The organism is Nocardia canadensis (assembly GCF_032656385.1).
Lineage (GTDB): Bacteria > Actinomycetota > Actinomycetes > Mycobacteriales > Mycobacteriaceae > Nocardia > Nocardia canadensis.
Genome location: NZ_JAVCWB010000010.1, coordinates 1,150,697 through 1,207,766 on the forward strand (window position 1 = coordinate 1,150,697; position 57,070 = coordinate 1,207,766).

The 57,070-nt window shown below is 70.4% G+C and carries 53 protein-coding genes (2 of these 53 cut by a window edge); 27 read left to right on the forward strand and 26 right to left on the reverse strand.

Features of this window, described 5'->3' with window-relative positions:
• The 7 genes from Q7X29_RS28570 to Q7X29_RS28600 form a co-directional block, all read right to left on the reverse strand.
• Positions 1-1,958, reverse strand: partial view of an ABC transporter permease gene (locus Q7X29_RS28570; RefSeq protein WP_316576360.1) — the 5' portion only. 562 nt of this gene lie to the left of the window's left edge; 1,958 of the gene's 2,520 nt are visible here — the first part of the coding sequence; the start codon lies at positions 1,956-1,958; its stop codon lies off the left edge, out of view.
• Positions 1,959-1,969: 11 nt separating this feature from the next.
• A complete protein-coding gene (locus tag Q7X29_RS28575) occupies positions 1,970-2,746 on the reverse strand; it encodes an ABC transporter ATP-binding protein (protein ID WP_218716249.1) in 777 nt (258 codons plus the stop codon).
• Positions 2,747-2,801: 55 nt separating this feature from the next.
• Entirely contained in the window at positions 2,802-3,716 is a 915-nt protein-coding gene (locus Q7X29_RS28580; protein ID WP_218716248.1) for a hydroxymethylglutaryl-CoA lyase, read from the reverse strand.
• Positions 3,713-3,883 (reverse strand): hypothetical protein, encoded by a 171-nt coding sequence (locus Q7X29_RS28585; RefSeq protein ID WP_218716247.1) that lies wholly within the window; start codon positions 3,881-3,883, stop codon positions 3,713-3,715. Before Q7X29_RS28585 ends, Q7X29_RS28580 begins: the two co-directional genes overlap by 4 nt.
• Positions 3,880-5,100 carry a CaiB/BaiF CoA transferase family protein gene (locus Q7X29_RS28590; protein WP_218716246.1) on the reverse strand — a complete coding sequence of 407 codons (1,221 nt, stop codon included), beginning with the start codon at positions 5,098-5,100 and terminating at the stop codon, positions 3,880-3,882. Before Q7X29_RS28590 ends, Q7X29_RS28585 begins: the two co-directional genes overlap by 4 nt.
• 52 nt (positions 5,101-5,152) lie before the next feature.
• Positions 5,153-6,085: a TauD/TfdA dioxygenase family protein gene (locus Q7X29_RS28595; RefSeq protein ID WP_218716245.1), complete on the reverse strand. Its 933-nt coding sequence runs from the start codon at positions 6,083-6,085 to the stop codon at positions 5,153-5,155.
• A 97-nt stretch (positions 6,086-6,182) separates the two neighbouring features.
• The gene (locus Q7X29_RS28600; protein WP_316575915.1) at positions 6,183-6,953 is read right to left on the reverse strand and encodes a deoxyribonuclease IV; all 771 of its coding nucleotides are present in this window, start codon (positions 6,951-6,953) and stop codon (positions 6,183-6,185) included.
• An 87-nt stretch (positions 6,954-7,040) separates the two neighbouring features.
• Between Q7X29_RS28600 and Q7X29_RS28605 the strand changes: the two genes are divergently transcribed.
• The 3 genes from Q7X29_RS28605 to Q7X29_RS28615 all read left to right on the forward strand — a co-directional run bounded on the left by Q7X29_RS28605 (position 7,041) and on the right by Q7X29_RS28615 (position 12,233).
• Positions 7,041-8,237: a serine/threonine-protein kinase gene (locus Q7X29_RS28605; protein ID WP_308248343.1), complete on the forward strand. Its 1,197-nt coding sequence runs from the start codon at positions 7,041-7,043 to the stop codon at positions 8,235-8,237.
• A 160-nt stretch (positions 8,238-8,397) separates the two neighbouring features.
• Positions 8,398-10,212, forward strand: coding sequence for a serine/threonine protein kinase (locus Q7X29_RS28610; protein ID WP_218716243.1), 1,815 nt, complete (start codon positions 8,398-8,400; stop codon positions 10,210-10,212).
• A complete protein-coding gene (locus Q7X29_RS28615) occupies positions 10,188-12,233 on the forward strand; it encodes a serine/threonine-protein kinase (RefSeq protein WP_394358745.1) in 2,046 nt (681 codons plus the stop codon). The genes Q7X29_RS28610 and Q7X29_RS28615 overlap by 25 nt, the downstream gene beginning before the upstream one ends.
• Before the next feature lie 10 nt (positions 12,234-12,243).
• Here the strand turns inward: Q7X29_RS28615 and Q7X29_RS28620 are convergent, their stop codons facing one another.
• Positions 12,244-13,080 carry a GNAT family N-acetyltransferase gene (locus Q7X29_RS28620; protein WP_316575916.1) on the reverse strand — a complete coding sequence of 279 codons (837 nt, stop codon included), beginning with the start codon at positions 13,078-13,080 and terminating at the stop codon, positions 12,244-12,246.
• 53 nt (positions 13,081-13,133) lie between these two features.
• Entirely contained in the window at positions 13,134-13,469 is a 336-nt protein-coding gene (locus tag Q7X29_RS28625; RefSeq protein WP_218716256.1) for a hypothetical protein, read from the reverse strand.
• A 204-nt stretch (positions 13,470-13,673) separates the two neighbouring features.
• Here Q7X29_RS28625 and Q7X29_RS28630 point away from each other — a divergent pair, with 204 nt between their 5' ends.
• Positions 13,674-14,288 (forward strand): hypothetical protein, encoded by a 615-nt coding sequence (locus Q7X29_RS28630; RefSeq protein ID WP_218716241.1) that lies wholly within the window; start codon positions 13,674-13,676, stop codon positions 14,286-14,288.
• Positions 14,289-14,339: 51 nt separating this feature from the next.
• Here Q7X29_RS28630 and Q7X29_RS28635 read toward each other — a convergent pair whose 3' ends face one another.
• On the reverse strand, positions 14,340-15,467 hold the full coding sequence (locus Q7X29_RS28635; protein ID WP_218716240.1) for an acyl-CoA dehydrogenase family protein: 1,128 nt from the start codon (positions 15,465-15,467) through the stop codon (positions 14,340-14,342).
• A 9-nt stretch (positions 15,468-15,476) separates the two neighbouring features.
• Positions 15,477-16,649 (reverse strand): acyl-CoA dehydrogenase family protein, encoded by a 1,173-nt coding sequence (locus Q7X29_RS28640; RefSeq protein WP_218716239.1) that lies wholly within the window; start codon positions 16,647-16,649, stop codon positions 15,477-15,479.
• A 197-nt stretch (positions 16,650-16,846) separates the two neighbouring features.
• Here Q7X29_RS28640 and Q7X29_RS28645 point away from each other — a divergent pair, with 197 nt between their 5' ends.
• Positions 16,847-17,683, forward strand: a complete 837-nt coding sequence (locus Q7X29_RS28645; protein ID WP_218716238.1) for a hypothetical protein — start codon at positions 16,847-16,849, stop codon at positions 17,681-17,683.
• Between the two features lie 98 nt (positions 17,684-17,781).
• On the opposite strand, the gene Q7X29_RS28650 is transcribed toward Q7X29_RS28645, so the two are convergent.
• A complete protein-coding gene (locus tag Q7X29_RS28650) occupies positions 17,782-18,693 on the reverse strand; it encodes a Vgb family protein (RefSeq protein ID WP_218716237.1) in 912 nt (303 codons plus the stop codon).
• Positions 18,694-18,872: 179 nt separating this feature from the next.
• On the opposite strand from Q7X29_RS28650, the gene Q7X29_RS28655 reads away from it, so the two are divergent.
• Genes Q7X29_RS28655 through Q7X29_RS28670 form a run of 4 tightly spaced genes read left to right on the forward strand, consistent with a single transcriptional unit; the run spans position 18,873 to position 21,907 of the window.
• Entirely contained in the window at positions 18,873-19,469 is a 597-nt protein-coding gene (locus Q7X29_RS28655) for an alpha/beta hydrolase (protein ID WP_316575917.1), read from the forward strand.
• Positions 19,466-19,876: a hypothetical protein gene (locus tag Q7X29_RS28660; RefSeq protein ID WP_316575918.1), complete on the forward strand. Its 411-nt coding sequence runs from the start codon at positions 19,466-19,468 to the stop codon at positions 19,874-19,876. The genes Q7X29_RS28655 and Q7X29_RS28660 overlap by 4 nt, the downstream gene beginning before the upstream one ends.
• Positions 19,869-21,206: a hypothetical protein gene (locus Q7X29_RS28665; RefSeq protein WP_316575919.1), complete on the forward strand. Its 1,338-nt coding sequence runs from the start codon at positions 19,869-19,871 to the stop codon at positions 21,204-21,206. Before Q7X29_RS28660 ends, Q7X29_RS28665 begins: the two co-directional genes overlap by 8 nt.
• On the forward strand, positions 21,203-21,907 hold the full coding sequence (locus Q7X29_RS28670; protein WP_218719954.1) for an ESX secretion-associated protein EspG: 705 nt from the start codon (positions 21,203-21,205) through the stop codon (positions 21,905-21,907). Before Q7X29_RS28665 ends, Q7X29_RS28670 begins: the two co-directional genes overlap by 4 nt.
• Before the next feature lie 49 nt (positions 21,908-21,956).
• Here Q7X29_RS28670 and Q7X29_RS28675 read toward each other — a convergent pair whose 3' ends face one another.
• Together Q7X29_RS28675 and Q7X29_RS28680 are read right to left on the reverse strand one after the other, a co-directional pair.
• Positions 21,957-25,703 carry a DEAD/DEAH box helicase gene (locus Q7X29_RS28675; protein WP_316576362.1) on the reverse strand — a complete coding sequence of 1,249 codons (3,747 nt, stop codon included), beginning with the start codon at positions 25,701-25,703 and terminating at the stop codon, positions 21,957-21,959.
• A gap of 144 nt (positions 25,704-25,847) precedes the next feature.
• Complete coding sequence (locus Q7X29_RS28680; RefSeq protein WP_218719953.1) at positions 25,848-27,656, reverse strand: DEAD/DEAH box helicase; 1,809 nt, start codon at positions 27,654-27,656, stop codon at positions 25,848-25,850.
• Between the two features lie 62 nt (positions 27,657-27,718).
• On the opposite strand from Q7X29_RS28680, the gene Q7X29_RS28685 reads away from it, so the two are divergent.
• Together Q7X29_RS28685 and Q7X29_RS28690 are read left to right on the forward strand one after the other, a co-directional pair.
• The gene (locus Q7X29_RS28685; RefSeq protein WP_218719952.1) at positions 27,719-28,588 is read left to right on the forward strand and encodes a carbon-nitrogen hydrolase family protein; all 870 of its coding nucleotides are present in this window, start codon (positions 27,719-27,721) and stop codon (positions 28,586-28,588) included.
• Between the two features lie 10 nt (positions 28,589-28,598).
• A complete protein-coding gene (locus Q7X29_RS28690) occupies positions 28,599-29,234 on the forward strand; it encodes a phosphoribosyltransferase (protein WP_316575920.1) in 636 nt (211 codons plus the stop codon).
• On the opposite strand, the gene Q7X29_RS28695 is transcribed toward Q7X29_RS28690, so the two are convergent.
• Together Q7X29_RS28695 and Q7X29_RS28700 are read right to left on the reverse strand one after the other, a co-directional pair.
• On the reverse strand, positions 29,219-30,397 hold the full coding sequence (locus Q7X29_RS28695; protein WP_316575921.1) for an alanine racemase: 1,179 nt from the start codon (positions 30,395-30,397) through the stop codon (positions 29,219-29,221). The genes Q7X29_RS28690 and Q7X29_RS28695 overlap by 16 nt on opposite strands.
• Before the next feature lie 47 nt (positions 30,398-30,444).
• Positions 30,445-30,924: a TetR family transcriptional regulator gene (locus Q7X29_RS28700; RefSeq protein ID WP_316575922.1), complete on the reverse strand. Its 480-nt coding sequence runs from the start codon at positions 30,922-30,924 to the stop codon at positions 30,445-30,447.
• A gap of 399 nt (positions 30,925-31,323) precedes the next feature.
• Between Q7X29_RS28700 and Q7X29_RS28705 the strand changes: the two genes are divergently transcribed.
• Complete coding sequence (locus Q7X29_RS28705; protein WP_316575923.1) at positions 31,324-32,067, forward strand: tyrosine-protein phosphatase; 744 nt, start codon at positions 31,324-31,326, stop codon at positions 32,065-32,067.
• Here Q7X29_RS28705 and Q7X29_RS28710 read toward each other — a convergent pair whose 3' ends face one another.
• Both Q7X29_RS28710 and Q7X29_RS28715 read right to left on the reverse strand, forming a co-directional pair.
• The gene (locus Q7X29_RS28710) at positions 32,068-33,327 is read right to left on the reverse strand and encodes a class I adenylate-forming enzyme family protein (protein ID WP_316575924.1); all 1,260 of its coding nucleotides are present in this window, start codon (positions 33,325-33,327) and stop codon (positions 32,068-32,070) included. It abuts the gene before it with no gap.
• Positions 33,328-33,409: 82 nt separating this feature from the next.
• On the reverse strand, positions 33,410-34,204 hold the full coding sequence (locus Q7X29_RS28715; protein WP_316575925.1) for an enoyl-CoA hydratase/isomerase family protein: 795 nt from the start codon (positions 34,202-34,204) through the stop codon (positions 33,410-33,412).
• A gap of 159 nt (positions 34,205-34,363) precedes the next feature.
• Here Q7X29_RS28715 and Q7X29_RS28720 point away from each other — a divergent pair, with 159 nt between their 5' ends.
• From Q7X29_RS28720 to Q7X29_RS28750, 7 genes are all read left to right on the forward strand, one after another.
• Positions 34,364-35,083 carry a hypothetical protein gene (locus tag Q7X29_RS28720; RefSeq protein ID WP_308248576.1) on the forward strand — a complete coding sequence of 240 codons (720 nt, stop codon included), beginning with the start codon at positions 34,364-34,366 and terminating at the stop codon, positions 35,081-35,083.
• Complete coding sequence (locus Q7X29_RS28725) at positions 35,080-36,051, forward strand: ATP-binding cassette domain-containing protein (RefSeq protein WP_218719946.1); 972 nt, start codon at positions 35,080-35,082, stop codon at positions 36,049-36,051. Before Q7X29_RS28720 ends, Q7X29_RS28725 begins: the two co-directional genes overlap by 4 nt.
• Positions 36,048-36,830, forward strand: a complete 783-nt coding sequence (locus Q7X29_RS28730; RefSeq protein ID WP_218719945.1) for an ABC transporter permease — start codon at positions 36,048-36,050, stop codon at positions 36,828-36,830. The genes Q7X29_RS28725 and Q7X29_RS28730 overlap by 4 nt, the downstream gene beginning before the upstream one ends.
• A 5-nt stretch (positions 36,831-36,835) precedes the next feature.
• Entirely contained in the window at positions 36,836-40,435 is a 3,600-nt protein-coding gene (locus Q7X29_RS28735) for an ABC transporter ATP-binding protein (RefSeq protein WP_218719944.1), read from the forward strand.
• A gap of 129 nt (positions 40,436-40,564) precedes the next feature.
• Complete coding sequence (locus tag Q7X29_RS28740; RefSeq protein ID WP_316575926.1) at positions 40,565-44,314, forward strand: multifunctional oxoglutarate decarboxylase/oxoglutarate dehydrogenase thiamine pyrophosphate-binding subunit/dihydrolipoyllysine-residue succinyltransferase subunit; 3,750 nt, start codon at positions 40,565-40,567, stop codon at positions 44,312-44,314.
• Between the two features lie 146 nt (positions 44,315-44,460).
• Complete coding sequence (locus tag Q7X29_RS28745; protein WP_218719942.1) at positions 44,461-44,673, forward strand: type II toxin-antitoxin system VapB family antitoxin; 213 nt, start codon at positions 44,461-44,463, stop codon at positions 44,671-44,673.
• On the forward strand, positions 44,670-45,095 hold the full coding sequence (locus Q7X29_RS28750; protein ID WP_308248575.1) for a PIN domain-containing protein: 426 nt from the start codon (positions 44,670-44,672) through the stop codon (positions 45,093-45,095). Before Q7X29_RS28745 ends, Q7X29_RS28750 begins: the two co-directional genes overlap by 4 nt.
• 236 nt (positions 45,096-45,331) lie before the next feature.
• Here Q7X29_RS28750 and Q7X29_RS28755 read toward each other — a convergent pair whose 3' ends face one another.
• Positions 45,332-45,784 carry a hypothetical protein gene (locus Q7X29_RS28755; RefSeq protein WP_316575927.1) on the reverse strand — a complete coding sequence of 151 codons (453 nt, stop codon included), beginning with the start codon at positions 45,782-45,784 and terminating at the stop codon, positions 45,332-45,334.
• A gap of 166 nt (positions 45,785-45,950) precedes the next feature.
• Positions 45,951-46,391 carry a DUF4189 domain-containing protein gene (locus tag Q7X29_RS28760; RefSeq protein WP_218719939.1) on the reverse strand — a complete coding sequence of 147 codons (441 nt, stop codon included), beginning with the start codon at positions 46,389-46,391 and terminating at the stop codon, positions 45,951-45,953.
• 188 nt (positions 46,392-46,579) lie between these two features.
• Here Q7X29_RS28760 and Q7X29_RS28765 point away from each other — a divergent pair, with 188 nt between their 5' ends.
• Complete coding sequence (locus Q7X29_RS28765; RefSeq protein WP_316575928.1) at positions 46,580-47,740, forward strand: hypothetical protein; 1,161 nt, start codon at positions 46,580-46,582, stop codon at positions 47,738-47,740.
• Between the two features lie 6 nt (positions 47,741-47,746).
• Here Q7X29_RS28765 and Q7X29_RS28770 read toward each other — a convergent pair whose 3' ends face one another.
• Both Q7X29_RS28770 and Q7X29_RS28775 read right to left on the reverse strand, forming a co-directional pair.
• Positions 47,747-48,145, reverse strand: a complete 399-nt coding sequence (locus Q7X29_RS28770) for a hypothetical protein (RefSeq protein ID WP_316575929.1) — start codon at positions 48,143-48,145, stop codon at positions 47,747-47,749.
• 74 nt (positions 48,146-48,219) lie between these two features.
• Positions 48,220-48,936 carry an SDR family NAD(P)-dependent oxidoreductase gene (locus Q7X29_RS28775; RefSeq protein ID WP_316575930.1) on the reverse strand — a complete coding sequence of 239 codons (717 nt, stop codon included), beginning with the start codon at positions 48,934-48,936 and terminating at the stop codon, positions 48,220-48,222.
• 101 nt (positions 48,937-49,037) lie between these two features.
• Between Q7X29_RS28775 and Q7X29_RS28780 the strand changes: the two genes are divergently transcribed.
• Both Q7X29_RS28780 and Q7X29_RS28785 read left to right on the forward strand, forming a co-directional pair.
• Positions 49,038-49,892 (forward strand): helix-turn-helix transcriptional regulator, encoded by an 855-nt coding sequence (locus tag Q7X29_RS28780; protein ID WP_218719935.1) that lies wholly within the window; start codon positions 49,038-49,040, stop codon positions 49,890-49,892.
• Between the two features lie 56 nt (positions 49,893-49,948).
• A complete protein-coding gene (locus Q7X29_RS28785) occupies positions 49,949-50,314 on the forward strand; it encodes an ADP-ribosylation/crystallin J1 (RefSeq protein WP_218719934.1) in 366 nt (121 codons plus the stop codon).
• Between the two features lie 188 nt (positions 50,315-50,502).
• Here Q7X29_RS28785 and Q7X29_RS28790 read toward each other — a convergent pair whose 3' ends face one another.
• The 3 genes from Q7X29_RS28790 to Q7X29_RS28800 all read right to left on the reverse strand — a co-directional run bounded on the left by Q7X29_RS28790 (position 50,503) and on the right by Q7X29_RS28800 (position 52,100).
• Positions 50,503-50,823 carry a Uma2 family endonuclease gene (locus Q7X29_RS28790; RefSeq protein ID WP_316575931.1) on the reverse strand — a complete coding sequence of 107 codons (321 nt, stop codon included), beginning with the start codon at positions 50,821-50,823 and terminating at the stop codon, positions 50,503-50,505.
• Between the two features lie 5 nt (positions 50,824-50,828).
• The gene (locus Q7X29_RS28795; protein ID WP_316575932.1) at positions 50,829-50,996 is read right to left on the reverse strand and encodes a hypothetical protein; all 168 of its coding nucleotides are present in this window, start codon (positions 50,994-50,996) and stop codon (positions 50,829-50,831) included.
• A gap of 126 nt (positions 50,997-51,122) precedes the next feature.
• The gene (locus Q7X29_RS28800) at positions 51,123-52,100 is read right to left on the reverse strand and encodes an NAD(P)/FAD-dependent oxidoreductase (RefSeq protein ID WP_316575933.1); all 978 of its coding nucleotides are present in this window, start codon (positions 52,098-52,100) and stop codon (positions 51,123-51,125) included.
• 81 nt (positions 52,101-52,181) lie between these two features.
• On the opposite strand from Q7X29_RS28800, the gene Q7X29_RS28805 reads away from it, so the two are divergent.
• Entirely contained in the window at positions 52,182-52,766 is a 585-nt protein-coding gene (locus Q7X29_RS28805) for a helix-turn-helix domain-containing protein (RefSeq protein WP_218719931.1), read from the forward strand.
• A gap of 30 nt (positions 52,767-52,796) precedes the next feature.
• Here Q7X29_RS28805 and Q7X29_RS28810 read toward each other — a convergent pair whose 3' ends face one another.
• The gene (locus tag Q7X29_RS28810; protein WP_316575934.1) at positions 52,797-53,432 is read right to left on the reverse strand and encodes a TetR/AcrR family transcriptional regulator; all 636 of its coding nucleotides are present in this window, start codon (positions 53,430-53,432) and stop codon (positions 52,797-52,799) included.
• Positions 53,433-53,500: 68 nt separating this feature from the next.
• Here Q7X29_RS28810 and Q7X29_RS28815 point away from each other — a divergent pair, with 68 nt between their 5' ends.
• The 4 genes from Q7X29_RS28815 to Q7X29_RS28830 all read left to right on the forward strand — a co-directional run.
• On the forward strand, positions 53,501-55,042 hold the full coding sequence (locus Q7X29_RS28815; protein WP_218719926.1) for a flavin-containing monooxygenase: 1,542 nt from the start codon (positions 53,501-53,503) through the stop codon (positions 55,040-55,042).
• Positions 55,039-55,872, forward strand: a complete 834-nt coding sequence (locus tag Q7X29_RS28820) for an SDR family NAD(P)-dependent oxidoreductase (protein WP_218719925.1) — start codon at positions 55,039-55,041, stop codon at positions 55,870-55,872. Before Q7X29_RS28815 ends, Q7X29_RS28820 begins: the two co-directional genes overlap by 4 nt.
• A 24-nt stretch (positions 55,873-55,896) precedes the next feature.
• Complete coding sequence (locus Q7X29_RS28825; protein ID WP_218719924.1) at positions 55,897-56,850, forward strand: alpha/beta hydrolase; 954 nt, start codon at positions 55,897-55,899, stop codon at positions 56,848-56,850.
• A gap of 92 nt (positions 56,851-56,942) precedes the next feature.
• A protein-coding gene (locus tag Q7X29_RS28830; protein WP_316575935.1) for an AMP-dependent synthetase/ligase crosses the window boundary here: on the forward strand, positions 56,943-57,070 show its beginning. 1,666 nt of this gene lie beyond the right edge of the window; the window shows 128 of its 1,794 coding nt (coding positions 1-128); its start codon is at positions 56,943-56,945; its stop codon lies off the right edge, out of view.

Genomic DNA, 57,070 nt, shown 5'->3' on the forward strand with positions numbered 1-57,070 from the left:
ATCAGCTGTTCGTAGACGCCGGGGTCGACGACCATCGGGCCCAGCAGCGGCGAGTTGGCGTAGATACCGCCCACGGTGAGCTCGAGCTGCTTGTTGTCCAGGCTGGTGATGCCGACCTTGTCGCCGACCTTCCAGCCGCGCTCGGTGGCCTCGGTCTCGTCGACGAGCAGCCCGTTCGGGGCGATCGTGGTGGACCCGCTGAGCACGTCGATGTCCATCACCGGGTCGATCGGGCCGTCGGGGGAGGTGGCGCCGATCTGTTCCTTGCCGACCTTGAAGGCGACCACCCGGATCCCGGTGACATCGCTGATGCCGGGCACCTGGGTGCGCACCGCGTCGACCGCGCCGATCGGCGCACCGATCATCTGCGGACCGGCGAGCACGTATTCGGCCTTGACGCCCTTGTCGATCAGTACGCCGACGCTGGTCTTGGCCGAGGCGCCGAGAATGCCGATCGCCGAGACCAGCATCAGGCCCAGCGTCAGCGCGAACGCGGTGGCGGCGGTGCGGCGCGGGTTGCGCACGGCGTTGTTGCGGGCCATCTGGCCGATCGCGCCGAACGGGCGGGTGAGCACGCCGAGCACGAGCACCATCGGCCGCGACAGCGCGGGCGCGGCCAGCAGCACGGCCAGGATCAGGCCGAGCGCGCCGATGCCGACGGTCACCGCCGAGCCCTTACCGGTGCCCTGGGCGCCGACGTAGACCAGCACCCCGCCGACGACCGCCATCACCGCGCCGACGACGGTGCGGATCCGCAACGAGTCACCGGCACTGGCGAATTCGGACCGCATCGCCTCCACCGGCGGCACCTTCGCGGCCCGCCGGGCCGGGGCGTAGGCACTGGCGACGGTGACGATCAGGCCGACCAGCAGCGCCACGATCGCGGTGCGCGGCAGCACCGTCAACGACCCGGTGGGCAGACCCAGATCGAAGGCGTTGAGCAGCGCCGACAGGCCGAAGGCCAACCCGATGCCCGCGAGCAGGCCGAGCACGCTGCCGATCAGGCCGATCACGACGGCCTCGCTGACCACCGAGCGACCCACCTGCCTGCGGCTCGCGCCGATCGCCCGCAGCAGCGCCAGTTCGCGCAGCCGCTGGGCGACGATCATCGAGAAGGTGTTGTAGATGATGAACGTGCCGACGATCAGCGCGATCGCGCCGAAGGCGAGCAGGAAGTAGTTGATGAAGGTGAGCGCCTCGGAGATCTGCTTCTTCATGTCCTCGCGGACCTCGTCGGCGTTCTGCACCTTGTAGTTGGGCAGCCCGGCGGCGAGCTGGTCGCGCAGGTCGTCGGCCGAGACACCCGGCGCCGCCGCGATATCGGCGTAGGCGACGTGCGAGCCGTCGGTGAACAGCTTGCGGCCCTGCGGCTCGGTGAACATCACCGCGACCACACCGCCGCCCTCGGTGCCGGGCATCTCGTAGATGCCGGTCAGAGTCACCTCGAACGGGTCGCCCTTGGACGGGATGAGCACCTTGGTCTTGTCGCCGACCTTCAGCCCCGCCTTCTCGGCGCCGCTGGTGTTGAGCGCGATCTCGCCCGACTGCGTGGGCGGCGCGCCGGCGACGAACGTGTTGGGCTCCTCGACCGACTGTTCCGGCGGCAGGTAGGACAGGCCGAAACTCGGTGCGCCACCGGTCTGTACGGCCTTCTTGCCGTCGGGTTCGAGCAGCACCACCGGGCCGTTGACGGCGGGCGCGACCCGGGCGACGCCCTCGGTCTTGGCCAGCGCGTCCACGATATTGGTCGGCAGGCCCAGCGACTGCTGGTCCTTGGGGCCGACGCGCACGTCGACACCCTGGGCCTGGCCCTCGAAGATGCCGTCGAAGGTGCGCTGCAGGGTGTCGGTGAAGACGAACGACCCCGAGATGAAGGCGGTGCCGAGCACCACCGACAGCAGGGTCAGGGCCAGGCGCACCTTGTGCGCGGCGAGATTGCGCAAGGCGACCTTGCGCATCGGGTTGCTGCTCACTTGGTCTCCAGCGCCTTCATCCGGTCGAGGATGGAATCCTGGGTCGGGTCGCGCAGTTCGTCGACGATGCGGCCGTCGGCGAGGAAGACCACGCGATCGGCGTAGGCGGCCGCGCGCGGATCGTGGGTGACGATGACGACGGTCTGGCCGAACTCGTCGACCGAGGCGCGCAGGATCGAGAGCACCTCACCGGAGGAGTGCGAGTCCAGGTTGCCGGTCGGCTCGTCACCGAAGATGATCTCCGGCTTGCCGACCAGGGCGCGGGCGCACGCGACGCGCTGCTGCTGGCCACCGGACAGCTCGGAGGGCCGGTGATCGAGGCGGTCGCCGAGGCCGAGGCGCTTGACGACGGTGTCGAGCCATTCCTGGTCGACCTTGCGGCCCGCGATATCGAGCGGCAGGGTGATGTTCTCCAGCGCCGTCAGCGTGGGCACCAGGTTGAACGCCTGGAAGACGAAACCGATGCGGTCGCGGCGCAGGGCGGTCATCTGTTTGTCCGACAGCCCGGTCAGCGCGGTGTCACCGATGCGGACCTCGCCCGCGCTGGCGCTGTCGAGCCCGGCCAGGCAGTGCATCAGCGTGGACTTGCCCGAGCCGGAGGGGCCCATGATCGCGGTGAACTCGCCCTTGGCGAAGTTCGCCGACACCCCGTCGAGGGCCTTGACCTGGGTGTCTCCCGATCCGTACAGCTTGACCAGGTCTTGTGCGGCGGCCGCGATCTCGGTGTCGGCCGCCGCGTCGACGGCCTCGGTGCCCATGGCGTGCGAAGTCATGGTGTCCAGTCTGTCTGTCCGCCGGGAACCGCGCCATCCGGGATCCCCCCGATACCTACCGGATGACCCACTCGAACGCCGCGGCCGCCGAGCGCGCGCCTTCGGCGGCGCGGGAGCGATTGGGTTCGCCGAGGTCGGCGAGCAGCTCCTCGGTGAGGCCGACCAGGCTCGCCAGCGCGTCCGGGGTGAACCAGTCGGGGCGGGTGGCGAACAGGATGTCCTCGGAGGCGGTGTTGCCGCTCGCGCCGGGCGCGAACGGGCAGCCGCCCAGGCCGCCGAGCGCGCCGTCGACCATGGTGGCGCCCGCCGCGACGGCGGCGAGGGTGTTGGCCACGCCCATTCCCCAGGTGTCATGGCCGTGGAAGACGATGCGGCGCGCCGGGGTGGTGTCGCGGACGGCCGCGACCAGCGCGCTCACCTGGCCGGGGTGCGCCTGGCCGAGGGTGTCGGCCAGGACGATGTCGGCGGCGCCCTCGGTGCGCGGGTCACGGGCGATGCCCAGCACCCGTTCGGGGTCGACAGGGCCGTCGAACGGACAGGTGAAGCTGGTGGCCAGGCACAGCTGGATCGCACCGCCCGCCTCGCGCGCCAGCCGGATCGCGTCGGGCATCGCGGCCACCGAGGCCTCGGTGTCGCGGCCGATATTGGCCTTGTTGTGGGCGTCCGACGCCGAGAAGCAGTACTGGAAATTGCGCGCGCCCGCCTCCGCCGCCTTCTCGATGTGGCGCGGGGTGGCCACCCAGACCCAGCATTTCGCCAGCTCGTCGGGGGTCAGCGCGGCGATCAGCTCGAGCGAGTTGGCCATCGGCGGCACCAGGTCCGGCCGGGCCATCGAGCCGATCTCCAGCGCGGGCACGCCCGCGGCCAGCAGCCGCCGGACGACGTCGATCTTCTGGTCGGTCGGCAGCACCTTGCCGGTGAGCTGCAAGCCGTCACGCAGGGTGACATCACGCAGCAGCGGCGCGGTCATCGCCGCTGGTCCGGTTCCTGAACGGGCACGCACATCACCCCGCCGCACGGCTTGTCGCCGACACTGGCCGGGGTCGGATGCACGGTCGGGCGCACGTGGCCGGGACCGCGCTGTTCCCACTTGCTGCGCACCGGTGGGCGGCGTCTGCCGTGTACTCGCCTGCTCACGATGCCTCCAGCGCGTCGATCTCGTCTTGCGTCATCCCGAGCAGCTCGCCGAGCACCTGGGCGGTGTGTTCACCGAGGTCGGGGCCGACATTGCGAATCGGCAGCGACTGTCCCCCGATCACCGGGACGATGCCGGGGAACCCGACCTGTTTGGGTTGCGGCTCGCCCACGTCGACGGGGAACGACTGGATCATATTGCGTGCGCGGTACTGCTCGTCGGCCACGATGTCGGCGGCGGTGTAGATCGGGCCGCACGGGATGGCCGCGTCGTCGAGGATCTTCAGCGCCTCGTCACGGGTGTGCTCGATCGACCACTGCGCGATCGAGGCGTCGAGACGTTCCCGGTGGCGCCAGCGCCCGGCGTTGTCGGCCAGTTCGGGGTCGGCGGCCAGGTCGGGACGGCCGATGACCTGCATGTAGCGCTGGAAGATGGCGTCGCCGTTGCCGCCGATGATGATGCTGTAGCCGTCGCTGGTCGGATAGGCGTTGCTGGGCGCGATGCCTTCCATCCGGCCGCCGACCCGCTCCCGGTTGATGCCGTAGGCGAGGTGGTCGGGGACCAGCGATTCCATCACCGACAGGATCGACTCGTTGAGCGCGACGTCGATGATCCGCTCCCGCTGCGGCACCTCACCGCTGACCCGCTCGCGCTGGAACAGCGCCATCACGGTGCCGAACGCGGCGTAGATGCCCGCGATCGAGTCGCCGATCGACACGCCGACCCGCACCGGCGGGCGGTCCGGGTCGCCGACGAGTTCGCGCAGGCCGCCCACGGCCTCGGCGACCGCGGCGAATCCCGGACGCGCGGCCATCGGGCCGGTCTGGCCGTAGGCGGAGATGCGGGTGATGACCAGCTTCGGGTTCACCTCCTCGAGCACCTCGGGGCCGAGGCCCCATTTCTCCAGCATGCCGGGCCGGAAGTTCTCCAACAGCACGTCACAGTGCCGCAGCAGATCGAGCACGATCGCCCGGCCCGCATCGGTGCGCAGGTCCAGCACGATCGACTTCTTGTTGCGGTTGACCGTGCGATACAGCATGGAGGTGTCGCCACCGTAGAGCCGCCAGTTGCGTAACTCGTCGCCCGTGCCCGGGCGTTCCACCTTGATCACCTCGGCGCCGAAGTCGCCCAGAATACGTCCGGCGGTGGGAGCGGCCACGTAGTTGCCGAGTTCCAGGACGCGCACTCCGTCCAACGGCCGAATAGACTTTTCCGCCACCCCGAGACTCTAGCGTGCCGCCCGGACCCGCACGGGCGGCAGCCGCTCCGACTCAGCTCGCGAGCCGGGTCACCTCCTCGACGACGGAGTAGTGCTCGGCGTTGCCCTCGATGACGGTGCTGGTCCGGCCGTCGACGCCGACCGGGATGTCACCGGCGAGGGTGATGCGGGTCAGGCGGCGGGGCTGGCTGTCGTAGTCGTCGATGGCGTAGTGCTGGGTGGCGCGGTTGTCCCAGATGGCGACGTCGCCGTCGGACCAGGTCCAGCGGGTGGTGTTCTCCAGGCGGGTGACGCGGTCCTGGAACAGGCGGAACAGCGCCTGCGACTCGCTGGTGGACAGGCCGACGAAGTTCTTCACGAAGTGGCCGAGCAGCAGCGCGCGCTCGCCGGTCTCCGGGTGCACGCGTACGACCGGGTGCTCGGTCTCGTAGTAGGTGGACTGGAACTCCGCGCGGTACTCCGCGCTCTTCGGACGCAGCGGCTCGACATTGCGGGCGGCGTAGTCGTAGACGTTGGTGTGCACGGCGCGCAGGTTCTCGGCGAGCAGCTTCAGCGGTTCGGGCAGCGAGTCGTAGGCGGCGACGGTGGAAGCCCAGGTGGTCGAGCCACCGTAGGTCGGTAGGTACTCCGCGCGCAGGATGGACGCCTTCGGGATGCGGTCGACGAAGGTGACATCGGTGTGCCAGGAGTTCGCGCGGCCGGTCTCGGAGTCGATGGCCAGGCTCTTGACGCCCTGCGAGGTCACCGTCGGGTGCGGGGTCGTCGGGCTGCCGAGCAGCTGCGCGAACTCGTGCTGGCCGTCCTCGGTGAGGTGCTGCTGGCCGCGGAAGAAGATGACCTTGTGCTCGTTGAGCGCGCGGCGGATGGTCGCGACGGTCGCCGCGTCCAGGTCACCCCCCAGACGGACGCCGTCCACCTGGGCGCCGATGTGGGCGCCGAGCTTGGTCACCGTCAGGGTGGCGGGGGTGGCGTGGTCGACCGTCATGGGAGATCACCTCTGTCTTGTGGAACGGTTGGTAGGCGTCAAGCACACCGCGAAATCCGTTCGACAGACAGGTTTTCCCTCCGGGTGATCGGAACCGTCAGCCCAGGTTCTCCCGCAGGTAGGCGAGGTCTTCGGCGACGCCCTCGGCCGGGGTCTCCAGGATGACCGGGGCGCCCGCCGTGCGGCAGACCTCGGCCAGCAGCTGCGGGTCGATGGTGCCGTCGGCGAAGTTGGCGTGGCGGTCGGCGCCGGAGTCGAACTCGTCCCGCGAGGAGTTGAGGTGGACCAGGTCGATGCGCCCGGTGATGGCCTTGATCCGCTCGACGACACCCACCAGTTCCTCGCCGCCTGCCCAGGCGTGGCAGGTGTCGAGGCAGAAGCCGGCGCCGTAGTCGCCGACCGCGTCCCACAGCCGCGCGATGGAGTCGAAGTGCCTGGCCATCGCGTGATTGCCGCCCGCGGTGTTCTCGATCAGGATCGGCACCGCGAAGCCGCCCTTGTCCTGCTGACGTTCGAACAGCTTGCGCCAGTTATCGATTCCGGTGTCGAGCTCGGTGTCGGAGCGCACATGCCCGCCGTGCACGACCAGGCCGAACGCGCCGAGGTCGGCGGCGGCCTTCGCCTGCTGGGCGACCGCGTTGCGCGAGGGCATCCGCAGCCGGTTGTTCAGGCTGGCCACATTGATCTGATAGGACGAGTGCACGACGACGTCGATCGGGCTGGCCAGGATCTCGGCGGCCTTGGGGTGCGGCTGCGGTTTGTCCCAGCTCTGCGGATCGACCACGAACAGCTGGATGACCTCGGCGCCGAGCTTCTCGCCGAAGCCGATCGGATCGCTCTCGTCGCGAACGTGTGCTCCAATGCGCATGACGCCACCCTAATCCGCGGCACCGACAGCATCGGCGGATGTTGCGAAGCGGGGGCGTCAGGAGATACATCGGTAGAATTTCGACGGGTGCTCTGCCCTGGAGGGGGTGACTTCGCGGTGTTGCGCAAAGGCGACGTGTTCGCCGGGTACACGATCCGGCGCGTGCTCGGCCACGGCGGCATGGGCGTGGTCTACCTGGCCCGGCACCCCCGTCTGCCCCGGCTCACCGCGCTCAAGCTGCTCAGCCGCGACCTGTCCGCCGACGACGAGATCCGCCACCGCTTCGAGCGCGAAGCCGACCTGGTGGCCCAGCTCGAGCACCCGAACATCGTCAACGTCTACGACCGCGGCAACGACGACGACCAGCTGTGGATCTCCATGCAGTTCGTGGCGGGGACCGACGTGGCGACCGCCGATGTCAACGTGCTGACGCCGGGCCGCGCCGTACAGATCGCCGCCGAGACCGCGACGGCGCTGGATTTCGCGCACGCGAGCGGTGTCCTGCACCGGGACGTGAAACCGGCCAACATCCTGCTCGCCAAGCCGCCGATCGGGCGCCCGGAACGGGTGGTGCTCACCGACTTCGGGATCGCGGCCGTGCGCGACAGCGAGACGACGCTGTCCTCGGCGGGCAGCATCACCGCCACCCTGGCCTACGCGGCGCCGGAACATCTCGCCGGGGCACCGCTGGATCACCGCGCCGACCAGTACTCGCTGGCCTGCACGCTGTTCTGGATGCTGACCGGAACCGTGCCGTTCCCGGGCCCCAACCCGGCGGCGGTGATCCAGGCGCACATGAGCAAGCCGGTGCCGCCGCTGCGCAGCCTGCGTCCCGACCTGCCGTCGACCCTGGACACCGTGCTGGCCAGAGCCACCGCGAAACAGCCGGGTGCGCGTTACGACAGCTGCGCGGAGTTCGCCCAGGCCGCCAGGGCCGCGCTGTACGCGGTCCCCGGCCCATGGCAGCACCAACAGCATCAGCAGACCGCGACCGGGGTGGTGCTGCGCGCTCGCGAACAGTATCCACAGCAGCCCTATTCACGACCGGCCACGCCGCCGCGGCCGTATCCGCACGCTTCGCCGACGACGCCGGCCCAGCCGCATCCCCAGGCGCCGCCACCGTCGCCGCCCGCCCCTCCGTATCCGCCCACACCGCACCCGGCGACCGGCGGCACCGTCGTTCCCCCGCGGCGCGGCAACCAGCGGCCGGGCACCATCGATTTCCCCGGCGGCCGTAACCATCCCGGCTATATCGTGCCGCCCCGATCACGGCGACCACCGTGATCGGGGCATCCTGGTCGGTCGCTTCGCTGGCCACCGTCCGCGCGGTCACCGACTGCTAAGGTTTCGTTGAATTTTCCGTGGCGGGCCACCCGGCCGCGGCTTTCTTGCTGTACGCGCGTGCGCTGGTGGGTCCCGGCGCACGGCGGGAAGTGGAGCAGACATGCTGGCCAACGGAGATGTCTTCGCCGGCTACGTCATCGAACGGCAGCTCGGCCGTGGTGGCATGGGTTCGGTCTATCTGGCCAAGCACCCGCGCCTGCCGCGGATGACGGCGCTGAAGTTGCTCAACCGCGAGATGTTCTTCGATCAGGAGGTGCGGGCGCGATTCGAACGGGAGGCGGATCTGGTCTCGCGCCTGGATCACCCGAACATCGTCACCGTCTACGACCGCGGACTCGACGACGAACAGCTGTGGATCTCGATGCAGTTCATCGACGGCATCGACGCCGCCTCGGTGGACCCGCAGACGCTGCCGCCCGCCCGCGCGCTGCAGATCGTCAAGGAGACCGCCGACGCCCTGGACTACGCGCACGGCATGGGCGTGCTGCACCGGGACGTGAAACCGGCCAACATCCTGCTCGCCCGCTCCGGCGCGGGCCGCGGCGAACGGGTCTACCTCACCGACTTCGGCATCGCCCGGCTGCGTGACGACACCGGTCATCTCACCCAGACCGGCACCTTCACCGCGACCCTGGCCTACGCCTCCCCCGAGCAGCTGACCGGCGCCTCACTGGATCACCGCTCCGACCAGTACTCGCTGGCCTGCACGCTGTTCTGGCTGTTCACCGGGTCGGGGCCGTTCGCGGCCACCAATCCGGCCGCCGTCATCCAGGGTCACCTCCAGCAACCGCCGCCGCCGCTGAGCAGTGTGCGGCCGGGGCTGTCCTACGCGCTCGACGGTGTGCTGGCCAAGGCCATGGCCAAGCGCCCCGACGACCGTTTCGACTCCTGTTCGGATTTCGCGAACGCCGCGATCACCGCGCTCAACAACCCGAGCGCGCCCGCGCTGCCGATCGTCGGCCAGCGTCCGACCACGGGCGGCGCGATCCCGGTGACCGGTGGTCCGCGCCCGACGACCGGCGGCGCGATCCCGCAGACCGGGTCGCCGTATCCGCTTGCCGGGCAGGGCCCGATGACCGGGGGCCCGATGGGCACCGCCACCCAGGGCCCGATGACCGGCGGTCCGATGACCGTCGGCCCGATGACGGCCGGCCCGATGGCCAACCAGTCGCCCTCACCGCTGACCGGTGGCGCCGCGACGCAGCACCCCTATACCCAGCAGTCCCGGCCGCAGTACCCGACGCCGCCCGGACCGCCGCGGCCGCCGACGAACAACTTCACCCAGTACCCGCAGGGCCCGCGACCGCCGTCGAAGTCGAATACCGGACTGATCGTCGGCATCGTCGTCGCCGTGGTCGTGGTGCTCGCGCTGCTGATCGGCATCGGCATCGCGGTCGGCGGCGATGATTCCGGCGGCGGCGGCTCCACGACGACCAGCGCGGCGGTGGGCAAGCACGTCACCCCGAACGCCGACGCCATCAGCGCCGAGTTCGGCCGGATGGTGCCCGCGAATGTCGACGGCGACACCGGCTACAACGGCGCCTCCTGCTGGGAGACCGACTCCAGCTACACGCCCTCGCCCAACGACGGCGACCCCGACTTCGGTTCCTGGGCCTGGCAGTGGCGCTGCTACGACGGCGGCGGCAGCGGGGGCGACGATCCGTTCTACCGGATCTACGTCTACAACTCGGCCGCCGACGTACAGGCGGTGATCGACGGCCTGCCGACCAACACCAAGTCGGTGGACACCAACGGCGGCAAGCAGTACACCAACTACAAGTACACCGACAACGGGAACAAGATCATCACCCAGTTCACCGGTGACCCCGATCGCGCGCAGTTCCTGATGTTCACCGACGGCTACGGCAAGGCCGACGAGGTACTGCGCTGGTGGCGTTCGGCCCCGCTCAACTGATGTCGATGCTCGACGAGAACGACGTCTTCGCCGGATACACCATCGAGCGGCTGCTCGGCCGCGGCGGCATGGGCTCGGTGTATCTGGCGCGGCATCCGCGCTTGCCCCGGCGCACCGCGATGAAGCTGCTGAACCGGGAACTGTTCGACGACACCGAGATCCGGGCCAGGTTCGAGCGCGAAGCCGATCTGGTCGCGCAGCTCGAGCATCCCAATATCGTCACCGTCTACGACCGCGGCGTCGAGAACAACCAGCTGTGGATCTCGATGCGCTACATCGACGGCGCCGACGCGGCCTCGCTGCCCGCCCCGGTCGCACCGGCACGGGCGGTGCGCATCGTCGCCGAAACCGCCGCGGCGCTGGACTTCGCGCACAGCCGCAGCGTGCTGCACCGCGACGTGAAGCCGGCCAACATCCTGATCGAGCCGGTCGACGGCGCGGAACGCGTCTACCTCACCGACTTCGGCATCGCGCGCCTGCACGACGACAACGCCGCCAAGCTCACCCAGACCGGAACCTTCACCGCCACGCTCGCTTTCGCCTCGCCCGAACAGCTCTCCGGCATCGCGCTGGACGGTCGCGCCGACCAGTACTCGCTGGCCTGCACCCTGTTCCGGCTGCTCACCGGCACCACGCCGTTCGAGGCGAGCAACCCGGTCACGGTGATCCAGGGCCACCTGCAACAGCCGCCGCCCCGCGCCAGCGCGCTGCGCGCCGAGCTGCCCGCGGCCTTGGACGCGGTGATCGCCCGCGGCATGGCCAAACGGCCCGACGAGCGCTTCGCCACCTGCGCCGAATTCGCCGCCGCCGCCGGACAGGCGCTGGCCGATCCCGGTGCGGGACAACCGTTCCCGACCTCGGCGCAGACCAGGACGTATCCACCGAACTCACCGTTCACCCCGGCTCCGGGATTCCCGATCGCCGGAAACGGGGTATCCGGGCCGAATTCCCTTCCCGGAGCGGGTAACCCGTCCTGGTCGGGCGCGCAGTCCGCACCGGGGCTGCGGCAGCCGTCGTGGCCGAGCGGTCACCAGGCATCGTCGCCCGGCATCCAGCAACCGTCCTGGCCGGGGGCACAGCAGCTTTCGTCGCCCGGCATCCCACAGCCCTCCTGGCTTGGCGCGCAACAGTCTTCGTCGCCGGGGAGCCCCCAGCCGTCGTGGCCCGGCGCGCAACAACCGTCGTGGGCGGGCGGGCAGCCATCGCCCGCATCGGGGATGCCGCGGTCGTGGCAGGGCGGCTCCGCGAACGGGGCGGCCGAGCGTCCGCGCGACGGTGCGCCGCGTGCCGAGGGCGCTCGATCGAAGATCGCCGACGACTACCTCGGCCGCAAGCGGGAGTCGCGCTGGCAGGCGTCGCCGGTGGGCTGGGCCGCGCTGATCATCCTGCTCGGGCTGGTGATCTGGATGATCGTGAACGTGCTGAGCGGTCCGGACGACACCACGTCGAGCGCGCCGCCGGTCGAGACCACCGAAACCCCGGCGCCCACCACCACTTCCGCCGCCCAGCGCCCGTCGAGCACCACGCCGACCACCAGCGACCGCAAGGTCATCGGCGCGAACGCCGCCCAGCTCAGTGAGCAGTTCCCGCGCATGCTCCCGCAGACGAGCGCGAGCACTCTGGTGCACGCGGGCTCGGGGCTGGGCAACGCCGGCTGCTTCGCCTACGACCGCGCCTCCGCCAGCCGCGACGACGACGATGCCGACATGGGCGACTGGCTGGTCATGTGGCACTGCTTCGGCGGCGGCAACAAGGCGTCCTACGAGTTCTTCCTCTATCCCTCCGCCGAGGAGGCGAAGCAGGCGGTCGCGGCGCTGCCTGCCAACGACGCCCGCGCCGCGACGCACACCGGACACAGCTACACCAACTTCGTCCTGCACGGCAGCCAGCCGAGGTCCCCGCGCATGGTCACCCGCTTCGATGCCGACCCGGACCGCGCCGCGATGCTCATGTACAGCCGCGGTTTCATCGCCGACGAGGCGCAGATGCTCGCGTGGTGGCAGGCCGCGCCGCTGACCTGAGCGGCGCGCCCTAGCCCGCGGCGCTCAGGGTGTAGTGGACGAAGTCGCGCACGGGCTCGAAGCCGATGGCCTGGTAGATCTTGTTCGAGGTCGGGTTGGCCAGATCGGTGAACAGACAGACGTCGGCGCCCTCCGCCCGGATGACACCGGAGACGGCCGCGGTGAGCGCGCTGGCGAAGCCGTTGCCACGCCGTTGCGGTGGCGTGTAGACGGGCCCGACTCTGGCCCAGCCCAGGATCTCGGTCTGCCGGGCGACGAACGCCACCGGTTCGCCGTCGCGTTCCCACAACCACCACAGACCGGACTCGATCCGGTTCCGCATGCCCGCCTCGTCCAGGCGCGGCGGGTCACCGATTTCGGCATAGAAGGCCTCTACGAGGGCCTTGCACACGGGCAGATCGGCCGCCGTGGCCAGACGTGGCTTGCCGGGAGCGTCGGGCACGGACAAGATTCCGAGCCGGAACAGCCGCGCCGAGTACAGCGCGGCGAAGGAGCCACCGGCGACAGTCGTCCAGTGCCGGGCGAAGGCCTGCGCCGCGGCCGCGACACCTTCGACGCTGATCAACGCGGGTTCGTCGGCGAGGAAGGCCTCGGCCACCGCCGAGATACTGTGCGCGGGCAGTTCGCCGAGGTACACCCGCCCGCCGAAGGCACTCGTGGCGACACCGACGACGCGGGACGCGTCATCGCGCACCATCAGGAATCGCGTCGCCGCGCCACCTGCCCGGCCGCCGAGCTGGTTGGCGGCAGCGGTGGCGATCACTGTATGCCGCAAGGGGTCTAGACGGAGAAATTCCTCCGCGTCGGCCAGGAAGTGGGCGGCGTCGCCGGTGATGTCGATACGCACGCCATCGACGGTAGGTCGCCGATCGGCGGATCGCAGCTGGATTTTTCGGCTACTCAGTCCTTTTCGCGCGCGTCACGATCCGTGCGCAGCTTCAGCAGGATGAGGCCCGCGGTGCAGGCCAGGATCAGGCCTGCGACGGTGATCTCCACATGCAGGCCGGCGATGCCGAGCCCGGCGCCGACGAGTCCGCCGACGAAGAACAACCAGCCCATGACCCGCGCGACGACCGCGAGAGCGCGGTTGCCCGGCGGGTTCGACAGTGCGTGCTGAACATTTGCCACGGCGGCCGAATCACTGTTCGCCGCTGCGGTTTCCAGCCGGGGTGTCGAGTAAGCTCCCATCAGATTCTCCTCGATGACGCCGATCAGATTCTTGCTTCGCGCAGACATCGCGCGTCGGGGTTCGTTCCGGGCGTCTCATGCGTAACTTTGCTCACACACGCTACGACTCGGCGACGCCGATCGCGCGCGACACGTCCCCGCGACACGCTGACGAAATCAATCCGATATCTGAATCAATAATGTTTAAGATAGGCTGTTTGCCCCGACCTGCACTACTGTGAGGCGACTCGAAGCCGACGAGGAGTGCACGCGATGGATGACAGCAGGACCAAGCTCGTAGGTCCGGCAATCGCTGTTGGCGCGGTATCGCTCGGACTGATCATCATCGGTGCCTGCGGTGTCGGACAGCAGGATGTCTACGTTCCACCGCCGCCGCTGAACGCCGATCTGGCCGCCGCGCCCGCCCGGATCGCCGACGAGACCACCACGACGACCACCCGGGTGTCGATCCCGCCCTCCCCCACCTGGCGAATCGCCCCGTATATGTCGCCGCGCAAGCCGTTCAGCCTCAGCTCCACCGAGACCTCGCCGTCGGAGCCGCCCGCCGAGGGCGAGACCACCGAGTCCAGGCCGTCGGAGCCGACCACCGAATCGCGGCCGCCCACGACCACGTCCGACGACCACACGACCACGCCGAGCACCACCACCCGGCCGATCCCGACCCTCACCACCCCGCCGCGGATCCGGCCGACAGTCGACGACGAAGAAGCCGCCGAGCCGGACTATCCGACGACGCATTCCCACGACAACACCACCACCGTCGCGCCCGTCGCCCCCGCCGACACCGGCGCCACCCCGACACCAGTGGTCACCACCGAAGCGCCGACCACCACGGCCACCCCGACGACGACCGACGACGAGCGCTGACACAGCGACGGTGCGCACCCGACCGGGGCACGCACCGTCGCGGTCGACGCGCTACAGCTCCGGCAGGTCGTAGCCGCCGACCCGGTCGGCCAGAATCCGCCGATGTTCCAGCGCCCCACCGAGCGTCTGCCCGATCGCGGTGAGCCGGGCGACGTAGTGGCTCACCGGATACTCCGCCGTGACGCCGATGCCGCCGTGCATCTGGATCGCCTCCTGCCCGATATGTTCGGCCGACTTGCCGACCTGCAACCGCGCCCGTGAGGCCACCACCGGATCGTTGCCGCCATCGGCCAGCGCCGCCGTCGCGAACAGGCTCATGCTGCGGGCCAGCTCGAGGGAGACGTAGCAGTCGGCGGCGCGCTGGGTCAGCGTCTGGAACTTCGACAGCGTGACGCCGAACTGCTTGCGGGTCTTGAGGTACTCGGTGGTCAGGGTCAGCGCGATCTCCATCGCCCCGACCGATTCCGCGCACAGCGCCGCCTGCGCGTACCCCTGCACCAGCGCGATCTGCTCGGCCGCGTCGACGGTGTCGCCCAACAGCTCACCGGCGGCGCCGTCGAAATCGAACTGCGCGCCGCGCCTGCCGTCGAAGGTGCGGTAGGCGCGCTTGGTTACCCCGGTCCCGGCCGGGTCCACCAGGAACAGGCCGGTGCCGCCGCCGGGCAGCACCGCGCTGACGATCAGCTCGTCGGCGACATCGCCACGCAGCACCGGGTTCTTGACGCCGGTCAGGGTGTAGCCGTCGCCCTGCGCGGTGGCGGCCGTGGTGATCTCGGTCGAGGGCCAGCGCTGACCGGGCTCGGCGTGGGCGAAGGCCAGCAGCTTCTCCCCCGCGGCGAGCGCGGGCAGCAGCCGACCACGCTGCTCGGCGCTGCCGGTCAGCTTCAGCAGCTCCGCCGGGATCACCACCGCGTCGAGCACCGGTTCCGGGGCGAGCGCGCGACCGAGCTCCTCCTGCACCAGCATCACCTCGACCGGGCTCGCGCCGACGCCGCCGTCGTCCTCGTCGATGGTCAGGCCGAGCACGCCCAGATCGGCGAGCTGCTTCCACACCGTGCGGTTCCAGCCGGGGTCGGTCTCGCCCGCCTTCGCCAGCGCCTCGCCGTCGTAGAACCGGTGCAGCAGTTCGCGCACGGTGTCGCGCAGCATCGTCTGTTCTTCGGTGAGTTCGAGATCCATGTCAGCGCCTCACAATCCGAGGATCGTGGAGGACACGATCGAGCGCTGGACCTCGCTCGAGCCTCCGTAGATGGTGACCTTGCGGTAGTTCAGATAGCCGGGGCCGGTGTGCTGGGCCCAGGCGGGCGAGGCGATGCCCTCGGCGTCGACCGGAAGCGCGTCGGCGCCGGCGATGTCGAGCAGCAGTTCGGTGGCCGCCTGCTGGAGCTCCGAACCGCGCAGCTTCAGCACCGAGGAGGCCGGATTCGGTTTGCCGTCGGCGGAATTGGAGACCACCCGCAGCTGGGTGAGTTCCAGGGCGAGCAGCTCGTTCTCCAGCTCGGCCACCCTGGCCGCGAACACCGGGTCCTCGAGCAGCGTGCCGTGGCCGGTCCTGGTCTGGCGCGCATAGTCTTTCGCGAGCCCGATCTTGACCTTGGTCTTGCCGACACCGGTGATGCTGGTGCGCTCGTTGCCGAGCAGGAACTTGGCGTAGGTCCAGCCCTGGTTCTCCTCGCCGACCAGCTGATCGGCGGGCACCCGGACGTTTTCGAAGAAGACCTCGTTCACCTCGTAGCTGCCGTCGATCAGCTTGATCGGGCGCATGGTGACACCGGGCGATTTCACGTCGAAGAGCAGGAAGGAGATACCCGCCTGCTTCTTGGGCGCGTTCGGGTCGGTGCGCACCAGGCAGAAGATCCAGTCGGCGTACTGGCCGAGCGTGGTCCAGATCTTCTGGCCGTTGACGATGTAGGAATCGCCGTCGCGGACCGCGGTGGTGCGCAGCGAAGCCAGGTCGGACCCGGCGTCGGGCTCGGAGAAGCCCTGGCACCACCAGATGTCGAGCGCCGCGGTCGGCGGCAGGAAGCGCTGCTTGAGCTCCTCGGACCCGAACTGGGCGATCACCGGGCCGACCATCGAGGCGTTGAAGGTCAGTGGCTCGGGGACCGAGGCCAGCTGCATCTCGTCGAGCCACAGATGGCGCTGCATCGGCGTCCAGTCCTTGCCGCCCCAGGCCACCGGCCAGTTCGGCACGGCCAGGCCGTGGTCGTTGAGGATCTTGTTCGCGGTGACGATGTCGTCGCGGGACAGCTCGTGGCCGTACTTGACGCGGTCACGGATCTCGACCGGAATCTCGGTCTTGTAGAAATGCCGGAGCTCGTCGCGGAAGGCGACCTCATCAGAGGAAAGGGCTAACTTCATCCGGGTCTCCCAGCGTGGTTGGTAGCCGTCGAGAAAAACCTACCCCCGAGTAAACGCCAGTGTCGACTACATCACACCCGCCCGTGTTCAGCGCCCGTGGCGCCGCACCCGCCGGTGGCTCGGCGACCCCACCGTCGACCTGGTACGTTGCCAGACGAGCCGGGGAACCGGCCTCGAACATCCACGAGGAGTCACGGGTGAACGGCAGATCCATCGCAGGCAGGGCAGCGGCGGTCACCGCGGCGAGCATCGGCGCGCTGGCACTGCTGGCCACGACCGCCGGCGCGACCCCCACCCCGCTCGACGAGGGCATCACCCACCTGTCCGAGATCGCGGGCGAGGACACCGCCGCGCAGGCGGGCGTCCGCGCGCTCGACAGCTTCACCGAGATCGTCGGCAGCGACCGGCTGCGCGACATCTCCGCGCAGTTCATCCCCTTCAGCTACGCGGCGCCGACCTTCGGCTGCGGCAGCAACGGCCCGATCACCACGATCATCGCCGCCGCCACCTTCGAGGGCCCCGGCCCACGCACCGAGACCAGCATGGCCCCCGGCGACATCCGGTTCAGCGCCAGCCCGCGGCACACCGGCTTCGCGCTGGCGTCCGGCCTGAGCGTGGCCTGGGTGAATGTGAACACCGGCCAGAGCGGCATCGTCCCGCTCGACGACCAGACCGAGTTCCAGCTGCCGTCGCTGGCCAAGACCGTGCACAGTGGCGCGGGCACCGTGATCGCGTCGATGTGGGGCACCATCGACTACCCGGGCGCGCGCTGCGTGATGACGCCGACCGTCGGCACGTTCGTCGTCCCGGATCTGCCGGTCCAGGCCACCGAGGCGCCCGCGGCGCCGCCCGCGCCCGAACCGCAGGCCACCAGCCCCGGCTCGGGTGAGTCGTCCTCGGGTGCGCCGAGGTCGCAGGCGCCCGCCCCGGAGACCCCCGCTCCCGCCCCGGCTCCCGCACCCGCCGAAGCACCGCGGACCACGCCGGCGCCCGCGCCGCAGAACCCGCCGTCCGCGCTCACCGTGGGCGGCTGATTTCCCCACAACGACCCCGACTCGTCGTGGCGGTGGATTCCGCGCGGCGACACGTGGGGAGCCTTGGGCGTCAACAGGTATGGTGCCGCCGGTTCGGTTCAGCCCAGCGGACGGATGCGGAGCACGGTCCCTTCCTCGGAACCGGCCAGCAGTGCCGTGGGATCGGCGGGGTCGGCGACGACCGCGGTCAGCGGCTGGGTCGCGAGAACGGTGCAGGTGGCGCCCGTCCTGGGATCGACGCGGACGAGGTGTCCGGCCAGCGTGGTGACGTAGAGCGCGCCGTCGCGGACGACCAGGTCGTCGACGAAATCGGGCAGGGTGCCGAAGGACGTCAGGTCGGCGACCGTGACGCTGTCGGCGGGATTGGAGCGCGACAGCCGCAGGACCCGGCCGACCGGCGCGCCACCGGTGGCGACGAAGTTTGCGGTGACATAGACCGAATCACCGGCCACGACAACACCGTTGGGCCCGTCGACCTTCACCGCGGCCCACCACTCCATGTCCTCGCTGCCGTCGCGGCGCAGCCGGTGCACGCCGTTGCCCGCGGTGACATAGAGGTTGCCGTCGGCGTCGAAGGCGGCGCCGTTGGGCTGGGTGAAGCCGGTGGCGAACGGGGTCGGCACCGGAGTCGCGGCCTCGGGGTCGAAACGGACGATCCCGCCCGCACCCGACAGCGGCGAGTTCCCGGTGACCACGTAGAGCAACCCGTCGGGGCCGAGGCGGACAGCGCCGGGCGATGGCACCGCGACGGTGGCGGTCAGTCTGCCCTCGCGGTCGTAACGCTGCACCTCACCGCGCATGACCCGGGCGACCCACAGGTTCCCCGCGCCGTCGAGGCCGAAGTTCTCCGACCAGTCCAGCAGCGGCACGCTCGAGCGGATCGCGACGTCCTGGCCCGCCCGGCCGCACTCGGCCACCGGCGCCGCGCCCGCGGTGCCCGTGCCGAGCGAGGCGGTGGTCACGACGGCCGCGCCGACGACAACGTGGGCGACGCAACGGCGGAACGACATGGCAGACCTCGACTCTGTTGACCCAGCTCGACGCGCGAAAGTCTAACGGCTACCAACCGGTAGTGGGGTGTCCACACTGCGCAACCGATCGCGCCGGTACCACGCATCGTGCACAACGCCGGTCCGCGCGCACGGCTCCTGTAGCGCACAACAATTCGTCCGGCCGTCATAATCGGTCGGTGCCCTACTTCGACAGCGCCCGTGGCCGGCTGCACTACCGACGGTGGCCGGTGCGGCGTGTCGCCGCGACGCTGGTGCTGTTGCCCGGCACCGGCCAGCACAGCGGGCACTATCACCGCTTCGCCGATCTGCTGCGCCCCGGCGGAATCGAGCTGTGGACGCTGGACACCGCGGGCCAGGGCCTGAGCGAGGGCGATCCGGCCGCGCCCGGCACCGTCGCCGAACTCGCCGCCGGGCTGCTCGCCGAGGTCGCCGCGGCGGGCGTCGCGGCGCCGGTGCTCATGGGCCATTCGCTGGGCGCGGTCACCGCGCTCGCCGTCGCCGCCGAACGCCCCGGCGACCTGGCCGGGTTGGTCGTCTGCGGCACCCCGCGCCGGGCCACCGAGATCGCGCCGGACCCGCGTCTGGCGGTGCTGGCGGTGCACGGCGCCGACGACCGGCGGGCGCCGATCGATGCGGTCCGGCTATGGACAGCACGGCACGGATCGGTAGATTTGCGCGAGTACGCCGACGCGGGACACGACCTGTTGCACGAACCGGTGCAGCAGCGCGTGGCGTCCGATATCGCGCAGTGGGTGCTCACCATGGCGCGATGAACGACGAAGGGGGAACGGTGCAACCGAATCGAACAGGCCTGCCGGATACGGCGGCACTCGGCCGGGCCGTGGACGACGGTGGGCTGTGGATCGACGGCCTGCTCGTCGCCGACGGCGCGCCGGAGCGTTGCGCCCAGCGCTACGAGCGCCTGGCCGACGCGGTCGACGCCCAGCTGCTGGTCCTCGGCGGGGCGGAGGTGATCCCCGGCTTCGGCGGGCTGGCCTCGGGTGCCGCGCTGCGCAGCGGATTCGAGACCAAGGCGGCCGACGCGCTCACCCAGCTGCGCGCCTACGCGAGCACCGCGCGGGCGCTGGCCGCCGTCTTCCGGGCCGCGGGGACGGCCTATCAGGACAGCGATCAGGCGCTGGCCGCGTCGATCGCGAAGCAGGAGCCCGACCATGCGTAGCATCTCCGGCCGCGTGCCCGGCACCGATCCCGACTACGCCGCCGTCGTCGAGGTGTTCGACAACCTCTCGCACGCCGAGATCCATCAGGCCGTCCAACAGCTCGATCCGGCGGCGCTGTCCGCCGCGGGCGAGTTGTTCCTGACCACCTCGACCGCGCTCGGTGACGAGGTCGAGAACGCGCACGGCGAGATCGGCGCGGCCATCGCCGACGGCTGGCGCGGCGGTGCCGCCCAGCGGGCGATCGACGCGGTGCGCGACTTCGAGCAGGCGGGCAGGCGGATCGCCGACGTGCTGACCGCGGTCGGGGTCCGGCTCGGCCAGGCAGGCGATGCCGCCGAGTCGGTGCGCGCCGCGATCGCCGAACCCGATGCCGCCCAACCGGATCCGGCGGCCGCGCTGCTCGATTCCCAGCAGGCCACCGACAACGCCGCGATCGTGCGGCGGGCCGAGAACGCCCGGCTCGACGCGGTGCGGGCGATGGAGACGATCTACGGCGGCGCTTTCGTGCCGACCGGGTCGGGGGTGCCGTCGTTTCCCGAGCTCACCACCGAACCCGGGGCAGGCGATCCCACCGTCGCCTCGACCGGCCTCGCCGGGCGCGCACCGTCCGCCGCCGCGCCCGGCGTGTCGGCCGTGGCCGCCACGTCCGAGCCCGCCGCCGTCGACGGGATCGCCGCGGGGGCGGTCGGCGCCGGGAGCGGCACGACCGCGGCCTTCGTGCACACCGGCGGCGGAAGCGGTACGCAGACAGTCGCTTCCGCGTCCGCGACGACGACCACCGCGGCGGGCGCCCAGGGCGTGCCTGCCGCACCGGCGACCGTCGGCGCCGCCGGCACCGTGGCGGCCGGACCGACCTCTGCCGTTCCGGTGACGCCCGCCGGGTACCTGTCCTCGGTCGACCCGCGCGCCCGCCGCCGGTCCGCCGCGGGCCGGTCGGACGACGAGACCTCCACCGCCGCAACACCGGACGGCCCCACACCGGACGACGAGGCCACCAGCACCGCCTCGAGCACCGATACTGCCTCGGCGTCCACCGAGGGCCGCCAGGACGCCGTCGCGGCGAGTGGCGACGCGACGGCGGGCATGACCGCCGGCGCCATCGGCGGCCTGCTGGGCGGGGCCATGGTGGCCTCCGACACGACCCGGCCGCCCGCGGGCCCGCGCCCGCCGGTCACGCCGGACGACGACGAGGAAGACGACGACGAGTTCCTGCGCTTCCTCGACGAGGAGCCGACCTACCTGGAACCCGCCGACGAAGTGAATGCCCTGATCGGCAAGATGGAGCCGACCAGTCCCGCCGTGCTCGGTGAGTGGACCGAGCGGGGGTGAACTGGCACCTCACGCCGGACCAGTTCGCGCTGGCCTGGGCGCGCACCGACGGCGACCGGATCCCGTATCCGCTCGCCGTGCGCGCCTCGGCCAGGGACACCGCCGAACGCGCCGCCGCCCAGCCCGCGCTGGACGCCTGGTGCGCCTCGACCCTCGACGCCGACCTGTCGGCGGCACTGCGGGTGCTGGCCGAGCCGGAGATCCGGGTCGAGGTGTGCGGACGGGTGAGCGCGCCGGTCCGGATGCTCGGCGCCGTCACCAACGACGTGGCCGTGCTGGCCGTGCAGGAACCGGGCCGCACCGAGGACCGGGGCGGCTCGATACACGTCCAGGTCGGCAGCACACGGCGTTTCGCCGCCCAGGTGTTCGCGCGGATGCCCGTCGGCAAGACCGGCACCGGCCCGCCGCTGTCGGCGCTCACCGCCCGCGTCGTCGAGGACAGTCGCGACCTGGTCACCGCGCCCGTGGCCGGACCGTCCGACGCGGCCCGCGTCCGGCGCCTGCTGCAACGGCCCCGTGCGGGCATCGGGCAGATCCTGGTGGCCGCCGGCGACGAAGTCACCCCGGCGGGCGTGCTGTCCTGGATCGATGTCACCGGCGACGGCCGCTACCTGGTGCACACCGCCCATCGCGTCGACATCGCCCCCGCCACACCGGAACTCGCCGCCGACTGGCTGCGCCGGCTTCTGCGCAGCGCCTAGAGCGACGGCCCGCGCGGGTCCGGCCGATCCGCCACCGCCGCGCGGCAGATCAGTCCAGCCGGAGGAATTCGGCGAGGGCCGTCAGCTCCTCCGGGGTGTCCGGGAGGTACTCGGTGAGCAGTGGCGAGCGGATGACGATCGCCTTCCACATGGCACGGCACAGCGTCGCGTGGATCACGGTGCGCGACAGCAGCGCTCGCATGCCGAACGGGGCGTCGGCGGGTGTCGAGGTGGTCATCGAGAGCAGGACGACGGCGGCTTCCCGGCCACGGAACCGGTCCGGTGTGCCGACCAGCACATCCTCGATCTTGGCGCGCGCCAACAGGGTTCGGATGCGGGCCACCTGCGCGGCGTAGGGCGCGACGACGAACACGTCGTGCGGGTGCAGCTTGCGGGCCCGCCCACCCGAGGTCCAGGTCTCGCCGAGCAGGGCGCGCACACGGCGCACCACCTCGCGGGCCTCGGCGTCGGATTCGGTGGCACTGCCGCGATGTTCGACGAGCACGGTGCTCACGCCCGGCGCGATCCCGGCCAGATCGCGGGCCAGGGTGATGGTCTCGCTGGCCCGCAGCCTGCCGTCGTAGCAGCTCGCCGACACCGGCTCACAGACCGCGGGGTGCATCCGCCAGGTGCGGTCGAGGAAGTAGCCGCGCTCGGCGGGCAGGGTGGCCGCGCCCTCGCACAGCCAATCCAGCGCCGAGACCTGCACCGGTTCGGGATGGGCGGCCTGGGCCCGCGCGGGCACCGGGTCACCGATCAGCAGCAGATTGCGCGCGCTCACCGCGACGGCGACGGTGTCGGCCAGCGAGCTGGCGCCCGCGTCGGCGATCACCAGCAGGTCCAGCGCGCCGGGCGCGATCAACGTCTCGTCGACGAAATCGGCGGTGGTGCCCCCGATCACGCAGCCGTTGACGGCGTTGTCGAGGAAGCGCGGATACCGCTCGGCGTCGATCGCCGACCATTCCGGACCGACCGAGGCGACGTCCTTCTTGGCCACCAGCTCGGGCAGCAACCCGGCCTCCACGACGGCGTCGAAGATCCGCTCGATCACCGCGTGCGACTGCGCGACGACGCCGATCCGCCACTTGTGCCGGGTGACGAGCCGTTCGATCGCGCGGCCCGTGGTGCCGGTCTTGCCGGTGCCGGGCGGGCCGTGCACGGCCAGGTAGGAGGCGTCCAGCGCGCCGACCGCGTTCGCCAGGGCCGCGGCGATGTCGCCGTGGACCTGGGGCAGGTCCAGCCCGTCGCGCAGGCGGGGCGCGCGGCGCAGCAGCAGGTCGTAGACGGCGTTCTCGGGCACCTCGGGCAGGGTCACCAGCAGGTCCTGCGCGATGAACTCCAGTGCCGCTTCGATTTCGGCTTCGCCGTCGGGCGGGCCGGGGGCGATGGCGGCGGGCAGGTCGTCGTAGGGCGGGCAGCCCGCGGGCAGCAATTCCTCGAGGCGGACGGTGTCGTCGAAGTTGGGGTCTACGGCGCAGCCGAGCACGGTCGCCGTGGCGGTGGCGCGGCGGCCGAGGGTCTGGGTCATCCCGGCCGCGGCGGCGCCGTCGTAGATGGTGACCATCTGGGTGCCGGGCGTGAGCGTCGCGCCGGTGCCGAGTCTGCCGGTGAGCGTCAGGTAGCGGCGCATCGTCGGAAGTTGCGGTGTGCGATGCCATTTGGTGTCGACGGTGCCCCACTCCGCGACGAGCACGCCGGGCGCGTCGGCCCATTCGCCGACGGGGTGGCCGAGCCGGTCGATGTGGGCCCACCAGCGCGGCTGCCGTTCGCGACGGTGGTAGCCGAGGATCGCGGCGGTCAGCGCCGCCGCGCGGGCGGCGTCGCCGTCGGCGGCCGCGGCGAACTCGGTGAGCGCGGCCTCGAGCGACCCCGGCCGTAGCGACGGCGGTACGTCGGCCTCGGCGACCGCGAACCGGGTACCCGGCACCGTCACCCCGGCCTCGGCGGCCCGGGCCAGCAGCCAGTCCCGCAGCGCGAGAACCGTTGTCGCCCGGCTCTCCACGGCCGGGAACAGCCCGGCCAGCCCCGCGATGTCGTAGGACCGCTCGCCGATCAGCAGCGCGGTGCGCACGATGGGCGCGAGATCGAACAGCGCGCCGTCGGCCAGCAACTCGTCGAGCAGGTCGGCCCCGGTCCCGACGCGGCCCGCCCAGTCCAGCAGCGCGGTCCGGACGGCCGAACCGTAGTGGTACACGCGCACCTCCGGGTCGATCGCCCGGTGCTCGCCGATGATGTCGAGCAGTTCGTCGAGCACGGCGGCGGCCGACGCGCGATCATCTGCCGCCACATCGCGGCGTGTGGAGGCGCCGTGCGCGAAAAATGATGCCTCGGCCGCACTCCGGCCGCCCACGGCCGCGGACAGGTCGGCGGCGGGCACCGCGCTGCGGTAGACGACCGACATCGCGTCGGACAGTTCCACGGCGGTGACGGCGCCGTGCTGGTCCACGTCGACGATCAGCGCGAGATCGCCGTGGCCGGGGGCGGGCAGGGCGCCCAGGGCGGCGGCGTCGCGCAGGGCGAAGGTGGGTTCGCCGGTGCGCTCGCGCTCGAGCTGGATCTCGGCCTGGCGGCGCAGGGCGGTCACGGTGCGTGGGGCGAGGCCGGCGATCGGGGTGGTCGTGGTGGCGAGGCGGTCGATCGTGAGGACGCCCGCCTCGCGGAGCCGGGCGCGCTGGGTCGGGCGGATTCCCGCCACCAGCAACAGGTCCCGGGCGGTGGACGCGGCGACCCGGCAGGTCGCGCAGCGTCCGCACGCGAGATAGCGGGGATCGCCCCACTGGACCGGTAGCAGTTCGGTCAGCTTCTCCTCGACGATGCGCTCCACCCGCGCCCGGCGGGCGGGATACACGCGCGCGAGCTCGTCGGTACGGGTGCGCTGCGCACCGGCCGCGGCCCACAGATACGCCGACGGGTCGACCCCGATCCCCGCCTCGGCGAGCACGGCGGCGCAGGCCGCGAACGCGAGCCGCGCCCGCAACGCCTCCCACGCCTCGTCGACCTCGGCCACCGTCGCCGAGGCGGTGGCCCGTTCGAAGGGCGTACGGCCCGCGACCAATTCGCGCCGCAACGCCCGGAAGTCCGCCGACGCCGGGGTAACCGGCGCCGTACCGACGACCACGGGCGCGGGCTCCGTCGCGTCGAGGTCGGTCGTTGACGCCGCCCACTCCGCATCGGCGTCCGGCCGATCGGGCCCGACGTTGTCCGATGCGGGCACGACGTAATCCGACGCGGGTCCGACGTAATCCGACGCGGGTCCGACGTGGTCCGACCCGGGACCGACGCCGGCCGACACAAGACCGACGCCGTCCGCCCCGGGACCGACGCCGTCCGACACGGATACGGCGTAATCCGACGCGGGGCGGAAGCGCAGCGTGGCGGGCAGCCCGACCGACGCGGACCCGACGGCGATGTGTGGCGTGTAGCGCCCGGTGTCGGGGTCGCGGATCAACAGGTCGACGCCGCAGGCGAATCGGCCGTCGAAGAAGACCGCGCCGAGAATGGCGGGCGCGCCGTCGCGCAGGGCGGCCGCGGTGAGGTCGGCGGCCGCGGTGAGGGCGGCGATCCGGGCGGCCGGGCTCGCGCCGGGAACCTCGGGCGACGGAACGCGGATCAGGCCGTCGCCGAAGTGCCGCAGCAACTCCGGCGCCACCTCGGCGGCGCGCACGACGGGGACGGCGGCGTCCGGCACGCCGGGGAGGTTGCCGATGGCCGCGTCGAGGGCGCGAAGCAGCGCGAACTCACAGCCCGCCGCGCGCACGAGATCGCCGACGGCACCGATCACCCGATCACCGGACACGAACAAACGCGGCCCTCCTGTGTTCACGCACACCCGACGGCAAACACCTTAACCAGCGCCGCGGGCGACCAGGGCGCTACCCGCGGAGATGTCGAACAGTTGCGACGGGTGTGACCTCGCCGAGTCCGGCGAGCGGCCCCGGCGTCAGAACCGCGGCTTGCGCCGTTCGGTCCGGGGACGCGCGTCGCGATCGCGGCGCGGGCCCCGCGAGGCCAGCCGCTGCGCGGGCGGACCCTGATCGGGCTGCAGCTGGATCAGCACGCCGCTGATCCTGGTGCGGCGCAAGGCTTCCAGCGTCTCGTGCGGCAGGTTGGCAGGCAGCTCGACGAGGCTGTAATCGGGCCGGATGCTGATGTGCCCGAAGTCGCTGCGGCGCAGCCCACCCTCGTTGGCGATGGCGCCGACGATCGCGCCCGGCACCACGCGGTGGCGCTTGCCGACGCTGATCCGGTAGGTCGCCAGCTCCTGGCCGCTCTCGCGGGAGAACGACGGGCCACGGGGGGCCCGGTCCTCGTCGTCGAAGCGACGCGGGGCGCGCTCCCGATCCCGATCCCGGTCGCGATCGCGCTCACGACGCGGCGCGGGCTCCGGCTCGGCCTCCATGAAGAAGTTGTCGCCGTCGAAGCCGCCGACGGCCAGCGCCGCCGCGATATCGACCAGCGGCGTGTTGTGCTCGGCCTCGTAGTCCTCGATCAGCTTGCGGAACAGCGCCACATTGTCCGAGGCCAGGTTCTCGGTGATCATGTCGCCGAACTTGGAGACGCGGGTCGCGTTGACGTCGTCGACGCTGGGCAGCTGCATCTCGATCAGCGGATGCCGGGTGGCGCGCTCGATCGACTTGAGCAGATGCCGCTCGCGCGGGGCGACGAACAGCAGCGCCTGCCCCGAACGGCCCGCGCGACCGGTGCGGCCGATGCGGTGCACGTAGGACTCGGTGTCGTGCGGGATGTCGTAGTTCACGACGTGCGAGATGCGGTCCACGTCGAGACCACGGGCGGCCACGTCGGTGGCGACCAGGATGTCGAGCGCGCCCGACTTCAGCTGGCCGATGGTGCGCTCACGCTGGTTCTGCGCGATGTCACCGTTGATCGCCGCGGCGGAGAAACCACGCGAGCGCAGCTTCTCGGCCAGCTCCTCGGTGGCCTGCTTGGTGCGGACGAAGATGATCATCGCCTCGAAGTCCTCGACCTCGAGGACGCGGGTGAGGGCGTCGAGCTTGCGCTGGTGCGACACCTGCACGTAGCGCTGGGTGATGTTGGTGTTGGTCTGGGTCTTGGACTTGACCGTGATCTCGACCGGCTCGTTCAGGTACTGCTTGGAGATCTTGCGGATCGCGCCCGGCATGGTCGCCGAGAACAGCGCGACCTGCTTGTCGTTGGGCGTATCGCGCAGGATGCGCTCCACGTCTTCCTGGAAGCCCATCTTGAGCATCTCGTCGGCCTCGTCGAGCACCAGGTAGCGCAGCTGCGACAGGTCGAGCGTGCCCTTCTCCAGGTGATCGATCACGCGGCCGGGCGTACCGACGACGACGTGCGCGCCGCGCCGCAGACCCGACAGCTGCACGCCGTAGCTCTGCCCGCCGTAGATGGGCAGCACGTGCAGGCCGGGGATGTGCGCGGAGTACTTGCCGAACGCCTCGGCGACCTGAATGGCCAGCTCACGGGTCGGCGCCAGCACCAGCGCGCTGGGCTTCTTCTGGGCGGTGTCCAGACCCATCAGGATCGGGATCGCGAAGGCAGCGGTCTTGCCGGTGCCGGTCTGGGCGAGGCCGACGACGTCCGCGCCCTGCAGCAACGGAGGAATGGTCGCCGCCTGGATCGGGGACGGCGACTCGTAGCCCACATCGGCGATGGCCGCGAGGACGCGGTCATCGATCCCGAGATCGGCGAATGTCGGGCCTTCTTCGTGCCTGTCGTCGTCGGCAGGAACGCTGTCGACCTCATTGGTACTCATTGACCAGCAGTTTACTGCCTGACGGTAGCTGTCCCGGCCACCGGGTGAATACGGTGAGACCTATGCAACTGCAGAACGGGTCAGCGCATCAGGAACCGGCACCGGACGCGGTGCCGATCGCGGTCGTCCAATTCGCTCCCCAGACCGACCCCACCGCCAATCTCGCGGCCCTGCGCGAACACCTGCGCACGGCCGCCGAAGCGGGCGCCAAGGTGGTCCTCGCCCCCGAGTACTCGATGTTTGCGGTGACCCGGCTCGACGAGCGGGTGGTGGCGGCCGCCGAGCCGCTCGACGGCCCGTTCACCACCGGACTCAGCGCGCTCGCAGCCGAATTCGGGGTGCATCTGATCGCCGGAGTCGTCGAGCGGACGGCGCCGGACGCGACCAGGATCAGCAATACGCTCGTCGCCCACGGACCCGACGGCGCGCGCGTCGCGGTGTACCGGAAAGTGCATCTCTACGACGCGTTCGGACATCTGGAATCCGACGTCGTCGAGGCCGGTCCGCTCGTCGCGCCCGCCACCTTCACCGTCGACGGTGTGATATTCGGCATGCAGACCTGTTTCGATCTGCGTTTCCCGGAGGGTTGTCGGCGTGTCGCGGCGGCGGGCGCGCAGGTGCTGCTGCTGCCCGCGCAGTGGATTCCCGGCCCGGCGAAAGTCGACCAGTGGACCACGCTGCTGCGCGCCCGCGCGATCGAGAACACCATCTACGTGGCCGCCGCCGATCAGTGCCTGCCGCGCGGGGCGGGCGCGTCGATGATCGTCGACCCGGCGGGCGTTGTCCTGGCCGAGCTGGGTGACGAACCCGGCGTGCTCACCGCCTCGATCGATCCGGCGCATCTGGCCCGGGTCCGCACCGCCAATCCGAGCCTGTCGCTGCGCCGGTTCGCGATCACCGAGCGCGTATCGCCGGAGCTCGCCACGGAGTAGCGTTCGAGACGTGGTCTACCCGGATCGGGCAGCGGCGGGCCGCGTCCTCGGCAAGGCCCTGGAACACCTGCGGGTCCCGCGCCCACTGGTGCTCGGGCTGCCGCGCGGTGGCGTTCCGGTGGCGGCCGGAGTCTGCGCGGTCGTCGGCGGTGACCTCGACATCCTGCTGGTCCGCAAGCTGGGCCTGCCCTGGCAGCCGGAATTGGCGATGGGCGCGCTCGGCGAGGGCGGCGTGCTGGTGGTCAACCGCGATGTCGTGGAGCGCAGCGGGGTGACGCAGGAGGCGTTCGACGAGGTCGAGCGGGCCGAGCGGGCCGAACTGGCGCGCAGGCAGCGCGTGCTGCGCACCGGCGACCCCGTGCCGCTCGCCGGACGGGTGGTGCTGATCGTCGACGACGGCATGGCGACCGGCGCGACCGTGGTGGCCGCGTGCCGGGTGGCCAGGGCCCGGCATCCGGACCGGATCGTGGTCGCGATGCCGGTGTCCTCGCCCGAGGCCGCGCGGCGGGTGCGCCGCGAGTGCGACGAACTGGTCTGCCTGTGGACGCCGGCCGATCTCGGCGGCGTCGGCATGGCCTACCGCGACTTCCACCAGCTCACCGACGACGAGGTCCGCGAGCTCCTGGGCGATCAGCCGAAGCACTGACCTTCGCCGCGATAGGTCGGCACCGTGGTGCGCGTTCCGGCGTCGTCGACGAGGTGGATGCGGTCGAAACGCTCGCACAGTTCGCCGGCCTTCGCGTGCCGGAACCACACCCGATCGCCGATCTCGAGCTCGGCGCCACCGGCCAGCGGGGTCTGCACCTCCCCCGCGCCTTCGGCGCCGAGCAGCTTCAGGCCCGCGGGCCACACCGGCAGCGGCACCCGGCTCGGGCCCGCCGGGCCGGAGGCGATGTAGCCGCCCGCGAAGACGGTGGCGATGCTCGGGGTGGGCTTGCGCAGCACCGGGGTCGCGAAGAACAGCGCGGGGCGCGGGGTGAACGAGCGGTAGTGGTCGAACAGGGTCGGCACGTACAGTCCGGAACCCGCGGTCACCTCGGTGACCTCCGGGTCGGTGATCGAGACCTCGATCGAACCGGTGCCCCCGCTGTTCACGATCTCCAGCGGACCGGTGACCATGCGCACCGCGTCGAGCACCCGGGACCGCCTGCGGCCGATCTCGGCGGCCGAGAGCCGCTTGACCACCCGCACGGCGGGGTTGGTGTCGGGCAGGCCGGCGATCTGGGCCTCGTAGGTCATCACGCCGACCACGTCGAACCCGCGCCTGCGGGCCTCGGCGGCCAGCTCGGCGGCCTGATCGGGGCTGCGCACCGGCGAGCGCCGGGTGCCCAGGTGCAGCGGACCGATGCGCAGCGCGGCGTCGACGTCGAGGCAGACCCGGGGATGGACCAGGTCGGTGCCGAGCGCGGCGCGGGTGAGTTCGAGCTGGGCGACGTCGTCGATCATCAGGGTGATCGCGGCCAGCAGGTCGGGCGACGCGGCGAGGTCGGCCAGCGCGGCCCGGTCGGTGACCGGGTAGCCGAGCAGCACGTCGCGGGCGCCGAGGCGGACCAGCCAGATGGCCTCGCGCAGCGAATAGGCCATGATGCCGGCGAAGCCGCCCCGGGCGGTGAGTCCGTCGCCGAGCACGCGTTCCAGCACGGCACGGCAGCGCACCGATTTGCTGGCGACCCGGACCGCGACGCCGTTCGCGCGGCGGACCAGGTCGGCGGCGTTGGCGTCGAGCGCGGCGAGGTCGACCGCGGCCAGCGGCGGATCGAGCTCGGCGGTCGCCGCGTGCAGATGGTGCAGCGATGTCGTCTGGGTCACTCGACTACTGAACCACCTATTTGGTCAGTCGTCCAGTATCCGGTGGGTCAGACTTCGACGGCCTTGAGCGTCAGGCAGCCGACCAGGTCGTCGATGACCACCAGGGTGGTCTCGTCGTTGCCGTCAGCAAGCCAGCGCAGCACCGCGCCGTAGAGCACCGAGACGATGTAGGTGGCGATCGAGTCGAGCGGCTCGAGCCACTGCGTCCCCGACAGCCGGGCGCACAGACCGAGGAAGGAGATGGCCTCTTCGTCCATCTGCCGGAACAGCGCGGTCGCGGTGGGATCGCCGACCGACTCGCCGGAGGCCGACCACCGTTGCCGCAGCGTTTGCAGCGCGGCGTCGTACGCGGCGATCTGGCGGTCCGGCTCGGCCTTCACCAGCGGCCAGTAGGCGCTCATGCCCGCGTGCAACAGCACGCGCAGCCCCCGCACGCCGGTGGCGTCGCAATTCGCGGCGGCTTGCTCCACGGCCTGACATACGGCGGGCCGGAGCGATGTCTCGGTTAGTTCACGACTGGCGCTCAACGACAACTCCTCGGCAACAAATTTCGCTGCCCGCGGCGATGCGAGCTAGTGGAGAGGATGGACCCGTACGGATCAACCTATCCAGCGAGCTCGATCTTAGAAGGTTTTCTGGATTCACGAACTGGTTCAGCCGTCCTTTTCAGACTGAAAGATTGTTTTGTTATCCGAATGCGACCTTTTGTAAAACCGACCATACGGCTTGAATAGTTCACATTCACCACAGACGGCGCCCCTACGCCATCATCTGCGCACTGGTCGAGTGTACAAGTCTTCGCAGGTGAGGGCCCGGCGCCTGTGGGCGACGGCACAGTGGCACCCAGCGAAACGGACACCACACAGTGCGTGTCGGATCCGCGAACTCCGTCGCGGGCGCGGCGGAACCGCCGATAACCTGGACGAGTGACTCTCTCGCCTCCCGCCGATCAGTTCGCCCTCAGTGGCACCTTCAATTTCCGCGATGTGGGCGGGCTGCGCACCGCTGACGGTTCGACGATCCGGCCCGGCGTGCTGCTGCGCTCGGCCCAGCTGAGCGGCCTCGACGAGAAAGGGCACGACACCCTGCGCGGCCTGCGGGTCACCGACGTGCACGATCTGCGCGGCCTGGCCGAGATCGACCACATCGGCCACGACACCCTGCCCGCGGGCGTGCGGCTGCACGTCACCCCGTTCGACTCGCGGATGGGCGAGGCGCCGCCGCACGAGGCCACGACCGTCTCGGCGCGCACGCACATGATCGAGGTCTACCGGCAGTTTCCGGTGATGCCGGAGGCGCACGCCGCGATCACCCGCCTGGCCACCTCGCTCGCCGGGGGCGACGGCGCCGCGCTGGTGCACTGCGCGGCGGGCAAGGACCGCACCGGCTGGGCGGTCGCCACGCTGCTGCGCGCGGTGGAGGTCACCGAGGACGAGGTCTACACCGACTACCTGGCCAGCAACGCCGCCGTCGAACCGCTGCGCCGGCTGCTCGAGCCGAAGATCGGCGACGGCACGGCCCTGTCGGTCGACCTGCTCGGCGTGCACGAGGAATACCTGCGCACCGCCGACCGCACCGTGCGCGAGACCTACGGCGACACCGAGGGCTACCTGGCCGCCATCGGGCTGACCGGCACGCTGCGCGCGGCGCTGCGCGCCCGGCTGCGCTGACTACAGCCCGCTGACCCGGCGCTGCCGCACCGGCAGCACCGCGCGGACCAGCCCGTTGTCGTCGATGCTCACCAGATTGCCGGTGTGGAACCAGCTTCCGCTGAACCGGGCGACCGAGGCGTCGGGGTCGTTCCAATAGCGCCTGCTGACATTCGGGCCGCGGCACAGCAATTCGCCGCGGCCCGCACTCGCCTGCGGTCCGCACAGTGCCAATTCCGTACCGCCGAAAGCGAATCCGAGGGCGGATTCGGAGGTGGTGAGATCGGTGTCGTCGACCATCAGGCCGATGCCGCTGGTCTCCGTCGCGCCCCAGACCGACCACTGCCTGGCCGCCGGGAAAAGGTCGTGCAAGGCCGCCGTCAGCGTGGCCGGAGCGGCCGCGGCGGCGCGTTCGGAGCGGTGACAGGCCTTGCTGATCCGCCGCACGCCCGCGCCCGCCCGGCGGGCGGCGAGTTCGGGGAGCAGGCCGGCGAAGACGCGCGGGGTGCCCGAGACGGTGTCGATCTTCTCGGTGTCGAGTACATCGGCCAGATCGCGCGCCCCCGGCGCGAGCACCACGGTGCCGCCGACGGCGAAGGTCGGCAGCAACTGGTCGACGCAGCCGCTGGCGTGGGCCAACGGCAGCAGCACCAGGTTGCGCAGGCCCTCGGCGGGCAGATCGAGCGCGCCGATCACCGACGACACCGCGGAGAGCAGGTTCTCGTTGGTCAGCTCGACGCCGGTCGGCACCGGCCGCCGGGCGGCGGTGCCGGTGTAACAGAGCAGCGCCGGATCCTCCAGTGCCGCACCGTCATCGATGTAGGCGGCGCTGTCGGGCAGCGGGCCATCGGGGCCGAGCACGAAATCGGCGCTGCTGTCGGCGATCACCCGGTCGGCCACCGCGGCGGGCAGCGTATCGGGGACGAGCACCGGGACCGCGCCGGAGAGCAGCGCGCCGAGGAACGCCTGCACCCAGCGGGCGCTCGTCGGCATGTGCACCGCGACGCGGTCGCCGTAGCCGATGCCGCGGTCCTGCAGCCCACCGGCGATCCGGGAGGCGCTGTGCCACAGCTCGCGGTAGGTCAGGCGCGGCCCACCCACCTCGACGACCGCCTCCCGGCCGGTGAACGCGTGTACCCGCAGGTCGAGCAGTTCGGTGAGGGCCGGGCTGAGGTCGCCGTAGCGCAGGATGCCGTCCGATCCCCTGGTCAGCCGCCCGGCCGCAGCGTGGGCGGGGAACTCGATGATGGTCGCGCCCGGTTCGTGCTCGCTCTGACCCATCAGGACCTCCACGTACGTCGATGCGGCACCGCACCTGTGACTATATGACGTGGATCACACAGCTGTCAGGCACTCGGCGCGCTCATTCGCCGCGATAGGTCGCCTTCCCCGGGCCGATCTCGAGGAAACTGCGCACCGCGCCGCGCAGGTCGGCGGTCGCGAACAGCTCGCCCGAAATGTCCGGCGTCACCGAATCCGCGTGTGCCACACCGCCGGACCGCCACGCCTCGATGATCTGCTTGGTCGCCGCGTGCGCGCGGGTGGGGCCGGCGGCGAGCCGGGCGACCAGTTGCAGCGCGGCGGCCTCGACGTCGTCGTGCACCCCGTTGACCACGCCCCAGTCGGCCATCGTGGCGGCGTCGTAGAGGTCACCGGTCATCACGAACTCGCGGGCGCGACCCGAGCCGGCCCGTTCGGCCAGCCGCTGCGGGCCGCCCATCGACGGCGTCAGCCCGACGACCGTCTCGACCAACCCGAACTTGGCCTTCGGCGCGGCCAGGATGAAGTCGCAGGCCAGCGCGATCTCGAAGGCCGCGGTGAGGGTGAGACCGTGCGCGGCGAAGACCACCGGGCACGGCAGCGCCTCGATCGGGTGGATGATCTGGGCGAACAGGTCGTTCCACAGCCGGGCGCCCTCCTCGACGGTGAGCCCGTCGAAGATGTTGACGTCCACGCCACCCGAGACGACCTTGCCCTCGGCCCGGATCAGCACCGCGCGCGGCGGCTGCTTGCCCACCGCGGCGATATCGGCGATCAGCGAGTCGATGAGGCGGCGGTCGAACAGGTTCAACGGCGGGTGGGCGATGGTGATCGTCGCGATCTCGGCACCGGCTTCGGTGAAGTCGCGGATCAAACGGGTCGGCTGCGTTGCGCTCATCCGGTCAGACTAGAACCAGCTCCGGCGCGAGGACCAGGGTGGAGATCGCGCCCACATCGTGGAACCAGCGGGGTGTCGGCGCTCGTTGGCATGATGAGCTGTCGGGGACCGCGGTGCCCTACAGTTCGTTTCGTCGGGGCGGAAGAGGAGGACGACGCCGTGTTCAACAAAGCGATCGAGAAGGCCGTGGTCGATGTGCTCGACACCGGTTCCAAGCTGCAGGCGCCCGCCGTGCGTCGCTACGTCGAATTCCTACGTGAACGCCATCCCGCCGAGAGCCCCGCCCAGATCGTGGAGCGGCTGGAGAAGCAGTACCTGCTCGCCGTCACCGGCAGTGGTGCCGCGGTCGGCGCGACCGCGGCCGTGCCCGGCATCGGCACGCTGGCCGCGCTCGGCGCGATCAGCGCGGAGACCGCGTTCTTCATGGAGGCCTCGGCCCTGTTCACTCTCGCCGAGGCCTATGTGCACGGCATCGAGCCCGAGGACAAGGAAGCCCGGCGCGCGATGGTGCTCGCCGTCGTCCTGGGCGACGCGGGCATGGCGATCGTGCAGAAGGGACTCGGCACCTCGTCCAAGAACTGGGCGGGCGCGCTGGCCAACAAGGTGCCCGGCATCTCCGCGATCAACAACAAGCTGGTGCAGCAGTTCATCAAGCGCTTCATCACCAAGCGCGCCGCGCTGATGGCGGGCAAGATCCTGCCCGCCGGCATCGGCGCCGCCATCGGTGGCGCGGGCAACCGGGCGCTGGGCAAGGTGACGATCGACAACGCGCGCAAGGCTTTCGGGCCCGCGCCCGCGTTCTGGCCCTCGCCGCTGCACCCGGTCATCGACGCCGATCCGCTGCCGGCCATCGACGCCGCGACCGCGAAGAAGCAGTGACCGGGCGCCGCGGCGACGCTGTGCGACTGCGCGGCGTCGGCAAGCAGTTCGAGCTGGTCCACGCCGTGCACGAGGTCGGCTTCGCGGTGCCCGCCGGTGCGGTCACCGCGCTCGTCGGCCCCACCGGCGCGGGCAAGTCGACGGTGCTGCGGATGGTGCTCGGCCTACAGAAACCGACCACGGGCACCGTCGAGATCGACGTGCCCGGCACCGGACCGGGCGCGGTGGGCGCGGTACTGAGTCCGCGCGGACTGCATCCGGCGCGCACGGTCCGCGATCATCTGCGCTGTTACGCGCCGGTCGCGGGGGCGTCCCGCCGGCGCGTGGACGCGGTGCTGGCCGAGACCGGGCTCGCCACGGTCGCCGAGACGGTGATCGCTCAGCTGCAGCCGGGCCAGCAGACCCGGTTGGCGCTGGGCACCGCGCTGCTGGCCGATCCCCCGCTGCTGGTCCTGGACGACCCGTTCACCGGCGCCGACGGCGTGGAGCGTGGCTGGCTGCACGAGCTGCTGCGCGGGCACACCACTCGCGGCGGCACCGTGCTGATCAGCGCCGACAAGCTGGCCGATGTGGTGGCCACGGCCGATCATCTCGTCGTGTTGAGCGAGGGCGCGGTCGTCTGGCAGGGCACGCCGGCCAAGCTGCGCCGCGGCCATCCCGACCGGCTGGTCGTGGCCGCTTCGCCCTCGATCGCGCTGGCCACCGCGCTGGCCGCGCGGGGCTACACCGACGCGGTGATGCGGCCCGACGGCAGGCTGGCCGTCGCCGAGGCGAGCGAGGCCACCATCCGCGCCGTCGCCGAGGCCGCGCAGGTGCGCATCGGCAGCATCGTCGCCGATCCGATCCATCCCGACCGGGTCCTCGCCTCGCTCACCAAACCCCGCGGGCACCGGCACACCGTGCCCGCGCCGCAGGCGAATCCCGCCGGTTTCGCCCCGGCGCCGACCTCGTATGGGATGCCACGATGACCTCAGTGCTGCCCGCCGATCTCCTGCCCGGCCTCGAGTCCGAGGCGCGCAAGGTCGTCGCCGTGCGCCCGACCCGCCTGCTGCTCGGCGCGCCCGTGGCCCTGGCGCTGATCGGCACGCTGATCACCGCGCTGCTGTCGGGTCCCGCCGACCCGAAGGGGCAACCCGCCACCGGCGCCGCGACCATCGGGCTCTATCTCGGGCTGGCCGCGGTGTTCGTGGTGGCCGCCCTGCTCGGCATCGCCGCCACCGGTGGCGAGTACCGGCGCAAGACCATGGCGCTGACCGCCCTGTTCGCCCCCGATCGCGACCAGCTGGCGACCGCGAAATTCGTCACCACCGCCGCGTTCGCCTTCGCGGTGGGGCTGGCCGCCGAAGTGGCGAGTCTGCTGGCGCTGCTGGTGGCGGGGCGCGGCAAGTTCGACTTCGGCTGGCAGCTGTTCGAGGTGCTCGGCGCCGGTCTGCTGGTCGCCATGTGCTGGGCGGTGATCGGCGCGGGCCTCGGCCTGCTGCTGCGCACGGTCAGCGGCACGGTCTGGCTGCTGCTGGGCTGGGCCTTCATCCTGGAGCCGCTGATCTGGGTCGTGGTCAAGGGCTTCGGCGCCGGTGGCTTCGCCACCCTGCTGCCGGTCTCGGCCACGGTGGCCGGAGTCAGCGCGGGTTCGTTCGCGGAGGCCGAGGTCTTTGCGCCGACCCCGGCCGCCCTGGTGGTCCTGCTGTTGTGGACCGCCGGAATCGGCGCCGCGGGCTGGTGGGACCTGCGCACCCGCGACCTGTAGGCCCGGTGGCAGCCACCGAACCGGGCTGGATCCGCAGACTCTGGCGCTTGAGCCTGGGCCATCCCCGGCTGATCGCGGGCATCACCGCCTCCGTGCTGGCCGGCGCGGTCGTCTCGATCGCGGCGCCGCTGGCCACCAAACGCGCCGTCGACGCGGCGGTCGCGGGCGACACGACGGTCATCGGCGGTGCCGCGGCGCTGCTCGCCCTGCTGGCGGTCGGCCGGTTCGTCGTCACCTTCGCGCGCAGGCTCTGGGCGGGCAAGCTGTCGCTGGAGGTACAGCACAGTCTTCGGGTATCGCTGCTGGCCGCGCTGCAACGCCTCGACGGCGCGGGGCAGGACGCGATCCGCACCGGCCAGGTGGTGTCGCGCTCGATCACCGATCTGCAGCTGGTGCAGGGATTGCTGGCGATGGTCCCGTGGTCGGGGTTGGCGGTCCTGCAGTTCGTCCTCTCGGCGGTGGTGATGGTGTGGCTGAGCCCACCGCTGGCCCTGGCCGCGCTGCTGGTCGCGCCCGCGATGGCGGTGATCGTGCTGCGGCTGCGGCCACGGCTGTACGCGGCGACCTGGTCGGCGCAGCAGCGCGCCGCCGACCTGGCCGAACACGTCGAGCAGACCGTCACCGGGGTGCGCGTGGTGAAGGGGTTCGGGCAGGAGGCCCGGATGGTCGACGTGCTCGAGGACCACAGCCGCCGCCTGTTCGCCGAGCGGCTGCGCGCCGCCAGGATCAACGCCGGGTTCGCCCCCGTGGTCGCGGCGCTGCCGCAGGCCGGGCTGGTCGCGGTGATCATCGTCGGCGGCGTGCTGGCCCGGCAGGGCGCGATCGGCGTCGGCACCTTCCTCGCGTTCACCGCCTACCTGGCCACCATGACGTCCTCGGCCCGCACGATCACCTCGGTGGTGATCATGGGTCAGCTCACCAAGGCCGCCGTCGACCGGGTATTCCAGGTCATCGACGCGGCGCCGGTGCTGGTCGATCCGGACAAGCCGGTCGCCCTGCCCACGGGCCCGCTCGGCATCGAATTCGACGCGGTGAGTTTCGGATTCGAGGCCGGTCAGCCGGTGCTGCGCGACCTCGATCTCACCGTGCGGCCGGGCGAGACGGTCGCCGTCATCGGTCCGGCCGGGTCGGGCAAGTCGACGCTGTCGCTGCTGCTACCCCGCTTCTACGCGCCCGACGCGGGCCGGATCAGTCTGGTCGGCACCGACGGCACCCGGGTCGACCTGGCCGAGTTGCGCGCCGACGAACTGCGCGGCGCGCTCGGGGTGGTCTTCGACGATCCCTTCCTGTTCTCCGACACCATCGCCGCCAATATCGCCCTCGGCCGTCCCGGGGCCACCGATGCCGAGATCAGGGCCGCCGCGACCGCCGCCGTCGCCGACGAGTTCATCGCCGAACTCCCCGACGGCTACGACACCGTCATCGGCGAGCGCGGCCTGACGCTGTCCGGCGGGCAGCGCCAGCGCATCGCCCTGGCCAGGGCCCTGCTCACCCGCCCGCGCGTGCTCGTCCTCGACGACGCCACCTCCGCGGTCGACGCCGTCACCGAGGCGGAGATCTTCCGCAGGCTGCCCGACCCCGGCGGCCGGACGACACTGATCCTGGCCCACCGCGAGTCCACACTGGCCCAGGCCGACCGGATCATCCGGCTGCCCGCGCCCGCCGGCTCCGCGGTGCCCACCGCGCCCACGCTCACCACGAAACACCCCGACGGTGGTCGCCCCCGCTCGATGGCCGCGGCGGCGACCGACCTCAGCGAGACACCCGAACTGCGCGCCGCCGTCGACGCGCTGCCCCCGGCCACCGAATCTCCCGGCCTGCCCGGCGACCTGCGGGCCCCGCAGCCCGAGTTCGGCCTGCGCGCGCTGCTGCGCCCGGTGCGCGGCCTGGTCTGCGCGGTGATGCTGCTGCTGACCGTCGACGCGTTGATCGGCGTCGCCTTCCCGCCGCTGGTCCGCTACGCCATCGACACCGGCGTCACCGCGGGCGACGGCACCGCGCTCGCGCTCGCCGGCATCGTCGGGATCGGGCTGGTGCTGGCCGGGCTGGTCGTCGGCGCGGCCGTCACCGTGCTCACCGCGCGCACCGGCGAACGCGTGCTGTTCGGGCTGCGGGTGCGCAGTTACGCGCACTTGCAGCGGCTCGGCCTGGATTTCTACGAGCGCGAACTGTCCGGCCGGATCATGACCAGGATGACCACCGACGTCGACGCGCTCTCGACGTTCCTGCAGACCGGCGTCGCCACCGGTCTGGTCGGGCTGATCACCCTGGTCGGCGTGGCCATCGGCCTGGTCTTCATCGACGCGGGCCTGGCGCTGATCGTGCTGGCCACCGTGCCGCCGATGCTGCTGGCGACGCTGGCGTTCCGCCGGGTGTCCTCCTCGGCCTACACCGTCTCCCGCGAGCGGGTGTCGGTGGTCAACGCCGACTTCCAGGAGAACATCGCGGGCTTGCGCGCCGTGCAGGCCGCGCGCAACGAGCCGAGCGCCGCGCGCCGCTTCGCCGAGTACTCGCACCGCTACCGTGACGCCCGCGTCCGTGCCCAGCGCGCCATCGCCGCCTATTTCTCCTTCGGGCTGGCCTGGGCCGACCTCGCCCTGGCGGTGGTGGTGTACCTCGGCGCGAACGCGGTCGCCGACGGCCGGACCACGACCGGCACGCTGGTCGCCTTCGTGCTGTATCTGGGCCTGCTGTTCGGCCCGATCCAGGAGCTCTCGCAGGTCTTCGACGGCTATCAGCAGGCCAGGGTCGGCCTGCGCCGGATCGGTGACCTGCTGCGCACCGAGTCCGCCATCGCGGCCGATCCACCGGACGCGGTGACGATCGACCGGCTCGACGGCGAGATCGTCTTCGACGACGTGCGCTTCCGCTACCCCGGCGCCAACGCCCCCGCCCTGGACGGGGTCTCCTTCACCGTCCCCGCGGGCTCGACGCTCGCGCTCGTCGGCGCGACCGGCGCGGGCAAATCGACGATCGTGAAGCTGCTGGCTCGTCTCTACGACCTCCCGGACGACCCGGCGGCGGGCTCGATCCGCGTCGACGGCGTCGATTTACGTAAATTTGTGCTCACCGACTATCGCGGCCGGCTGGGAATTGTGCCTCAGGAAGCTCACCTGTTCACCGGTGACGTCGCGAGCAACATTGCGTTCGGGCAACCTTTCGCCACGGCAGTGGACATCGGCACCGCGGCCGCCACCGTCGGCGCGGCGGAGATGATCGACGGATTACCGCAAAAAATGAACCAACCGGTCGGTGAAAGAGGGCGCGGATTATCCGCCGGACAGCGTCAGCTGATCGCGCTCGCCCGGGCCGAACTGGTCGATCCCGATCTGCTCCTGCTCGACGAGGCCACCTCGACACTGGATCCGCAGACCGAGGCATCGGTGCTGGTAGCGAGTCGATCGCTGGCACGCGGCCGGACCACCGTCGTGGTCGCGCACCGGCTCGCCACCGCAGCGCGGGCCGACCTCGTCGGCGTGGTCGAACAGGGCCGCGTGGTGGAATTCGGCACGCCGCAGGAACTGCTGGCCCAGGGCGGACGTTACGCGCGACTCTGGGCGGCGGGCGGCGAAGCCGAGGGAATACTGTCGGCGCGTGACCGGTAGCAGCCGGGGAGATCGGGTCAGTCGCAACACGGGTATGCCGCTGGGCATATGCTCGGTGAGGGCGCATCGGCAGCCATCCGCTGATACCCCTGCCGGGCACGTCACAAACGTCGCAGCGCGAAGAACGAAATGAGGCGAACACCAGCTGTGAGCAGCTCAACTTCCCAGTTCGGACAGAACCAGTGGCTAGTCGACGAGATGTATCAGAAGTTCAAACAGGACCCATCCTCGGTCGACGCCAGTTGGCACGAGTTCCTCGCGGATTACACCCCGGAGGTCGGCGCCGAATCCGGTAACAGCCAGACTCCGGCTCCCGCCGCGGCACCCGCGCCGGCCGCCGCTCCCGCGCCTGCCGCGAAGCCCGCCGTGGCGACGGCCCCGCCGGCTCCGGCTCCGGCGCCCGCCCCCAAGCCCGCTCCCGCGACCGTGCGCGCACCGCAGACCACCCCCGCGCCGGTGTCCAACGCACCGGCCACCGCCCCGCCCAAGGCTGTCGCCACCGCCGACGAGACCAAGGTGCTGCGCGGCCCGGCCGCGGCCATCGCGAAGAACATGTCGGCCTCGCTGACGATCCCCACCGCGACCTCGGTGCGCGCGATCCCGGCGAAGCTGATGATCGACAACCGCCTGGTGATCAACAACCACCTGGCCCGCACCCGCGGCGGCAAGATCTCCTTCACCCACCTGCTCGGCTACGCGATCGTGCAGGCGGTCAAGGCGTTCCCGAACCTGAACCGGCACTTCGCCGAGATCGACGGCAAACCGAACTCGGTCACCCCGGCGCACACCAACCTGGGCCTGGCGATCGACCTCGCGGGTAAGGACGGCAGCCGCTCGCTGGTCGTCGCCGCGATCAAGGAAACCGAAGACATGAGCTTCGGGCAGTTCCACACCGCCTACGAGGACATCGTCCGCCGCGCCCGCGAGGGCAAGCTCGGCGCCGACGACTTCTCCGGCGTCACCATCTCGCTGACCAACCCGGGCACCATCGGCACCGTGCACTCGGTGCCGCGGCTGATGCCGGGCCAGGGCGCGATCATCGGTGCGGGCGCGATGGAATACCCGGCCGAGTTCCAGGGCATGAGCGACGAGCGGATCGCCGATATCGGCGTCGGCAAGCTGATGACACTGACCTCGACCTACGACCACCGCATCATCCAGGGCGCCGAGTCGGGCGACTTCCTGCGCACCATCCACAACCTGCTGATCTCCGACGAGTTCTACGACGAGATCTTCCACGGCCTCGGCGTGCCGTACGAGCCGGTCCGCTGGCGCAAGGACATCAGCGAGCGCGGCGTCGACAAGAGCGCCCGCGTGCTCGAGATGATCGCGGCCTACCGCAACCGCGGTCACCTGATGGCCGACACCGACCCGCTGCGCCTGGTCAAGGACAAGTTCCGCAGCCACCCCGACCTCGATGTCACCGAGCACGGGCTGACCCTGTGGGACCTCGACCGCACCTTCAACGTCGCCGGCTTCCACGGCCAGGAGCGGATGAAGCTGCGCGACGTGCTGTCGATCCTGCGCGACGCCTACTGCCGCCACGTCGGGGTGGAGTACACCCACATCCTCGACGTCGAGCAGCTCAAGTGGATCCAGGACCGGGTCGAGCAGAAGCACGTCAAGCCGACGGTCGCCCAGCAGAAGTACATCCTGAACCGGCTCAACGCCGCCGAGGCGTTCGAGACGTTCCTGCAGACCAAGTACGTCGGTCAGAAGCGCTTCTCGCTCGAGGGCGCCGAGGCCGTCATCCCGATGATGGACGCCACCATCGACCAGTGCGCCGAGCACGGGCTCGACGAGGTCGTCATCGGCATGCCGCACCGCGGTCGCCTCAACGTGCTGGCCAACATCGTCGGCAAGCCGTATTCGAAGATCTTCACCGAGTTCGAGGGCAACATGAACCCGGCGGCCACCCACGGCTCCGGCGACGTGAAGTACCACCTCGGCGCGCAGGGCCAGTACCTGCAGATGTTCGGCGACAACGAGATCGAGGTCTCGCTCACCGCGAACCCGTCACACCTGGAGGCGGTCGACCCCGTCCTCGAGGGCCTCGTGCGCGCCAAGCAGGACCTGCTGGACAAGGGCGACGGTCCCGAGGGCTTCTCGGTCATGCCGCTGATGCTGCACGGTGACGCCGCGTTCGCCGGTCAGGGCGTGGTCGCGGAGACGCTGAACCTGGGTGGCCTGCGCGGCTACCGCGTCGGCGGCACCATCCACATCGTGGTGAACAACCAGATCGGCTTCACCACCGCGCCGGAGAACAGCCGCTCCACCGAATACTCCACCGACATCGCGAAGTTCATCGGCGCGCCGATCTTCCACGTCAACGGTGACGACCCGGAGGCCTGCGACTGGGTCGCGCGCCTGGCGGTCGATTTCCGGCAGAAGTTCCGCAAGGACGTCGTCATCGACCTCGTCTGCTACCGCCGCCGCGGGCACAACGAGGGCGACGACCCCTCGATGACCCAGCCGGAGATGTACGACGTCATCGACACCAAGCGTTCGGTCCGCAAGGCCTACACCGAATCGCTGATCGGTCGTGGCGACATCTCCATGAAGGAGGCCGAGGACGCGCTGCGCGACTACCAGGGTCAGCTGGAGCGCGTGTTCAACGAGGTCCGCGAGCTGGAGAAGTACGTTCCGGAGCCGTCGGAGTCCGTCGAGGACGACCAGAAGGTGCCTGCCACCGTGCAGACCGCGGTCGACAAGTCGGTCCTGCAGCGCATCGGCGACGCCTTCAACACCCCGCCGGACGGCTTCAACGTGCACCCGCGCGTCAAGCCGGTGCTGGAGAAGCGCCGCGAGATGGCCTACGAGGGCAAGGTCGACTGGGCCTTCGCCGAGCTGCTGGCCTTCGGCACGCTGATCGACCAGGGCCACGACGTGCGCCTGACCGGTCAGGACTCGCGCCGCGGCACCTTCACCCAGCGCCACGCGGTCATCATCGACCGCCTCAACGCCAACGAGTACACCCCGCTGCACAACATCGGCTCGGAGAAGCCGGGCTGGTTCGCGGTGCACGACTCGGCGCTGAGCGAGTACGCGGCGGTCGGCTTCGAATACGGCTACTCGCTGGGCAACCCGAATGCCCTGGTGCTGTGGGAAGCCCAGTTCGGTGACTTCGTCAACGGCGCGCAGTCGATCATCGACGAGTTCATCTCCTCCGGTGAGGCCAAGTGGGGCCAGCTCTCCGACGTGGTGCTGCTGCTGCCGCACGGCCACGAGGGCCAGGGTCCCGACCACACCTCGGGGCGCATCGAGCGCTTCCTGCAGCTGTGCGCGGAGGGTTCGATGACCGTCGCGGTCCCGTCGACGCCGGCGAACTACTTCCACCTGCTGCGCCGCCACGCCCTCGACGGCATCCGCCGTCCGCTGATCGTCTTCACCCCGAAGTCGATGCTGCGCAACAAGGCCGTGGTGTCCGACATCAAGGACTTCACCGAGTCGAAGTTCCGCTCGGTGTTCGACGAGCCCACCTACGAGCAGGGCATCGGCGACACCACCAAGGTCAAGCGCATCCTGCTGACCTCGGGCAAGCTCTACTACGAGCTCGCCGCGGAGAAGGCCAAGCAGAAGCGCGAGGACGTGGCCATCGTCCGGATCGAGCAGCTGTACCCGATCCCGACGTACCGCCTCAACGAGGCACTGGCCAAGTACCCCAACGCGACCGACATCGTCTGGGTCCAGGAGGAGCCGGCCAACCAGGGCGCGTGGCCGTTCTTCGGCCTCAACCTCCCCGAGGTCCTCCCGGACCGCCTGGGCAAACTGCGCCGCATCTCGCGTCGCGCCATGTCGGCCCCGTCCTCGGGCTCGTCGAAGGTGCACGCCGTGGAGCAGGCCGAGATCATCGCCGAGGCCTTCGAGCCGACCGCGTAAGTTCTTCGCGCACAACGGCCGACGCCGGGTGGATCACCACGATCCAGCCGGCGTCGGCCGTTGTGTGTCTCCGTACCGATCCACAACCCCGAATATTACGAATCGTTGATATTATGAATATGCGGGAACCAAAATATGGAGGCACGATGGCGACGACAGTGGAGATTCCGGACGAGCTACTCGCCGAAGCCTTACGTCTGACCGGGCTGCCCACCAAAAAGGCGGTCATCAATCTCGCGATGGCCGAACTCGTGCAGGGCTACCGGCAGCGTGAGGCACTGACCCGCCTCAAGCGGATGGACCATAATCCGTTCCTGACCGACGACGAGCTGGCCGCCGAGCCTGGCACGCCCCGGTGAGCGCGACGACGGTTCGCCCGCGATACCTTCTCGATCAGTCGGTCATGTCGCACTACCGAACGAAGGCCGGCATCGAACAGACCATCGACGAGCTCGCGATCATCGGTGCTTTGTGTTCGTCGACAGTGACCATGGATGAAGCACGGTTCAGCGCCCGCAACGCAGCCGATCTCGGCTTCCTCACCGAGCTCTACGGGTCGGTCTTCCACTTTCTGCCCGCCGACGACCTCGTCGAGGCGAATGTGCGACGGATCAGGACAGGCTTGTGGAAGATCGGGGCGGGCCGCGGCGCCCAAACCACCGACGTCCAGATCGCCGCGGTCGCGCTGCGCCACGACGCGACCGTCGTCCACAACGACACGGACTTCGTCACCATCAGCCGCGCGATCCCCGAATTCCGCCACCTGCGCGTGATCCCCTGACGGAACGCCGAAGTGCGGCCCGTTCACGTGCCCCGTCTATGAATTCTGTTGCACCCCTGCGTGTTCCGTAGGACAGAGAGATCGGCCTATAGCTGTCGGGCCTGGTGACGTCCGCAGCGGTGCACGACCCGCCGATGGCCGCAATGCTCGCCCGAGCCCGTTGGCGCGTCCGCGCACCAGGTCGAAAACGCCGACAGGGGCGGATCCATACGGATCCGCCCCTGTCGGCGTTTCGGCTAGCTGTTGAGAGTGATCCAGGCTTGACCCGAGAGTTGTTCCAGATCATGGTGATTGGGATAGGTGTCGGTGGTCGCCACGATGGTCGCCTCGACGCGGCCGACGCCGGGGCCCATCCCCATGCCGGTGATCACGCCGTCGGGGGCGTGTTCGATGACGCCGTTGCTGTCGACCTTGTGGGACTGGGCGTTGGCGACGCCGGTGTCGAGGTTCTTCCACCGCACCGAGACGCGATATACCTCGCAGTTCTGTCCGGTCTGGACGATTTTCACGCGGACTCCGAGCTGCCCGGCCTGCGGCTGCGGGACCGTCTCGGCGTTGATGATGGCCGCGCAGCCGTTCCCCGGAATCCTGGCGAGAGTCGGGTTGAACTGGACGACATGGTCCGACGGCGCGGCCGCCGCCGGACCACTGAACCCGACGAGCGCGGTAACGGCCGCTGCGGCGGCCACCCCGACCCGAACCGAAACCCGTTGACCTTGTGTGCTTTTCAGACTCATGCATCGGACTTCGCGACACGCCGGTCGTTCGTTACCCACCGTAATCGTCTCGATATGGCAACGGCCGCGCAGCCGGCCACGATCCACCGGCGTCCGCTGCGGTCGGGCCGGTCGGTGGTCAGCCCGCGTTGCGGGTGCAGACCACGTCGATGACCTCGGTACCGCTGAGGTCCGAGGAGCCGAAGTTGGCCAGGCGGGCGATCGGGACACCGTCGGACAGCCGATCGATGGCCTTGCGGATGGCCTCGCTGCGGTTGGGACCCGAGGCGGCGGCGACCCAGCCCTCCTCGTTCCACACCAGCGCACCGCACCCGTTGGCCCAGGTGACCATGACACCGCAGTCCTCCCCGCCCGCGGCGACACAACCGTCGATCACCGCGGCGCGGGCACCGTCGGCACTGTCCCAGTTCGACGAGGACCAGCTCTCCCACATCTGCGGGCTGAACCCGATCGCGCCGAACAGATCGCCCGCCGCGTTCGCCGAACCGGCACCGAACACCGACCCGGCCGCAAGACCCAACGCCGCTACGGCAACGCCGGCCTTACCCATGAAACTCATTCGAAAGATCCCCTCGTGGAATAGGTTCCGAAATTCGGAACCGTGCAGCTAACCACGAATCCACCGCGAGCGCCACGCGAGCCGAGCCCGGCACGGGCCCGGCCCACAGAGTTCTCTCACTGGTACGCCAGTGCGCCATCACAGGGTCCGGGTAGTGTCCGCCGCGAAGGACAGGGACAGGAGACGGCATGGCGAGCGGACGTAACGGATACCTGCTACTCGGCGGGATCGCGTCGGTGGGGGCCGGCGCGGTGCATTTCCTGGCCGCGGGAATGCACACCGAACACGCCACCTTGGCGCGGTTGATGGTGGTGCTGGCCGCGATCCAGTGCGCGACCGGCGTGGCGGTGCTGCTGAGTGCGCGCAAGCCTGTCGTGGCCGCGATGCTGGCGGTGAACGGTTTCGCGGCGGCGATCTGGGCGTTCACGCGGTTCGCCGATATTCCGTGGATCACCGGCTTGACCGCGGAGGCGCCGCAGGTGGCCGACACCGTCTGCGCGGCACTGGGCGCGCTGGCCGTGCTCGCCGGTGGCGTCGGCCTGCTCCGACCCACCGCCACCGTGCCGCCGCTGCGGTCCGGGATCGCGGCGAGCGCCGTGGGTGTGCTCGCGCTGGCGGCGATGCTCAACGGCGTCGGCCACGTGCACAGTCACGGAGACACCGGCGGCGAGCACGCGCACGCCGCGGGCGAGGAGCACGGCGATCACGACACCGGCACCGCCTGGCCGCGCCCGTTCGACCCCGCGCAGCCGATCGACCTGTCCGGCGTGCCCGGCGTGACGGCCGATCAGCAGCAGCGCGCCACCAACCTGATCCGCAGCACTCTCGACGGCCTGCCCGCCTTCGCCGACGTCACGACGGTCGGCGCGCTGGGCTACCGCTCGATCGGTGACTCCGCGACCGGCTACGAGCACTACATCAACACCGCCTACATCCGCGACGCGAACTTCCTCGACGCCGGCCACCCGGAGTCGCTGGTCTACCGGGTCGACGGCCAGAACCGCACCCTGGTCTCGGCCATGTACATCGCCAACGGCAAGAAGATCGACGACCCGGCGCTGACCGATTTCGGCGGCTCGCTGATGCAGTGGCACGTCCACGACAACCTGTGCTGGAAGGCGGGCGACAACGGCCCGGTCGTCGCCGGTGTCACCGACGCCGCGGGCAACTGCCCGCCCAACTCGATCAATCCCGGCGCGGGCAACCCGATGGTGCACGTGTGGATCGCCCCGCACCAGTGCGGTCCGTTCGCCGCGCTCGAGGGCCATGGTGCGGGCCAGGCGAGCGCCACGGACGGCCGCCGAACCGACACCTGCGGCGGCCACGACCACGGCGGGGGCCACAAGTAGACCGGCTCAACTCGGCCGCACCCAGCGCCGCAACGCGTCGATCGTCGTTTCCGGGGACGTGTTGAAGCAGAACCGGATTCCCGGAGTCAGCTCGGACGCGACATTGATCAATCGCTCGAACAGCAGGGTGTGTTCGGGCGCCATCCGCACCCCGGCGCCGATCATCGCCACCCGGAATTCGCCGCCGGCCGCGCACTCGCGCAGCGTCGTCTCGGCGGCGTCGGGATCGGCGGGCACCAGACAGCTGACGATGTCGAAACCCGCCTCCCGCACGGCGTGCTCGCCCGCGGCGATGCGGGCGGTCAGGGTGGCTTCGTCCAGCTGCGGATAGCGGGAGTAGTCGACCGCGCTCGGCTGCAGGCCGATGGAGAGCACCGTGTCGGTGCGTGAATTCCGTTCTGCCACTGCGTCCTCCGTTGTCATCAGGTAAACGACGACCCCCACGCTCGCGACCAGCGCCGCGAGCAGGGCGCCCGCTCTCACCACGACGTGGCGCCCGTCCGGTCGAAGAAACCGCCGCTCGGGCCGTCCCGGTCGACGGTCGCCATGGCCACGATGGCATCGGTGCCCTCGGTGACGGTCTGGAAACCACTGTGCCCGTTGAGGTCGGTCGCGGTGTATCCGGGATCGACCGCGTTGACCTTCATCCTGTCGAGTTCGCTCGCGTACATGACGGTGAGCATGTTCAGCGCCGCTTTGGTGCTCGGATAGCCGAGGGCCGGCGGCAGCAGGCCCGCCCATTTCGGGTCGGTGACGGTAGCGATCGAGCCGATGCCGCTGGAGACCATCACGATCCGTGGATGGGTGGACAGGCGCAGCAGCGGCAGGAACGCGTTGGTCACCCGGATCGGGCCGAAGACATTGGTCTCGAACACCTCCCGCAGCTCCTCGGGCTTCGTGTCCCCCGGCGTGGTGCGCGGGCCGCCGATCGCCGCGTTGTTGATCAGCACGTCGAGGCGGCCCGCCGCGACCTGCACCGCGTCGGCGGCCGCGGCGACGGACTCGTCGGAGGTCACGTCCAGCGCGACGAACCGGACGTCGAGTCCGGCCTCGGCGAATTCGGCCGCCGTCGCCGCGCCCCGCGCGCGGTCGCGGGCGGCGAGAAAGACCTGCCAGCCCGAACCGGCCAGTCTGCGGACCGTTTCCCGGCCCAGTCCCTTGTTGGCCCCGGTGACCAGGGCGATCGTTGTCGTCATGGCTTCAGATTCCGCCCCGCGCGGTGTGGCCTCCAGTGCCGGCGAGGCATAGGACTCGCGGTACCACCCCGGCGGCCGGGACCTGCGGCACCATGGAAGACGTGGACAGAGCGGAATTGGCGACGGTGCTGCGCACGGCGCGGTCCCGGCTCGGCCCCGCCGACGCGGGCCTGCCGAGCGGACCGCGCAGGCAGGTGCCGGGGCTGCGACGCGAGGAAGTGGCGAGTCTGGCCGGTGTCAGCGTCGACTACATCGTCCGGTTGGAGCAGGGGCGCGGGCCCAAACCCTCCGATCAGGTGCTCGGCGCGCTCACCAGGGCGCTGCGGCTCACCGATGTCGACCGCGATCTGGTCTACCGGCTCGCCGGGTCCGAACCGCCGCAGGCGGGCCGGGTGCCGATGGCCATCCGGCCCAGTGTGCTGCGGCTGCTGGATCGCCTGTCGGACCTGCCGGTGCTGGTGCTCTCGGCCAAATCCGACATCCTCGCCTGGAATCCGCTGGCGGCGGCCCTGCTCGGCGACTTCTCCGCGATCCCGCCCGCCCGGCGCAACATCATGTGGCAGCGCTTCCTCGGCACCGGGATGGGTCGCGTCGTGATGACGCCGGAGGAGGCCGACAGCAATGCCGCCGCCTGCGTCGGCTGCCTGCGCGCGGTCAAGGCCGCCTACCCCGACGACCCGGACCTGACCCGGCTGCTCACCGAACTCCGCACCGGCAGCGCGGAATTCGAGGAGCACTGGCAGGCGGGCCGCTCCAGCGTCATGCACAGCCTGACCAAGACCATCGCCCATCCGCAGCTGGGCACCCTCAGCCTGGACTGCGACGCCATGCACGTCCCCGACACCGACCAGACCGTCATCATCTACTCGGCTCCCCCGCACACCCCCACCGCGACCGCCCTGGACCTGCTCCGCGTCACCGGCCTGGAAACCTTCGCGACACCACCGCCCGAATAACCGGTGGCCGCGGCACCGCCGCCGGGCTACCGTGCGTTCCTCGGCAAGGAGGAACGATGCGCACGACGACGACCCTGTGGCGGCCGACGGGACCCGAAGAGCTGGCCCTGGTCGCCGCGTCCGGGTGGTCGGCCTGGCCGCCGCGCCTGCCCGACCAGCCGATCTTCTACCCGGTCTGCACCGAGTCCTACGCCGTCCTGATCGCCCGCGACTGGAACGTCCCGGCCTCCGGCGCCGGCTACGTGACGCGCTTCGCCGTCCGCACCGAGTACCTCGACGCCTACGAGGTGCGACAGGCGGGCGGCCGCGACATCCTCGAATACTGGATCCCGGCCGAGGATCTCACCGACTTCAACCGCAATATCGTCGGCCCCATCGAGGTGGTCCGCCGCTTCCCGGACGACGCGCCACTCCCCGGCTGACGATCGTCAGGCGGCTCCGGTCCGCTCACTCGGAGCCGCCGCCCAGATCGCCGTCGACACTCGTCGACGGGCTAGCCCCGCATGCCACTCTCGGCCAGATCACGGCCGGGCACGCGCGCACCGTCCTGCACGCGGAGATCGATGCCGCCCGCGCGCGCTGACCACCACGGTCTTCGCGGGGCGAGCTCTCAGACCGAGCCCTTCGGATCTGTCGCGCGCGTGAGATCCAGATCGATCTCGAAGGGCACGGACAGACGCAGGCGGTCGTGGTGGATACCGGCGGTCGAATACCGGCGCGTGGCGGGGTCGAGTTCGTAGACGTACACGACCGCTCGTCCGTTGACGTTCTCCACCCGCCAGAAGGCAGGAATCCCGGCCTCGGCGTATAGCTGCGGTTTACGGTATCGGTCGCGCTCGACCGAATCCGGGGACATGACTTCGACCACCAGGAGGACATCTTCGGGTCGGTATGTGGTCTGGTCCAGACCGTCGACACCTGCCGTGTCCACGACCATCACATCGGGTTCGGGCCGTTGACGTGGCCCGAGCTCCCGTCGATCAGCTGAGTATGCGGCGGCAGATCACTCAGATGATCCAGGTCTTCGGCGAAATATCCCCCCGGTGGCGGCACCGGCCAGCTCAACGGGGCCCTGTCCCCCGGTGGCATCGGATCCGCGGTCATCGGTTCCTCGCTCGTCGCACGGCGATCGTCTGACCTGGCCAGTATGGCACGGTGCACTCCGGCCGCCCACCGGCGCGGACAGGCGGCGCGGACGCCCTCGGCGCCGGGGCGCCGAGGGCCTTTCCGTCAGACGGCCGCTGTGCGGGTGCGGAGTTCGGCCACGGCGGTGGCGGTGTCCGCCATCACCAGCTCGGCGTTGATCTGCGCCCCGGCCATGGCCCCGGCCGCCGCGGCCGCACCGACCTGGGCGGACGGGTCGGTGGCATTGCCCGCGATCCAGACACCCGGGACTTCGGTGCGGCCGACGGGGTCGGCGGGGATGTGGTCGCCCGCGCCGGACGGGTGCGGCTGTGCGACCAGACCCAGGTCGGCGAGGAAAGTGGCGCGAGTGTTCATGCGCGGGCCGACGACGAGGGCGTCGCGGTCGAGCACGGTCCCGTCGGCCAGGCGGACGCCGGTGAGCGTGCCCGCACCCGACAGCACCTCGGTGACCTCGCCGTCGAGGATCCGGATGCCGCGCGCGGCAAGCTTTTCCGCGTCTTCGTCGCTCAACGCGGCACCGGTGTGGGTCAGGAAGACGATGTCATCGCTCAGCTGGCTGAACAGCAGCGCCTGGTGCACCGACATCGGTCCGCCCGCGAGGATGGCGATCCGCTGGTCGCGCACCTCCCAGCCGTGGCAGTAGGGACAGTGCAGGACGCCGTGGCCCCACTGTTCCCGCAGGCCGGGCACATCGGGGAGCTCGTCGGCGAGGCCGGTGGCGACCAGGACGCGGCGCGCGAGCACCGTGCGCCCGTCGTCGAGAAACACCCGGAACCCGTCCGGCGCGGCACCGTCGACCCGCTCGACCGAGGCGACCGCACCCGCCACCACCTGCCCGCCGTACCCCCGCACCTCGGCGCGCCCGAGTTCGAGCAACTCGGCCGGCGGCATTCCGTCTCGCGCCAGCAATCCGTGCACCCCGTCGGCCGGCGCGTTGCGGGGCGACCCCGCGTCGATCACGACGACGGATCGCCGGGACCTGGCCAGCATCAGCGCCCCGTTCAGCCCGGCGGCACCACCACCGATCACCACCACGTCATAGGTGTCGTTCAACTCTGTCATCTCGACCTCCTTCGCCGACCACCGTGCCGTCCGCGCCCGCGTCCTGGCAAAGAATTTTGCCGTCGTGGCAAACTGGACAGCATGGACGACCTCGAACAGACCCTCGACTCGGTCGGCCCCCGCCTGCGCGACCTGCGCAAACGGCGCCGGACCACCCTCGCCGACCTCTCGGCGGAAACCGGCATCTCGGTGAGCACCCTGTCGCGCCTCGAGTCGGGCGACCGCAAACCCACCCTCGAACTCCTGCTCCCCCTGGCCAAAGCCCACGGCGTCACCCTCGACGAACTCGTCGACGCCCCGCCCACCGGCGACCCGCGCATCCACCTGCGCCCGGTCACCCGCCACGGCATGACGATGCTCCCGCTGACCAAACGCGCGGGCGGCATCCAGGCCTTCAAGATGATCATCGCCCCCAACGCCCGCAACCGACCCGAGGAACCCCAGGTCCACGAGGGCTACGAATGGCTCTATGTCCTCAACGGCCGCCTGCGCCTGATCCTCGGCGACAACGACATCGTCCTCACCCCCGGCGAAGCCGCCGAATTCGACACCCACATCCCGCACTGGTTCGGCGCCGCCGACGACCACCCCGTCGAATTCCTCAGCCTCTTCGGCAAACAAGGCGAACGAGCCCACTTCCGAGCCCGCCCCAAGACCTCCGACTGACCGCGGTCGACAGCACCGAACGGCGGCGGCTCAGCTCTGCAACGCGGCGATCAGGGCGGGACTCAAGGCAAGTGCGGGAAGCGATTCGACCAGTAGGTCCACCAATTGTTCTCGGGTGATGGGCTTTTCGTTCATCCAGGTGAGGATGGTCTCCTCGACGAAGGCGATCCAGCCGCGAATGGCGAGGGTGAGGCGAGCGAGGTCGGGATCGTCGGGAGGGAGCGGGAGCTCGCTGACGATGAGATCGGCGATGGCGGCGCGGGTTTCGTTGACGTAGCCGACCATGTCGGGGGCGACACTGGCGGGGCCGCGCAGCACGGAGCGATAGGACGCCGAGTGCTCGGTCGCGTAGTCGACGAAACGCTCGATCGAGTCGCGCAGCATGTCGAACAGCGACAGGTCGCGGTTGGGCATCACGGCCGTGTAGAACTCGGTGCTCACATGCCGGGCGATCGCCTCGTGGAACTCCTGCTTGGAGGCGAAATAGTGGAACAGCAGGCCGCGCGAGATGCCCGCCTGCTTGGCGATGTCGTCGACCGAGATGTCCTCGAGCGGCCGCTCGGCCAGCATCTCGGCGCCGAGGTGGATCAGCTGCAACCGCCGCTCCTCGGGGCTGAGCCGGACACGCTTGGTCTCGCCGGAACTCCTGATACTCACGTCGTCCATCCTAGCCACTACTGAACCTGGTTCAATAGCTGTTGACTCCGGCTCAATAAGAACGTAGTCTGCATTACATGAGTCGCAAGGTTACAGACAAAGTTGTCGCCGACCGTGCCGCCCGCCACGTCAAGACGATCATCGTCGGCAGTGGGTTCGCGGGCCTCGGAATGGCCATCCGGCTGCGCCAGCAAGGCCGCGAGGATTTCCTCGTCCTGGAGCGCGGCAGCGATGTCGGCGGCACCTGGCGGGACAACACCTACCCCGGCGCCGCGTGCGACGTGCCGTCGCACCTGTACTCCTACTCGTTCGCGCTGAACCCGGACTGGTCGCGCTCGTTCTCCAAGCAGGGCGAGATCCAGGCCTACATCCGCAAGGTCGCCGAGCAGAACAATGTGCTGGACAAGCACCTGTTCGACTGCGATGTGCTGGGCATGCGGTGGAACGCCGAGACCGCCCGCTGGGACATCACCACCAGCAAGGGCGACTTCACCGCCGACACCGTGGTCTCCGCGGTCGGCGCCCTGTGTGAGCCGTCGCTGCCCGACATCAAGGGCATCAACGAGTTCGAGGGCGAGATCTTCCACTCGGCCCGCTGGGACCACAGCGTCGAGCTCGCGGGCAAGCGCGTCGCGGTGATCGGCACCGGCGCCTCGGCCATCCAGATCGTGCCCGCCATCGCGGGCAAGGTCGCCCACCTCGACCTCTACCAGCGCACCGCGCCGTGGCTGCTGCCGCGCATGGACCGCCCGTACTTCCTGCCGGAACGCCTGGCGTTCAAGTACATTCCGGGCGTGCAGCGCCTGTCCCGCGCGGCCATCTACGCCGCCCGCGAGACCCAGGTCGTCGGCCTGGCCAAGTACCCCGCGCTGATGAAGATCTTCGAGACCATCTCCCGCGGCAAGCTGCTGGCCGAGGTCCGCGACCCGATCAAGCGCGCCAAGGTCACCCCGAACTACCGCATCGGCTGCAAGCGCATGCTGATCTCCAACGAGTACTACCCGGCGATCGACCGCGACAACGTCGAGGTGATCACCGAGGGCATCGCCGAGGTCAAGGCCGGCTCGATCGTCACCAAGGACGGCACCGAGCGCGAGATCGACGCGCTGATCGTGGCCACCGGCTTCCACGTCACCGACTCCCCGGCCTTCGAGACCATCACCGGTCGCACCGGACAGACCCTGTCCGAGCAGTTCGACGAGGTCGGCCAGCGCGGCTACAAGGGCTCGACCATCGAGAACTTCCCCAACATGTTCTTCCTGCTCGGCCCGAACGTCGGCCTCGGCCACACCTCGATGGTGTTCATGATCGAGTCGCAGATCAACTATGTCGCCGACGCCCTGGCCACCATCGACAAGCAGAACCTGCGCACCGTCGAGGTCCGCCCGGAGGCCGTGCGCGCGTACAACACCGAACTGCAGGCGAAGATGGCCGACAGCGTCTGGATGAACGGCGGCTGCGCCAGCTGGTACCTGGACAAGCACGGCAACAACACCACACTGTGGCCCGATTTCACCTTCCAGTTCCGTAGGCTGACCAAGAATTTCGATGTCGCTGCCTACGACACGACTTCTTCGACCGACTCCGACACCGAACTGAAAGTGGTGGCAGCACAGTGAGCAAAGATGCTTACTTCACGAACAAGGTCTGTGTGATCACGGGCGCCGGCTCCGGCATCGGCCGCGCGCTCGCCGAGAACCTGGCTCGCCGTGGCGCCAAGCTGGCGCTGTCCGACATCGACGCCGAGGGCCTGGCCGAGACCGTGCGCATCGTCGAGGGACTGGGCGCGCAGGTCAAGGCCGACCGGCTCAACGTCGCCGAGCGCGAGGCGTTCCTGCTCTACGCCGACTCGGTGAAGGCGCACTTCGGCGTCGTGCACCAGATCTACAACAACGCCGGCATCGCCTACCACGGTGACGTCGTCAAGACCGACTTCAAAGACATCGAACGCATCATGGACGTCGATTTCTGGGGCGTCGTCAACGGCACCAAGGCGTTCCTGCCGATGCTGATCGAGTCCGGCGACGGCCACGTCGTCAACGTGTCGAGCCTGTTCGGCCTGGTCACCGTGCCCGGCCAGGCGGCCTACAACTCGGCCAAGTTCGCGGTGCGCGGCTTCACCGAGGCGCTGTACCAGGAGATGAAGATCGCCAAGGCGCCGGTCAAGGTCACCTGCGTGCACCCCGGCGGCATCAAGACCGCGGTGGCCCGCAACGCCACCTACGCCGAGGGCATCGACGGGGCCAACACCGCCTCGCTGTTCGACAAGTACCTGGCGATCCACAGCCCGGAGATGGCCGCGCAGACCATCACCGAGGGTGTGCGCAAGGGGCACGCGCGCGTGCTGATCGGCTGGGAGGCCAAGGTGCTCGATGTGAGCGTGCGCTTCCTCGCTTCGGGGTACAACCGGATCTCGGCCGTGGTCAACGGCCGCTTCATGCCGCACTGACGCGACGAGCCCCGTAGGAAAACCATGCGCGAGTTCACGATTCCGCTGCCGATCGCCCGTGCCGTACTCGACCCGGTGTTCCGGGTGACGCTCAACGCACGGCTGCCGGTCGCGGTGCAACGCGCCCTGCTCGACGTGGTCTCCCGGCTGCAGCTGATGCCCGACGGTTCCGTCGTGCAGCATCTGCAGCTGGGCGGCCGCCCGGCCGAGCGGGTCATCGCCGAGACCGCCATCCCGGGTTCGCGTACCCGGGCGGTCCCGCCGGAGCGCGCCGCGGGCGCGATCCTGTACCTGCACGGCGGCGGCTACGTCGTCGGTTCGCTGGCCACCCACCGTTCGCTGGTCGCGCGGCTGGCCAGGGAGACCTCCTGCGCGGTGTACTCGCTGGACTACCGCCTGGCCCCGGAGCATCCGCTGCCCGCCGGTCTCGACGACGCCGAGGCGGCGTTCCTCGACCTGGTGGACAACGTCGGCTACCGGCCCGAGCAGATCTGCCTCGCCGGCGATTCGGCGGGCGGTGGTCTGTCGCTGGCGCTGGCCCAGCGACTGATCGAACGACACGCGATGACGCCCGCCGCGCTGGGCCTCATCGCGCCCTGGGTCGACCCGACCCAGGTGCCCAGCCGCAGCCGCGACCTGGTGATCAACCGGGCGTGGTCGCAAGCGTGCGCCGCCTTCTACCTCGGCGACGGCGCCGCCACCGACGCGGGCTACGCCCCGCTCACCGGAAACCTGATCGGCCTGCCACCCACCTACGTGCAGGTCGACGTGAGCGAACTCCTGCACGACCAGTGCACTCAGCTCGTCTCAGCCCTGCGTGGCGCGGGTGTGCACGTCCGCTTCACCGAAACCCGCGGCCTCTGGCATGTCGCGCAACTGCAGGCCGCGCTGGTCACCGAGGCAGCGCTGGCGCTCAGCGAACTCGCAGAGTTCCTGCGAGAAGCAATTCAGCCAGTTTCGATCGACGATTTACGATAAGTCCTGGTGACAGGATTTTCGGACGGCGATATCGCGGCCCGGCCGAACGTGTCGTAGATTACTGGCGAGTAGAACCCACTGGAAGGGCACTGATGCGAGAGTTCGAAGTTCCGGCTTCCTACACCATCCCGGACGATGCGAACAATTCCGACAACGTCTTCCGCTTCGCCGCGGAGACGCCGAACACGGTGTTGTTCAACGTCCCGAACGGCAGCGGCGG

Excerpts from the sequence above, each read along its gene's own strand:
- Q7X29_RS28710 (WP_316575924.1), bottom strand. The coding sequence starts at position 33,327 with ATGGGTCAGAGCGAGCACGAACCGGGCGCGACCATCATCGAGTTCCCC.
- Q7X29_RS28730 (WP_218719945.1), top strand. The coding sequence starts at position 36,048 with ATGACCTCAGTGCTGCCCGCCGATCTCCTGCCCGGCCTCGAGTCCGAG.
- Q7X29_RS28810 (WP_316575934.1), bottom strand. The coding sequence starts at position 53,432 with ATGGACGACGTGAGTATCAGGAGTTCCGGCGAGACCAAGCGTGTCCGG.
- Q7X29_RS28635 (WP_218716240.1), bottom strand. The coding sequence starts at position 15,467 with ATGGATCTCGAACTCACCGAAGAACAGACGATGCTGCGCGACACCGTG.
- Q7X29_RS28640 (WP_218716239.1), bottom strand. The coding sequence starts at position 16,649 with ATGAAGTTAGCCCTTTCCTCTGATGAGGTCGCCTTCCGCGACGAGCTC.
- Q7X29_RS28580 (WP_218716248.1), bottom strand. The coding sequence starts at position 3,716 with ATGACCGCGCCGCTGCTGCGTGATGTCACCCTGCGTGACGGCTTGCAG.
- Q7X29_RS28765 (WP_316575928.1), top strand. The coding sequence starts at position 46,580 with ATGGCGAGCGGACGTAACGGATACCTGCTACTCGGCGGGATCGCGTCG.
- Q7X29_RS28610 (WP_218716243.1), top strand. The coding sequence starts at position 8,398 with ATGCTGGCCAACGGAGATGTCTTCGCCGGCTACGTCATCGAACGGCAG.
- Q7X29_RS28785 (WP_218719934.1), top strand. The coding sequence starts at position 49,949 with ATGCGCACGACGACGACCCTGTGGCGGCCGACGGGACCCGAAGAGCTG.
- Q7X29_RS28760 (WP_218719939.1), bottom strand. The coding sequence starts at position 46,391 with ATGAGTTTCATGGGTAAGGCCGGCGTTGCCGTAGCGGCGTTGGGTCTT.
- Q7X29_RS28815 (WP_218719926.1), top strand. The coding sequence starts at position 53,501 with ATGAGTCGCAAGGTTACAGACAAAGTTGTCGCCGACCGTGCCGCCCGC.
- Q7X29_RS28715 (WP_316575925.1), bottom strand. The coding sequence starts at position 34,204 with ATGAGCGCAACGCAGCCGACCCGTTTGATCCGCGACTTCACCGAAGCC.
- Q7X29_RS28775 (WP_316575930.1), bottom strand. The coding sequence starts at position 48,936 with ATGACGACAACGATCGCCCTGGTCACCGGGGCCAACAAGGGACTGGGC.
- Q7X29_RS28625 (WP_218716256.1), bottom strand. The coding sequence starts at position 13,469 with ATGTCTGCGCGAAGCAAGAATCTGATCGGCGTCATCGAGGAGAATCTG.
- Q7X29_RS28680 (WP_218719953.1), bottom strand. The coding sequence starts at position 27,656 with ATGAGTACCAATGAGGTCGACAGCGTTCCTGCCGACGACGACAGGCAC.
- Q7X29_RS28630 (WP_218716241.1), top strand. The coding sequence starts at position 13,674 with ATGGATGACAGCAGGACCAAGCTCGTAGGTCCGGCAATCGCTGTTGGC.
- Q7X29_RS28600 (WP_316575915.1), bottom strand. The coding sequence starts at position 6,953 with ATGCGCATTGGAGCACACGTTCGCGACGAGAGCGATCCGATCGGCTTC.
- Q7X29_RS28650 (WP_218716237.1), bottom strand. The coding sequence starts at position 18,693 with ATGTCGTTCCGCCGTTGCGTCGCCCACGTTGTCGTCGGCGCGGCCGTC.
- Q7X29_RS28795 (WP_316575932.1), bottom strand. The coding sequence starts at position 50,996 with ATGACCGCGGATCCGATGCCACCGGGGGACAGGGCCCCGTTGAGCTGG.
- Q7X29_RS28575 (WP_218716249.1), bottom strand. The coding sequence starts at position 2,746 with ATGACTTCGCACGCCATGGGCACCGAGGCCGTCGACGCGGCGGCCGAC.
- Q7X29_RS28665 (WP_316575919.1), top strand. The coding sequence starts at position 19,869 with ATGCGTAGCATCTCCGGCCGCGTGCCCGGCACCGATCCCGACTACGCC.
- Q7X29_RS28800 (WP_316575933.1), bottom strand. The coding sequence starts at position 52,100 with ATGACAGAGTTGAACGACACCTATGACGTGGTGGTGATCGGTGGTGGT.
- Q7X29_RS28745 (WP_218719942.1), top strand. The coding sequence starts at position 44,461 with ATGGCGACGACAGTGGAGATTCCGGACGAGCTACTCGCCGAAGCCTTA.
- Q7X29_RS28595 (WP_218716245.1), bottom strand. The coding sequence starts at position 6,085 with ATGACGGTCGACCACGCCACCCCCGCCACCCTGACGGTGACCAAGCTC.
- Q7X29_RS28685 (WP_218719952.1), top strand. The coding sequence starts at position 27,719 with ATGCAACTGCAGAACGGGTCAGCGCATCAGGAACCGGCACCGGACGCG.
- Q7X29_RS28740 (WP_316575926.1), top strand. The coding sequence starts at position 40,565 with ATGAGGCGAACACCAGCTGTGAGCAGCTCAACTTCCCAGTTCGGACAG.
- Q7X29_RS28805 (WP_218719931.1), top strand. The coding sequence starts at position 52,182 with ATGGACGACCTCGAACAGACCCTCGACTCGGTCGGCCCCCGCCTGCGC.
- Q7X29_RS28825 (WP_218719924.1), top strand. The coding sequence starts at position 55,897 with ATGCGCGAGTTCACGATTCCGCTGCCGATCGCCCGTGCCGTACTCGAC.
- Q7X29_RS28660 (WP_316575918.1), top strand. The coding sequence starts at position 19,466 with ATGAACGACGAAGGGGGAACGGTGCAACCGAATCGAACAGGCCTGCCG.